The sequence below is a fragment of the Corynebacterium sp. HMSC056E09 genome (genome assembly GCF_001813425.1).
Classification (GTDB): Bacteria; Actinomycetota; Actinomycetes; order Mycobacteriales; family Mycobacteriaceae; genus Corynebacterium; species Corynebacterium hesseae.
This window is the reverse complement of record NZ_KV812513.1, coordinates 108074-165744: the sequence shown is the minus strand read 5'-3', so window position 1 is coordinate 165744 and position 57671 is coordinate 108074. Positions and strand designations below refer to the sequence as shown.

Below are 57671 nucleotides of genomic sequence, written 5' to 3'. Positions count from 1 at the left end.
TCCATGAAGAAGTCGTTTCTCCCTAGCTCGCTGCGTTCTGTCCGCCGCGGCGTAGTCGTCACCACCGCTGCCCTCGCGTTGACCTTGGCAGGTTGCTCGTCGGGCGACGAGGGGTCGTCGTCAAGCGCTGGCTCCGATGCCTCCTCCACCGATGGTGGCGGCCGCGGGCCCATCACCTTTGCCATGGGCAAGAACGACACCGACAAGATCACCCCCATCATCGAGGCATGGAACGCCGAGCACCCGGACGAGAAGGTCGAGCTCAAGGAGCTCGCCGGCGAGGCCGACGCGCAGCGCGAAACCCTCGTGCAGTCCCTGCAGGCGGGCAACTCCGACTACGACGTCATGGCGCTCGACGTGGTCTGGACCGCGGACTTCGCTGCAAACCAGTGGCTAGCACCGCTGACCGGTGACCTGGAGGTTGATACCTCTGGCCTGCTGGAGCCCACCGTGGAGTCCGCGACCTACAACGACACCCTCTACGCGCTGCCGCAGAACACCAACGGCCAGCTGCTCTTCCGCAACACCGAGTTGGCGGACAAGGCTCCGGAGAAGTTCGAGGACATCGCGTCTGCCTGCGAGGCCATCAAGGACGATAGCTCCTGTCTGACCACCCAGCTCAAGCAGTACGAGGGCCTCACCGTCAACACCGCCGGCTTCATCGAGGGCTGGGGCGGCTCCATCTTGGATGACGAGGGCAACGTGACCGTTGACTCGGACAAGTCCAAGGAAGGCCTGCAGGCGCTTGTCGACGCCTACGAAGACGGCACCATCTCCAAGGACTCCACCGCCACGACGGAGGAGGAGACCAACTTGGCTTTCACCGAGGGCAAGACCGCATTCGCCATCAACTGGCCGTACATGTACACCAACGCTGAGGAAAAGGGCGTCAAGTTCGAGGTCCAGCCGCTGGTGGGCAAGGACGGCGTCGGTGTCTCCACGCTCGGCGGCTACAACAACGGCATCAACATCAATTCCGAGCACAAGGCTACGGCCCTGGACTTCATGAAGTTCATCATCAACGAGGAGAACCAGAAGTCCTTCGCTGAGGCTTCCTTCCCGCCGGTACTGGCTTCCATCTACGACGATGAGTCCCTGGTGGAGGAGTTCCCGTACCTTCCGGCCCTGAAGGAATCCCTGGAGAACGCCGCACCGCGTCCGGTTTCCCCGTTCTACACCGCCATCTCCAAGGCCGTGCAGGATAACGCTTACGCGGCATTGACCGCGGGCAAGTCCGTCGACGACGCAACGAAGGACATGAAGGCCGCCATCGAGGCAGCCGCGCAGGGTTAATGTTCCCAGCGTGAATGGGGCGCGAGTAAGTCCACGAGACTTGCCCGCGCCTCTTTCTTTGATCTGGGTCTCGTGCACAGAGGATGTCTCGGCCACCCGCTATGATTTTCCCCAACCCCCGATAAACCCCTCCCCCTATTAATCAGAAAGGCAGGCACCGCATGGCTGGAGCACCGGCTACCGCGCAGCCCCGCAGACAGTATCTGCGCGTCGCTGCGCTCATCGCACCGGCGCTGATAGCGCTGGCCGTGGTCATCGGCTATCCCATCGTGCGCGCCGTGATGTTGTCCTTCCAGGGCAACAAGCGGCTTAACCCGACCACGGGTGTATTCGAGGAAGGCTCATTCGCAGGCCTCGAAAACTACCTGTACTGGCTCACCAATAAATGCATGTCTGCCACCGGCCAAGCCACCACATGCCCAGACGGCGTCATCGCCACCGATTTCTGGCCAGCGCTCAAGATCACGCTCTTCTTCACCGTGGTCACGGTGGCACTGGAGACGATCTTGGGCATGTTCATGGCGCTGGTGATGAACGGCGAATACCGCGGGCGCGGCCTCGTGCGCGCGGCTGTGCTGGTGCCTTGGGCCATTCCCACCGCGGTGACTGCGAAGCTGTGGCAGTTCATGTTCGCGCCGGACGGCATCATCAACGCGCTCATCGGCTCGAACATCGCGTGGACCACGGACCCGTTTTATGCCCGCCTCGCGGTCATCATCGCCGATGTGTGGAAGACCGCCCCGTTCATGGCGCTGCTCATCCTGGCCGGCCTGCAGATGATCCCGCGCGATGTCTATGACGCCGCCCGCGTCGACGGCGCCTCGCGCATCCAAACCTTCTTCACCATTACCCTGCCGCTGGTGCGCCCGGCGCTCATGGTGGCCATCCTCTTCCGCACGCTGGACGCGCTGCGCATGTATGACCTGCCGGTCATCATGATCTCCGCCTCCTCCAACTCCCCGACGGCCACCATTTCCCAGTTGGTGGTGGAGGACATGCGCCAGGGCCACTTCAACTCTGCCTCCGCGCTATCCACCCTCATCTTCCTGCTCATCTTCACCGTCGCGTTCATTCTCGTTCGCTTCCTCGGCGCTGATGTGTCCGGTACTGCTCGCCAGAAGAAGGAGAAGAAGTCATGAAAAAGCTCGGACACTACCTTGGCATCCTCTTCATCATGTTCTGGGGGCTCGCGCCCTTCTACTGGATGGTCGTCACCGCCCTGCGGCACAAGTCCCATACTTTCGACACCACCCCGTGGCCCACGCACGTAACCCTGGATAACTTCCGGGACGCCCTAGCCACGGACAAGGGCAATGACTTCCTCAATGCGCTGGGGAACTCTTTGATCATTTCCTTGGTCACGACCGCGGTGGCGGTCCTTATCGGTGTGTTTACCGCCTACGCCTTGGCACGCTACGACTTCCCAGGCAAAGGTATTGTCACCGGCATCATTCTGGCTGCCTCGATGTTCCCGGCCATCGCGTTGGTGACCCCGCTGTTCCAGCTCTTCGGCAACCTCGAATGGATCGGCACCTACCGTGCGATGATCATCCCGAACATCTCCTTCGCGCTACCGCTGACGGTCTATACGCTGCTGAGCTTCTTCCGCCAGCTTCCCTGGGAGTTGGAGGAGGCGGCCCGCGTAGATGGTGCTTCCCGCGGCCAGGCCTTCCGCCTCGTGCTCCTGCCCTTGGCCGCGCCGGCGCTGTTTACCACCGCCATCATCGCCTTCATCACGACGTGGAACGAGTTCATGTTGGCCAAGCAGCTATCCACCACCGCTACTGAACCGGTGACCGTGGCCATCGCACGCTTCTCGGGCCCCTCGGCCTTCGAGTACCCCTACGCCGCCACCATGGCCGCGGGCGCGCTGGTGACGATTCCGCTGATCATCATGGTGCTCATCTTCCAGCACCGCATCGTTGCCGGCCTCACCGCCGGCGGTGTTAAGGCCTAATGCGCCGCGCTCTGCTGTGGGACACCGCGCTGGGATTCGTTGGTTTCTTTGCTTTCCTGGCGCTGGTGCAGGCAGTCCTCAATCTTTTTCACCCCTCCCCCGCAATCTGGCCGGGGCTCCTCGCGGGCGCGCTGTGCCTGGCGGAGTTTCTGCTGTGGCGGGCTAAACGGAAGGATCTCCGATGACCTGGCACGATAACGCCATTTTCTACCAGGCCCTCGTGGGCTCGTACAAGGACACCCGCGGCGAAGGCGTCGGCACGCTGCGCGGCGTTATTGAGAAGTTGGATTACCTCAAGTGGCTCGGCGTGGACTGCCTCTGGCTCTCCCCGTTCTATGCCTCCCCGCTGCGCGATGATGGCTATGACATTGCCGATTACTACTCCATCCACCCTGATTACGGCACGATGGAGGACTTCGAGGAGCTCGTCGCCGAGCTCCACGCTCGCGGCATGCGGCTGATGACGGACCTGGCTTTCAACCACACCTCCACTGATCACCCATGGTTCCAGGCCTCGCGCACCGATCCGGAAGGGCCGTACGGTGACTACTACGTGTGGGGCGATGATCCCCTGCGCTACCCAGAGATCCGCATCATCTTTACCGATACGGAAACCTCGAATTGGGCGTGGGATCCGGAGCGCAAGCAGTACTACTTCCACCGCTTCTACTCGCACCAGCCGGACCTGAACTATGACAACCCGAAGGTCCACGAGGAAGTGTTCAAGATCCTCTCCTTCTGGCTGGACAAGGGCGTGGACGGCTTCCGCCTCGATGCCATTGCATACCTCTACGAGCGCGATGGTCTGGGTGGCGAGTCCCTGCCGGAAACAGTCGAGTTTGTGGAAAGAATCCGCGCTTTCATCGACGAGAACTATCCCGAGGCCATCATGATCGCGGAGGCCAACCAGCCGCCGCACGACACCATGGAATTCTACGGCACGGGCAATCGCTTCCACATGGTGTTCAACTTCCCCGTCATGCCGCGGCTCTACCAGGCCCTTGCACTGGGTGACGCCACACCGGTCTACGAGATCATGGCGGAGCTTCCGGAGCTGCCCCAGGGCTGCCAGTGGGGCACCTTCCTGCGCAATCACGACGAGCTAACGCTGGAGATGGTCAACGAGGACCAGCGCGCCATCATGTACGAGCACTTTCTGCCGGATGATCAGATGCGCGCTCACGTGGGTATCGCGCGGCGGCTCGCCCCGCTGTTGGGCAACGACTACCGCAAGATTGAGCTCTTCTATTCCCTCCTCATGACGCTACCGGGCGCGCCTTTCCTGTATTACGGCGATGAGATTGGCATGAACGACGCCCCTGAGCTGCCAGACCGCGATGCTGTCCGCACCCCTATGCAGTGGGAGCCGGGCGAAGGCGCAGGTTTCAGTACATCCGCTCAGACGCGCCGCCCCATCGTTGGCGGGATTGGTATTTCGGTGGAGGAGCAGCTTGCCGACGACTCCTCGATCCTCCACCGCGTTCGCAGCCTCATCCAGCAACGCAAGGCGCACCCAGAACTCGGCACCGCGCCTTTCGAGGCGGTGGAGACCGGCCACGCGGGCGTTCTGGGATTCCAGCGCGGTGAATTATTGTGCTTGCACAACTTCACCGAAAAAGCCGTGGACTTGGGACCAGTCGAACTGGGTCCCTTCGGTTATGCCTGGCTTCCGGTGGAGGCTTAACGGTCTTTTAACGAAAACGGTAAACAGAACATGAACAGTCGATGTATTGTGCTGTAATTTTTGAGGTTTTTTAGCATTTTATGACCAATTAAAGATACATAATGCCTATTTGCCGAGGTCACCGGCCTTTAGCGCACAATTGGCACCATTACCTTTCGGGACTATCGTCAACCGCGGTTAGCTCGCAGTCGTCGCGCCACCCCTTTGGCCCCGACACGCTGACCCCTCTTTGTAGATTATTGCCCTAGTCCTGAAAGGGATCACGCTCGTGTCAGCGACTCTTATCATCTTGGCCATCGTGGTCATCACGGCACTGGCCTTCGACTTCACTAACGGTTTCCACGACACAGCCAACGCTATGGCGACGTCGATTGCTACCGGCGCACTGAAGCCGTTCACCGCAGTCGCCATTTCCGCCCTCCTCAACCTCATCGGCGCATTCCTCTCCGTCAACGTGGCCGCCACCGTGGCCAAGGGAATCGTCAACCTTGACCAGTACGATGTCTCCGTCCCCGCCGACGGCGACGCCCTGCTCATGGTCGTCTTCACCGGCCTCATCGGCGGCATCACCTGGAACCTATTTACCTGGCTCCTTGGTATGCCGTCTTCATCCTCCCACGCCCTCTTTGGTGGCCTCATCGGCGCTGCCTTCGCAGCCCTGGGCACCGGCGGCGTGGCGTGGTCCTCCATTGCCGGCAAGATCATCATCCCGGCTATTGCCTCCCCACTCATCGCCGCTCTGGTTTCCGCCTGCGGTACCGCCCTGGTGTACTGGGTGACCAACACCATCCCGAGCAAGGTCAAAAACGAGCACTTCCGCCACGGCCAGATCGTGACCGCCTGCCTCGTATCCCTGGCCCACGGCACCGGTGACGCACAGAAGACGATGGGCGTTATCTTCCTTGCCCTCGTTGCCGCTGGCGAGGCCAACTCCGATTCCCGCATCCCGACCTGGGTCATCGTGGCCTGTGCCGTCGCGATTGCCGCCGGCACCATGTCGGGCGGCTGGCGCGTCATCCGCACCCTGGGCAAGGGGCTGGTTGAGATTGAGTCCCCGCAGGGCATGGCCGCTGAGGCCACCTCCGCCGCCATCATCCTAACCTCCGCCACCGGCGGTATGGCGCTGTCCACCACCCACGTGTCCACCGGTTCCATCCTGGGTACCGGCCTGGGCCGCAAGGGGGCGAAGGTTCGCTGGGGCGTCGCCATGCGCATGGTGGCCGCGTGGCTCATCACCCTTCCGTGCGCCGCCTTCGTCGGCTTCGTTACATGGTGGATTGCCAACGGCGTTGGCGCAGCCACCAACACCATGGTGGGTGCCATCGTTGACCTGATCATCCTGCTGGGAATGGTCGCCCTCATCCTCCTGCGCGCTCGCCGCAACCCGGTTGACGCTAATAACGTCAACGACGACTGGGACGAGGACTCCGAGTCCGTCGACTCCTCGATGTCTCACCGCGAAAAGGTCGCCGCAGGCGTTTCGACCGGCAACGCCCCCGGCGCCGCAGACGCCGTCAATGATGTGGTCAAGTCCCACACCGCCAACAAGGACAACTAAGGATTCCAATCATGACCGCAATGGAAATCGTCACCGCCCTCATCCGTGTGGCTGCACTAGCTCTCGCCTTCGGCGCGGGCATCCCGCTCCTCTTCGCTTTGGGCATGCGCTGTATGACCGGCGACCCCATCCGCAACGCCGAAGGCGTCGTCGTTGATGACACCGCAGCCTCACCCCAAATGAAGATGCTTGGCTGGACGGTATACGCCGTTCTTGGCTTCGTCATCCTTATCGCTATCACATGGATTGCAAAGGACTCCATCGCCCACTACTTCGGCTGGGAGCCTTTTGCCGGAATCGCTGGCGGACACTAAGCCCCTAACACCCCTCCCACCGACAGCACCGACAGCCCCGTCGCCCTACACGGCGGGGCTGTCTTTTTGTCTTTATTAATTCTCCCCCGCGGTGGGAAGCTCATGAGTGTCCCTGGTCACACATCAGCCAAGGTAAACAAAAAGTTAACTTAACTTGAAATCTATGTAGCGTTTTGGGCGTTTACGCGATATAGTTGGTGAATCCCAACGGTACGGTACCCCGTACCTTTACTACGAGAGGCAAAAAAGGGGCGAGCAAGAATGAATACTATTTCCGGCTTTATTTCCACCATTGCTAACACATTCAAGACCGCCACCGGCACCGGTCTTGACACCATTACCGCTGCACCCATTGCAGCACAGGTGGCAGAAGATCTACTCAAGCACGATCTCATTCCGGCAACCCATACCGACATCGAGGAAAGCTTCGCCGCCCTCACGGGCGACTTCCCCCGGGAAGGCGACCTTGCCGAGGTAGAACTTTTCCTCGACAGCTTCGGATGGCTTGCATAAAATCCTTCACCAAACCCCGTCCCCATGGGCGGGGTTTTCTCATGCGACCACCCTTCAAACGGCGCATTTCGCGCCCACTACACTGTCAGCCATGCACCCAACACGCCGTTTGCGAGGATTCCCTCATCTTTTCCACCGCCCCTCACCTGCCCGAACGTAAAATGTGAGCGAAATCACCCGTGCGCCGCTATACATTCCCATACAAAACTTCTCTACACTGCCAAACATGACTATTTCCTCACATTTGTCGGAGCTTGACTCCCTGAGCGCCGACACCACCGCAGGCAAGATCGCTGAACTGAAGAGGCGTCGCGAAGCAGCGGCGCAGCCCATGGGCGAGAAAGCCCACGAAAAGGTCCACGCCCAAGGCCGCCTCACCGCACGTGAGCGCTTGGACTATCTCCTCGACGAGGGCTCCTTCGTCGAGACCGATATGCTCGCCGTGCACCGCACCACGGACTTCGGCATGGGCAAGAAGCGCCCACTGACCGATGGCATCGTCACCGGCTGGGGCACCATCGACGGCCGCGAGGTCTGCATTTTCTCCCAGGACGGAACCGTCTTTGGTGGCGCACTCGGTGAGGTCTACGGCGAGAAGATGATCAAGATCATGGAGCTTTCCATCACCACCGGCCGCCCGCTCATCGGCCTATACGAGGGTGCCGGCGCCCGCATCCAGGACGGCGCCGTGTCCCTGGACTGGATTGCCAAGACCTTCTACCAGAACGTCAAGGCTTCCGGCATCGTCCCGCAGATCTCCGTCATCATGGGCGCGTGCGCCGGCGGCAACGCCTACTCCCCTGCCCTGACTGATTTCGTGGTGATGGTGGACAAGAAGTCCAAGATGTTCGTCACCGGACCAGACGTCATCAAGACCGTCACCGGCGAAGAAGTCAGTCAAGAAGAACTCGGCGGCGCGGGCGTCCACATGCACAAAGCAGGAACCTCGCACTACACCGCCGCCAGCGACGAGGAAGCCCTGGATTGGGTCCACGACTTGCTGACCTACCTTCCCTCCAATAACCGCCAGCTGACCCCGGTTGAGCCCTACGAAGACCTGGGCGAAGAAACCGCCGACGACCTCATGCTGGATGAGATCATCCCGGATTCCCCAAACCAGCCCTATGACGTCAAGGAGGTCATCGAGGCCCTCACCGATGACGGTGACTTCCTGGAGATCCAGGCCGACCGCGCCGATAACGTGGTCACCGCCTTCGGACGCATCGAAGGCCGCACTGTTGGTTTCGTTGCTAACCAGCCCCAGGTCTTCGCCGGCTGCCTCGACATCGATTCTTCCGAGAAGGCCGCCCGCTTCGTGCGCACCTGCGATGCCTTCAACATCCCTATCATCATGCTTGTCGACGTCCCCGGCTTCCTCCCCGGCGCCGACCAAGAACACGACGGCATCCTGCGCCGCGGCGCCAAGCTGCTCTACGCCTACGCCGAAGCCACCGTTCCCAAGATCACCGTCACCCTGCGCAAGGCATACGGCGGCGCCTACTGCGTGATGGGCTCCAAGGGGCTGGGCGCGGACATCAACCTGGCATGGCCCACCGCCCAGATCGCGGTCATGGGTGCAGCAGGTGCCGTCGGTTTTATCTATCGCAAAGAGATCAAGGCAGCCCATGAGAAAGGCCTCGACGTGACGGAACTGACCAAATCCTTCGAGCGCGAATACGAAGATCACATGCTCAACCCGTATAAGGCAGCAGAGCGCGGGCTTATCGACGCCGTCATTCTCCCCTCCGAAACCCGCAGTGCAATCGCTAAAAACCTGCGCTTCTTCACGGACAAGAATGTCGCGCGCCCATCGCGCAAGCACGGAAACATCCCGCTCTAGGCCGCGCTCGTTTCAGCACAAATCAGTGCAGCAGAAGCACTGTATTACACTAGTGTTCCATGACTGACTTGAAGACGACCGCTGGCAAGATCGAGGACCTGAGCGCCAAGCTCACCGAGTCCCGGGCGCCGCAGGGAGAAGTCCCGGCAGCCCGCAGCGCCATCGAGGCGCTCTTTGACGCCGGCTCCTTCGTGGAGACCGACGCCCTTGCTCGCCACCGCTCCACCGAGTTCGGCCGCGAGCACATCCGCCCCTACACCGATGGTGTCGTCACCGGCTTCGGCACCGTCGATGGCCGCAAGGTCTGCGCCTATGCGCAGGACGCCTCGTTGTTCGACGGCACCATGGGCGAGGTCTATGGCGAAAAGGTCACCAAGCTCTATGACCTGGCCATTAAGACCGGCGTGCCCATCGTCGCGCTCGTTGCCAGCGATAAGCCCCGCGCCCAGGAGGGCATCGTCTCCTCCGCCATGCAGGCCCGCATCCTCGCCCGCGCCACCACCGCCTCCGGCCTCATCCCGCAGATCACGGCGGTTTACGCGGAGTCCAAGGAGGCCTCGCTCGTGGCCGCGCTGTCCGATGTCGTCATCGCCCCCGACGGCGACGTGCAGGCGGACGGGGAGCACGAGGTGAGCGTCGCCAAGCGCGTGCTCTCCTATCTGCCCTCCAATAACCGTGCCGCCGCGCCCCGCACCGAGGCCACCATCGTTGCGGGTTCGGTGGAAGACAACATCAGCGAGGCCGACCACGCGCTCGATACCCTCGTGGGCGATGACGGCGCCGTGGATCTCGCCGACGTGGTCACCGCTACCTGTGAGGATGTTTTCGAGCTCGGCGCCTGGGTGCGCGGGGTCTTCACCGGCTTCGGCCGCGTGGAGGGACGCACGGTGGGCATCATCGCCAACCGCGACTCTCTCGATGCCGCAGCCGCCGCCAAGGCCGCGCGTTTCATTCGCCTGTGCGATGCCTTCAACACCCCCATCGTCGAGTTCGTCGACTCCCCGGCTCTGGATGTGGAGAAGGCAGCGTTGGCCAAGCTCGTGCATGCTTATGCTGCGGCGAGCGTGGGCAAGATCAGCGTGATCGTGCGCCGCGCGCACGGCACCGGCTACATCGCTTTCGGTTCCAAGGAGCTCGGTGCGGACCTGTCCTATGCGTGGCCGACGGCCGAGATCGCCGTGGCCGATGCCCCTGAACTGGCCGCTGAGCTGGAGCTGAGTGAGGACGAGGCCGCAGCCTACCTCACCCCGTACCAAGCCGCTGAGCGCGGTCTCGTCGATTCCGTTATTACCCCGGCAGCCACGCGCGGTTCCCTCATTGAGGGACTGCGCCTGCTGGATCGCAAGATTATTCCGACCCTGCCGAAGAAACACGGCAATATCGTTTTGTAGAGGTTTCCCCATGACCGCTTCCCTGTTTACCGTTCTCAACGGCAACCCCACCGACGCTGAGGTGGCGGCCCTGACCACGGTGCTCAGCCAGCTCGACTCCGAGGCGCGTGCCAAGGCCGCCGATACCCGCTCCGAGCGCGACCTGTGGGGCCAGCCGGGCGACGTGTTTAACCCGTCCGCCTTCCGCAACGTCCGCTACTACTAAGCACATGCGCCTGGTTCTGGCTTCTCAGTCCCCGTCCCGCCTGTCCATCCTGCGGGGTGCGGGCGTGGAACCCGTCATTGCCCCGGCCCACGTGGATGAGCGGGCCATCGAGGAGCGCCTGGCGGGTGCTGAGCCCGCCGAGATCGTCTGCGCACTCGCCACGGCCAAGGCAGAGGCCATTGCCCCGGACTATCCCGAGGACGTCGTGGTGGGCGGGGATTCCATGCTGCTTCTCGACGGTTCCCTCCAAGGCAAACCCCACACCCCCGAGGCCACCGTGGAGCGCTGGCACGCGCAGGCCGGTCGCGCCGCGGAGCTCATCACCGGCCACTGCGTGCTGCGCGGCGACGCACGCTTCGTGGAGGCCTCGCGCACGACGGTGCACTTTGCGGAAGCTACTGCCGCCGATATCGAGGCCTATGCTCGCACCGGCGAGCCGCTGGAATGCGCCGGCGCCTTTACCCTGGAGGCCCTCGGCGGCTGGTTCATCGACCGCATTGAGGGCGATCCTTCCTCCGTCATCGGGCTTTCGCTGCCGGTGCTGCGCCGCGCGCAGTATTCCTTTGGGCTCAACGTTTCTGACTTCTGGGCTTAATCAAACCTATTGACTGGGTTTTTAACCACCGATATTATGTGAATCACATTTCACTGGATGCGAGAGAAGGCGGAGTTAGATCCCGCAATCTTCGGATTTTAATCGCTTCAGGAATTCACACAGAGCTTAAGTAAGGAACTTGGAGCACACCATGTCCTCATTACTGCATCAGTAGTTTCTATTTGACACACCGCTACTTTCGACGGGTCAATATATCGCCGCCGAGAGAATTACCCACCTCGAAAATCCGACGCTGGGTTCATGCTGCGCGCATCAGTTCCCAGTCGCGGTTGTCAAAACATAGAGAGAACCGATGCAAGATCACAATACTACTGGTGGAAGTTTTTGGACTACTGTACGCAAGAGTCATCCCGATTACTTACGGTGGTTCTTCGCTGACACAACAAGCGCTTTGGGTTCATCCCTCATAGCCATCCCCATTTCACTTGCCAGCTTTCACCTCACTGGAAGATTAAGCCAAGCAGGTCTCATCGGAGCAGCAAGCTCAGCTGGCGCCATGATCATGACCATCCCCGCCGGCATGATCATCGATCGATTCGACAAGAAAAATCTGCTTTTCCTTTACGGCCTGAGTCAGATTGCTATTTGGTCTTCCTTTTCCCTCCTCCTCTGCCTGGGTAAATTCACCTTCATCTCTTTATTCTTCTTCAGCCTTTTTGCTGGGATGATTACAGGCACCTTCGGAGGGTTAACCAATGCCATTCTGAGATTCATCATCCCAGAGAATCTACTTGTCCAAGCACAGGGCCGTAACCAAACTCGAGACAACATTATCTGGATGGTCGGATTACCCTTGGGAGGCCTCCTTTACGGACTCGCCCCGGTTATTCCTTTTATTACGCAAGCCCTGTCAGGGCTTGGTCCCGTACATGCTTCAAGGAGCATCAATGCGAACCTAGGAGAAACAATCAGTGACCAGAAGTATTCATTTACAGAGTTCTGGTCCGATGCAAAATATTCTTTGGCGTGGATTTGGAAATATCCGGTGCTCCGGGCAATTTTCAGCATCGACATATGCTCGAATTTTGCCAATTTTTTCCTGATCGCGTCCATAGACCTATGGTTGGCCTATCTTAAAGTTGATGGCTGGATAATCGGCTTAACTTCCACCATGTTCACCCTTGGCATGATTGTTGGAGGATTCTTTCAGGACCACCTCATCAAGCGATTCCCCGGAAGAAATATAATCCGAGCAACCATGCTCTGGGAATTAATGTGGTACATATTTCTTCTCGCCTTCTCCCATTATTGGCCATTGATCGCAATCGCAGCATTTTTCATCGTCATTCCCTCGATCGCATGTAACTCATACTCTGGTGGCCTACTTGCACTATCTGCGCCTCCTGAGAAAATAGGTAAGTGCTCGGCAGGAGCGCGCCTAATGATGGGACTACTTCCAATTATCGCCTCCAGCAGTGCAGGCGTTCTTCTTTCTGCAATTGGTTTTCAGGCAAGCATGGCACTATGTGTTCTGTGCTCGGTTATCTCTTGCTTGATAGTGGCGGGTTCAGTCTTACGCGCACTACCTAAAGCATCCGAGTTCAATTCCCTCCCAGTTCTCGAGTAATCCTTATGACGTATACGAACGCTTCAAAGCCTTCGCAGCCCCAGTCGGAGCTCAGCCTTAGCCTCGAGTGGTCGTACCCAAGCTCGTCCCCTCTGGTGACCTCGCTGCCACATGGCTAGAGTGGGGCGGCATGGAAATGAAAGACATGCTCGCACCAAACCCCATCAAGCTGCCTGCCGATCCGGGTGCTGACAGCACCTCCGATCTCACCGCAGGAATTGTCGCCCACCCGGATTCCCCGCTGCTGTGGGCACTGCTGGCGGAGCAGGAACTAGACAAGCACAAGGGCGCTGAGCCCACCGCTTTCATCACCGCCTACGCCTATGCGCGCACCGGCTACCACCGCAGCCTCGACCGCCTGCGCGGCAATGGTTGGAAGGGCTGGGGCCCTGTCCCCTTCTCCCACGAACCGAACCAAGGCGTGCTGCGCGCGATTGCCGCACTGGGCCATGCTGCGAAGGCCATCGGTGAGGACGCGGAGTATGACCGCATCCGCCAGATGCTTTCCGACGCCGACCCCGAATCCGTCGCCACGCTGCTGGACTAAGCAGCCAGTAGCGCCGTTGCGCGCTGCCCCGCTTCCCCCGGTCCGCCACATAGTTCTAGTCAACTGGTTCTACTCAAAAGGTTTAGCTGGGGGCAGGTGAACCATCCAGGTGCCCAAAGAAGGTTTGTTTGGGGGCACATGAACCTTCTGACTGGAACCATCCGTGGCAGCTAGCGCCCCTCAGACTGGCACGGCACGTTACGTACAAAAATCCCGCGGACCTCAAATAGTGAGGCCGCGGGATTAATCTGTCTGCTCTAAAGCAGCGCAGGGATTGGCATGTGGTTAAGCCTTGTCGCCGTCTGCCTTAGCAACAAGGTCACCGGTGTTCTGCGCGGTGCGGATGTTCGCCACGAAGAACTCCAGCACCAGACGGATCTGAATGACGTAGAAGAAGAAACCAACGCCTCCAAAAATCACGGCGCCGAGGAAGCTAAAGATACCAACGACAAAGCTGTCAGCGAAGGAGAACAGCGAAGCGAAGACCATAATCGCCCAGACAGCAGCGGCCACGAAGACAAGCAGCATGTAGATGAAGGAGGAGAACTTCAGGGTGACAAAGCTGCTGAAGGAGAAATCAAACAGCGCCTTGAAGAAGCCCGTGCTCTTAGAAGAACCACCGTTCTGTGCGGCCTGCTGCGGGTACTGATTGTTCTGTGGAGAGGCAGCAAAGGGCGAGTTCTGCTGACCGAAGCCCTGCTGTTCCTGCGTACCAAAGCCCTGCTGGCTTTGGGAGCCGAACCCTTGCTGCTCCTGTCCACCAAAGCCCTGGTTCTGCTGCTGGTAGCTACCAAAACCGGACGTGGAGTTGGAGTGAGAAGCCTGGGCGCCGAAGCCATCACCAGACTGCTGCCCAAAACCCTGGCTCTGGTTGGATTCTGCCTGCGCACTGCCGCCAAAGCCTTCGCTGCCAAAGCCGCTGTTGCCGTAACCGTGGTTGCCGTAGCCCTGATTCGAGTTCGTCGCCTCAGCGGAGTGCTCGGCGCCAGCACTGCTATCGGAGTTGTAGGAAGCGTAGGAGGCGCCAAAAGAGTCATGGTTAGCGCGGGTGTCATGGCTTTCAGACTTGTTGTCAGATGACTCCGTGTTGGCAGAACCAGAGGCGGACTCAGACGCAGCAAAGCTGGAGCCAAAAGTGCTGTCCTTGGCCTCACCTTCAGACTCCGGCTGCGAATTCTGGGAAGACGCACTTCCGAACGAGGAGGTCTCAGCGGAGCTCTCGGAGTAATCGCCGTAGCCGGCCTGGCCGCCCCAGCCGAAGTTGGAGTTCTGTCCCTGGCTGTTCCACCCAGAAGCAGAATTATCGCTGCCGGACTGAGAGCTACCGTAGCCGCCAAAGCTACCGAAGCTGTTGTTCCCAGCGTTGTCGCCGTGGGAACCGTGAGCGTTGTAGTCGCCAGCGTTGTTATCGTTCTTGTCGCCGTTCTCACCAAACTGGTTGGGGTTCGTCATAGTTTTTAGACCTTTCGGAGAATCATTGATTTTCGCAGTGCGCTACAGCACGATACTGTCATAAATTTTTTACCCCACCGAACGTACCTGAGATCTTGCTCACCGGCAGCGCGAGTTAGGCAAATGCACCCCAGAAAACGACAGTTTCCCCCGCCACGGCAGGGGAAACTCAACAGGATTAGTGCGAAATAAATCGCTTAAGCGTGCTTGGCCTCCACGCGCTTGATGGCCTCAGCAGCCACCTTCTCCTGAATGCCCATGTCCAGCTCAGAGGTGAAGCCCACGCAGGAGCAGTTGATCTCACCAAGGACGTAAGTATCTTCGCCGTTTTCGCCGTCAGCCAGCATGAAGTCCGCGGTCCAGATCAGCGGGATGTTGTCACCGCCGAGCTTCTCTGCGATGACCGGGCGAACGTCAGCGAACATATCGACGAGCTCCTGCCACTCCTCCGGCTTTTGGTAGGTGTACTTGGCGCCGGAGAACAGGGTGGCGGAGAAGGCATCGCCGCCCTCGGCCGGCTTCTTGTGCACCACGAAGACCGGGTCCGGGCCCACGAGAAGAATACGAATCTCACCCTCAACGATGCGCGGCATGAAGCGCATGTCCACGAGCATGCCGTTGTCACCCACGATGTACTGATCGCAGAAGTCCATGAACTCGCCCAGCTCGCGCTCCTCGGAGTGGTTGTCCACAGCCTCGGTGCACTTGATCTTGGTGTCGAGCGACAGAGCCGTGCCCGGCTCGACGGACTCGGCCAGCTTCTCGTCGGCAAGGCGCACGCGCCAGATGCCGGAGCCGGTGGAGCCACGGTTCTGCTTAAGCACGCGCTCGCCGTAGGACAGGGAGGTCGGGAAGGTGTTGTGGAAGGACTCGACGTCGTAGTAGGCGGCGGTATCGGACGGGACCAGGTCGGTGTCGTTGAGCTTGACCAGGGCATCCTTAGCGCCGTAGGCCATCATCTCGTACGGGGTGGACATGCCGACCAAACCAGCGTCGGACAGCTTGGAGAGCAGGTCAAAGTAGCCCTTTTCACCGCCCGGGATGTTGCCCGGGTTCACGCGGGAGATGTAGGCATCAAAATTCTCGGATACATACTCGAAGAGCTTCTCGGACCACTCAGGGCGGTAGAACACGACCTCTGCATGCCAGCCTGCATCCTTGATGCAGTCGACGATTGGCATGGTGTCCTTACGGTGTCCGTTGATCTGCTTGTCTGATCCGCCCTCAACCTCGAAGACGACGATTGCCTTGTGCACAGTAATTCCCTTTCGCTAGGGGGTTGATGAGTGTCACTACTTAAAATAACCCAGGTTTGGCCCGCGCGCTCCCCTACAAAATCGGCCCAACAGAAGGTTAAAAAGCGAGCTTAACGCACTTTTCAGCCCCTGACCTGCATACTTGTTATAACCAGTAAGTGCGAAGCGGCACAACCCGCCCAAGAAATGTATCCAACACCACAAAAGGCTCTCCCCCGTGACCACTTTTCGGCCAAGCACGCTAGAGTTGAAGCGAACGTTCCCCCTTAACGAGAAAGGCAGGTGGACCGTGGCCGAATTCGACCCGAATCCCCCTTTCCAGGAATACGCGCACCCCGAGCGTCTCGTGTCCGCACCGTGGCTATCCGCGCGACTGGGCATTAACGGCCTCCACGTGATCGAGGTCGATGAGGATTCACTCCTCTACGATATCGGCCACATCCCCACCGCTATCCGTATCAACGTCCAGACGGAACTGCTCGATAGCACAACGAGGGACATCATCAGCGCCGAAGACTTCACCGCCCTCCTTCGCTCGAAGGGCGTCGAGCGCGATGACACCGTCATCCTGTACGGAGACAAGTCCAACTGGTGGGCCGCGTTCGCCCTGTGGATCTTTGAACTGTACGGCCACGAAGACGTGCGGCTTCTCGACGGCGGCAGGGACGCCTGGATGTCCGAAGAACGCGATACTTCCTTCATGGTTCCCGAACCATCCGTTTCCTCTTATCCGGAGGTTTCCCGCGAAGAATCCTCTCGCATCTTCGTCGATGAGCTGCGCGGATCCACCGCCACCGTTGTCGACACCCGCAGCCCAGACGAGTTCTGCGGCGAAGCCGCCTTCAAGAACGGAACCGGCGAGTCTGCCTACGGCACCACCTTGACGCACGGCCATATTCCCGGGGCCATCAACTTGGAATGGGATCGCGCGGTCTACCCCAACGGCTGCTTCCGTACACTCAGCGAGCTCAAGGTCAACTATGGTGAGCTAGAGCCCGCAACGGAAACCGTCCTTTACTCGCATGTCGGCGCTCAGGCCGCGCACACCTGGTTTGTGCTGAAGTACCTGCTCGGCTTCGACACCCCGCGCGTCTACGATGGCTCGTGGGCAGAGTGGGGCAACATGGTTCGCATGCCCGTTGAGCGCTAGCAACACGCCGAAATAAGCCCGCATCCTCGCTGGTGCGGGTTTATTTTTTGACACGAAACCAAGACGTGACGGTATCCTCATGTTTTGGTGTGCAAGAATAGTACGCAGTCCTATCAGAAAAATTGGAGGAGGGTTCCTGCCGTGGCAGTTGAAACCAAGAACATCACCAAGGTCCTCGTGGCCAACCGCGGTGAGATTGCGGTCCGCGTCATCCGTGCGGCTCGCGATGCCGGCATCGCATCCGTAGCGGTTTATGCCGAGCCCGATGCTGACGCCCCATTCGTCACGCTTGCCGACGAAGCCTTCGCACTCGGCGGCCAAAACTCCGCTGAGTCTTACCTCGATATCAACAAGATTCTCGACGCCGCCTCCAAATCCGGCGCCGACGCTATCCACCCCGGCTATGGCTTCCTCTCCGAGAACGCCGACTTTGCCCAGGCCGTCATCGACGCCGGCCTGATCTGGATCGGCCCCTCGCCGCAATCGATTGCGGACTTGGGTGACAAGGTCACCGCCCGCCACATTGCCGAGCGTGCCGACGCGCCCATGGCACCGGGTACCAAGGATCCCGTCGCCAGCGCCGAAGAGGTCGAGGCCTTCGCCGACGAGCACGGCCTGCCCGTTGCCATCAAGGCTGCCTTCGGCGGCGGTGGCCGCGGCATGAAGGTCGCTCACACCCGCGAGGAGATCAAGGACCTCTACGAGTCCGCCACCCGCGAGGCCACCGCAGCCTTCGGCCGCGGCGAGTGCTTCGTTGAGCGCTACCTGGATAAGGCCCGCCACGTCGAGGCGCAGGTCCTGGCTGACCAGCACGGCAACGTCGTCGTCATGGGCACCCGCGACTGCTCCCTACAGCGCCGCTTCCAGAAGCTCGTCGAAGAGGCCCCTGCCCCCTTCCTCACCGATGAGCAGCGCGCCTCCATCCATGAATCCGCCAAGCGCATCTGCCGCGAGGCCGGATACTACGGCGCTGGTACGGTGGAGTACCTCGTAGGTGCGGATGGACTCATCTCCTTCCTCGAGGTCAACACGCGCCTCCAGGTGGAGCACCCCGTTACCGAAGAAACCACCGGCTACGACCTCGTTCGCGAGCAGTTCCGCATCGCCGAGGGCCGCGAGCTTTCCATCGCCGAGGACCCGACCCCGCACGGCCACGCCTTCGAGTTCCGCATCAACGGCGAGGACGCCGCTGCGGGCTTCATGCCGGCTCCTGGAACCATCGTCTCCTACTCCGAGCCTTCCGGCCCGGGCGTGCGTATGGATTCCGGCGTGCGCGAAGGTTCCGTCATCGGCGGACAGTTCGATTCCATGCTGGCCAAGCTCATCGTCTGGGGCCCGGACCGCGAGACCGCCATCGCGCGCGCACGCCGCGCGCTGTCCGAGTACCGCATCGAAGGCCTGCCCACGGTTATCCCCTTCCACCAGGCAATCCTCACCGATCCTGCCTTCACCGCCGAGGACGGCAACTTCACGGTCTACACCAAGTGGATCGAGGAAGAGTGGGTCAACGAGCTGCCCGAATACACCGACACCGCCGAAGCACCTGAGGATGAGGACCAGGAAGCACCCCAGAAGTTCGTCGTCGAGGTTGGCGGCCGCCGCATCGAGGTTGCCCTGCCGGGCAACTTGCTCTTGGGTGGCGGCAACAAGCGCAAGAAGTCGAAGAAGCGCCGCGGTAAAGGCGCAGCAGCCAACGTGTCCGGTGACGCCGTGACCGCACCGATGCAGGGCAGCGCCATCAAGGTCGCCGTCGAAGAAGGCCAGGAAGTCGAAGAGGGCGAGGTCGTCGTCGTCCTTGAAGCCATGAAAATGGAGAACCCCGTCAAGGCCCACAAGTCCGGCACCGTGACCGACCTCAAGGTGTCCACCGGCACGCAGATCAACAAGGGCGAGCCGATTCTGGAGATCAAGTAATTTGCCGATGCTTCCTTACGGCCAGGGAGCACTGCAATAACCTTGCTTCAGTCAGCAACGTTACATACTCTTTGTACGTGATACCCCGGTGGAGCTCTGCTCCGGGTCACTGACTCGCTGAGTACAACTTACCGGGGTGCTGACTTGTCGCTCTGAGGGGATGCAACAGTGGCGCATCAGGATAGCGCCACCAACTCCACTCGAACCACTCAGTGAGTAGCTAGATTCAGAGATCAAGTAGCCTCGAAAGGCATGAGCGTTAACGATTCTGAGTTCGGTGTACGGTTGGCCAAGGAGCACGACCGTACCTACCTCTCCCGTCTCCTTTTCCTCGCCGATGTCCTCGGTGACGAGGACGCCCATATCGGGGATTTCCACACGCCTGACGTGGGGCTGTACATCGACGAATGGTCGCCCCATGTCGACGGCGGCGTCATCGCAGTCTCCAGCCATCGCGTCCCCGTCGGTGGTGCGTGGCTGCGCTACTACACCACTGAAGCGAAGGGTGCCGCCTACACCGGCAACCCCGAGGCCGATCCTTTTGATGAGTCTCAGTGGGCCACCGACCTAGATCCGGAGGAAATCCCCGAGCTCTTCATTGCTGTGGAGTCTCGCTACAGGGGCCTAGGCGCTGGGCGACGCCTCCTGCGCAACGCCTGCGACCTCGCCGAGGCGCAGCAGGCTCCCGCCGTATCGCTGTGGATTGAGCCGGAGAACACTGGCGCCCGCAAGCTGTATGAATCCGAAGGCTTCGTCGACATCGACGTGCCCGGCCGCCCGGATGCTCACGTGATGCTCAAGCGCTTCTAGTACGCAAACCGACAAAAGGTGTCGACTATACTCGACACTTCCTCGGTTTCTTGTAAAAGTGTCGACTATACTCGACGCCTTCGGCGGCGCGCCGACGACAGCGCCAAGAGCGACGTTGCTCACCCACCCATGACCCAAGTCGGGTGACAACGACCGTTTCCGTAGAACGCTGCACGTATCTTCGCGAAACGGATTACCTTCTTCGCACCCCTCGCAACGCACAGCATCTGCATGCCTCCATCGACATGCTGGAGACATCTGCCAAAAGGCGTCTGGTAAAAGGCATCTGCCAAAAGGCGTTTTCACGGCTAAAAACGCCTTTTACTCATTGCAGATGGCGTTCTTGGACCCAAAGATGCCTTCTGCCAGATGCCTTTTACGAGGCACGCCCTCCTGACTTAGGCCAATGCAGTGCGGAAAAATCCCACCCCACCGCTGAAAACCACCGGTGAGCAGCGCCAAGAATGACGCTGCTCACCCATCCATGACCTAAGTCGACTTTTAGTTGATAACGGCGATGAGGTCGCCGCCCTCCACCTTGGTGGCGGCGCCAATGGCGACGCGCTCGATGGTGCCATCCTTGGTGGCGGAAATAGAGGCTTCCATCTTCATGGCCTCGATGACGGCGATCTGGTCGCCGGCCTTGACCTCGTCGCCAGGCTTGGCGGTCGGGTTCACCACGCCGGCGAACGGTGCGGCCACGTGGCCCTCGTTGGACGGATCGGCCTTCTCCACGGTGGCGACGGTGGACTCGACGTTGTTGTCGCGCACCTTGAGCGGGCGGATCTGGCCGTTGACGTTGAGCACGACGTTGCGGATGCCCTTCTCGTCCGGCTCACCCATCGCGTCAAGACGCACGGTGATGGGCTTAAGATCCGCGCGGTCGTTGGAGCCCTCCGGGAAGTGGTGAACAATGTAGTCCTTACCTTCTTCCAGACCGTAGAAGAAGACCGTGTCCGTCAGCGCCTCGGTGTTGCCGTAGGTGCGGCGGAACTCGTTGAACTCCTCGAACTGCTTCGGGAAGAGCAGGCGGTTGAGGGAAGCGCGGCGCTCGGTGGAATCATCCGAAGCCAGGTGCTTCTTCTCATCCTCCGGCACGGGCTTGACGGTGACGTCGCCAGGCGCGCGGCCCTCCAGGACCTTATCGCGCAGCGGCGGCCAACCACCCGGAGGCGTACCGAGCTCACCGCGCAGGAAGGCGATGACGGAATCCGGGATGTCGTACTTGGTCGGGTCGGCCTCAAAGTCAACCGGGTCTACGCCAGCGCCCACAAGGTGCAGGGCGAGGTCACCGACCACCTTGGAGGACGGGGTCACCTTGGTCGGGCGGCCGAGCATCTCATTCACCGCAGCGTAGGTGTCCTCGATGATCTCGAAGCGATCCTCCAAGCCCAGAGCGGTAGCCTGCGCGCGAAGGTTGGACAGCTGGCCACCTGGAATCTCGTGGCGGTAGACGCGGCCGGTCGGTCCAGGAATACCCTTCTCGAAGGGCTGGTAGAGCTGGCGGACGGCCTCCCAGTACGGCTCAAGGTCGGAGACGGCCTTGAGGGAGATGCCGGTATCACGAGAGGAGTTCGAGAATGCCGCGATGATGGCGGACAGCGAAGGCTGGGAGGTAGTGCCCGCCAGCGGCGCGGAAGCACCGTCGACGATGTCGGCACCAGAAAGCGCTGCCGCGTAGTAGGTGGCCAACTGACCGCCAGCGGTGTCGTGCGTGTGCACGTGAACCGGCAGGTCGAACTCCTTGCGCAGAGCCATAACCAGCTTCGATGCGGACTCCGGACGCAACAGGCCCGCCATGTCCTTGATGGCCAGGACGTGAGCGCCGGTGTTCACGATCTCCTCGGCCAGCTTGAGGTAGTAGTCCAGCGTGTAGAGCTTCTCATCCGGGGAGCACATGTCGCCCGAGTAGGCCATAGCGACCTCGGCCACGGTGGTGTTGGTCTCCAGGACGGCGTCGATTGCCGGGCGCATCTGGGTGACGTCGTTCAGCGCATCGAAGATGCGGAAGACGTCCACACCAGACTTGGCGGCCTCCTGCACGAAACCGGTGCACACATCGTTGGAGTACGGCGAGTAGCCCACGGTGTTGCGGCCGCGCAGCAGCATCTGGATGTTCTGGTTCGGCATGGCCTCACGCAGCAGATCCAGGCGCACCCACGGGTCTTCCTTGAGGAAGCGCATGGCGACGTCGTAGGTCGCACCGCCCCATGCCTCCACCGAGTACAGCTCCGGGGTCATGCGGGCGACGGCTTCAGCGGCGGTGACCAACGCGGTACCGCGCACGCGGGTGGCCAGCAGGGACTGGTGGGCGTCACGGAAGGTGGTATCAGTGACGGCCAGAGCGTCCTGCTTGCGGATCTTCTCCGCCCACTTCTTCGGGCCCAGCTCCAACAGTTCATCGCGGGAACCGCGGGGCAGCTCAGAGTTAAAGTCCAGGTCCGGCAGCTTGTCGAAGGGGCGCAGGGTGGTCGGGCGCTCGCCGTTCGGCTTGTTGACGGTCACATCAGCGATGTAGTCGATGATACGGCCAGACTCATCCACGGCCGGCGGAGCCTTGAGCAGGTCCGGGTGCTCCGGAATGAAGCTGGTGTCCACGCGGGTGTTGACGAAGTCCGGCTCGCGCAGCAGGGCGCGCAGGAAGCCGATGTTGGTGGCCACGCCGGCCACGGTGAACTCGTTGAGCGCGCGCTGTGCACGTGCCACGGCCTGCTCAAAGTTGACTCCACGGCAGGTCATCTTCACCAGCAGGGAGTCGAAGTTCGGGGAGACCTCAGCGCCGACGGCCGTTGCGCCGTCGAGACGCACGCCTGCGCCGCCCGGCGAGCGGTACTGGGTCAGCGTGCCGGTATCCGGGCGGAAGCCATTGGAGGGATCCTCGGTGGTGATGCGGCACTGGAGCGCCGCGCCGGTGATGTGGATGTCCTCCTGCTTCAGGCCCAACTCCTCGAGGGAGAAGCCCGCCGCAATCTGCATCTGGGACTTCACGATGTCCACGCCCGTGACCTCCTCGGTCACGGTGTGCTCGACCTGCACGCGGGGGTTCATCTCGATGAAGACGTGGTTGCCCTTCTCATCGACGAGGAACTCGACGGTGCCGGCGCCTTCGTAGTTGATGTGCTTGCAGAACTTCACGGCGTCCGCACAGATGCGGTCACGCAGCTCTGGGTCCAGCGTGGGTGCCGGGGCGATCTCGACGACCTTCTGGTGACGGCGCTGCACGGAGCAGTCACGCTCAAACAGGTGCAAGACGTTGCCGTGGGAGTCAGCCAGAATCTGCACCTCGATGTGCTGCGGACGAATCACCGCGGTCTCGAGGTAAACGTTGCCATCGCCGAAGGCTGCCTCAGCCTCGCGGGAGGCCTCAGCACACTTGGTCTTCAGCTCCGCCTCGTTCTCGATGAAGCGCATACCGCGGCCGCCACCGCCGGCCACTGCCTTCACGAAGACGGGGAAGTTAAAGTCCTTGGCGTATTCCGCCAGCTTGTCGACGTCCGTCGAGGGCTTCGAGTCCTTCAGAGTCGGCAGCCCCGCCTCCTGGGCAGCGGCAACCGCGGCGGCCTTGTCACCGGTCAGGTCCAAGGTCTCCGGGGTGGGACCGATGAACTTAATACCGTTGTCACGGCAGGCACGCGCCAAATCGGCACGCTCCGATAGGAAGCCGTAACCAGGGTAAATGGCATCCGCGCCGGACTTCTTGGCGGCGCGAATGACCTCATCGATGTCGAGGTATGCCTTGACCGGCTGGCCCTCGGTACCGATGCGCACTGCCTCATTGGCAAAGGCGCGATGGAAGGAGTTGCGGTCTTCCTTTGGATAAATTGCAACGGTCTTGGAGCCGACCTCAAAGGCAGCGCGGAAGGCGCGCACGGCAATCTCACCGCGGTTGGCCACCAAGATCTTAGAGAAGGACTTGTGGGCGGTATCAGACACTGGGAGTGATCCTTTCAGATAAGCACAATACGAACTTAAGGATAGTGTCCGAGGCGACAACGCGCGCGGAAATCGACATATCGGTCAACAGATTTCGAATAGGTTCTCGCCAGACTCCTAGGCACACCCCTAGAAGACTCACCCCTTCATGAACAGCTCCCCTTCCCCCCCCTTTAAACATGCAGCGGCCAAATAGGAGAAGAGTTACTTCGCTTTTAAAAAAATATAAACCTATTGACATGTTCTACCCTCCGTTTCTATCCTTCAATCAGGTTCATAAGAACCAACTTCATCCTTCACTTCCAAAGACCGCACGGTGAAGACAGAAAAGAGCTTATGAACTCAGTCACCATTTCTAACGTCCACAAGTATTTAGGCGAAGGCGCCCAGCGCACGCATGTTCTCAAAGGCGCAAGCCTAGAAGCTGGTGAAGGCGAGTTTCTCGGCATTTCAGGAAAGAGCGGCTCCGGTAAAACAACTCTCCTGCGCGCGGTTGCAGGTCTTCTACCTATCGATGAAGGCTCAATCTCGGTCTTCGATACCTGTGTATCCACCGCTGCTCCCAAGAAACTACTCGCCTTGCGCCGCAACACAATCGGCTTCGTCCATCAAGACGACCTGTTGATGAATGAACTCACAGCGCTCGAAAATGTCATGCTTGTGCTTGCCGCAGCGGGATTCGACGAGACGACGGCACACGACAAGGCTTGCGAGGCCTTAACCCAGGTAGGACTTGCAGAACTCGCTCAACGATTTCCCGCAGAGATGTCGCGCGGCCAATGCCAAAGAGTAGGAATCGCCCGAGCACTGTCTGGGAAACGGCGAATTCTCTTGGCTGATGAGCCGTCTGCTGCGCTCGATTCTGAAAACTCGCACGGCATTTTTCGACTCTTCAAGAAGCTGGCATCAACTGGCACAACCGTGATAGCGACCAGTCACGATCCCATCATGTTGGACTATTGCGGCACAGCCTACACGCTGATCGACGGCCAGCTTGGGAAAGCAGCCCCGAATGCTCAATGAACTAATCACGAAAGTCGTGCATTCTTCGAAACGGTATCGTTTCGGCGCAGCGGCAATCGCAGTGTGCTTAGGATTATTCGCATTTGCTGTCTCGGCTGATCTCTTCATGACGTTGTCCCCGCAGCAGAAGGCGCAGTCAGAATTGGGAAACAACGCCGTGCGGGTGGACGTGCCTGTGTACACGCGGGCGGGCGTGGTTGAACAGACGCTGCCGCAACTTGATTCCCCAGAGAGGGGCTTTACTACCCAACTCGAGACTTACGATCTCTATGTCGATAGCAATCCATCAGCTTCCCTTGTCTACAAGGAGTCTCACTGGGAAGAGCAAGCTCCCGATTTTGGGTTGGCATTGGTTCAGGGCCATTGGCCAAGCGCCCCCGGGGAAGTAATCGTCACTGAGGACGTTAACCTTAGCCTCGGAGAGAACACAACTGCATTCAACGGCACGCTACCGCTCCGCATCGTTGGCGTTGTATCGAGTTCCTTCCACAGCCAGGAGAAAGCGGTGTACGGCGCATCGGGAACATGGAACACCATCGACGCCGACGCTTATTCCATGACCTCCGCTTCGGTCCGGCCGATTGTGTTCGGTTCCGAAGGAACGACTCCTGCCGAGCTCACCGACTTCATTAGCAGTCAGCTCGAAGCTACAAACCTCGTTGATCGCGCCGCGCTTGACGACGCCTTTTCGACCTCACTCCTCACCCGCGAAAGCCTGCTCGCCACGCCGCCTTCAGGGTTCGCCGATAGCTATTCTTTCTTCTTCGGCCTGTTCGCCATTGTCATACCGTGTGCTTTGATCCTCTTTTTGTGGCGAGTCACGTACCTAGTTCTTCACCCGTTGAACCGGCGGTTCTTCGAGCTAGGAATCTCGCCCTTCCTGTTGTGGAAGTCCAGCACATCCACCCTGCTTCGTTCAGCCCTGATGTACTCCGTCTTAGGCCTCGTTGTAGGTGCAGGCCTGGCGCAATGCGTGCGCCCTTTCATTTCGGGACTTGCGGGGTTGCCTGATCCTGGAGTCCTCATTCCGTGGAAATGGTTAGTGCTTCTTCTCGCTAGCTCGCTTGCAGCACTCCTGATTGGCGGTGTTGCCACCGCGCCGTCGACCCAGCCGCATCCGTTCTGGAAAGATATCCCGCTGCCGGCCTTATCGGCATCATTCTTGCGTTGGAGTGCTATTGCTATTGTCCTTGTGGCCACGCTCTTTACGGTCGCTTCAGCACTGCTGGGGCCAGACGTGTTCGAAACTTGGGCGCCATTGCCAACCGTGGCATTGTGCATCGTCTTTTCTCTTTTTCTCGCACGCTGTCCGCGAACCAGCCGGCCCTACACTCCAGTAGGCGTGGCCCTGAGATTTGCAGAGAAGCACCGGCAGCTTATTGGCACGGGTCTGACGTTGTTGGTCCTGTGCATGGGAACCGCCGTGTTTAGCAGTTCGATGTCAGCCAGCTTCACAGCCAGTGAGAATGACAGTTTGACGTCAACGATCGCCCCAAACCAGGCACACATTTTAGAGAAGACAGATAGCGGGCTTTCCACGCGTGCTGAATCCGTTCAGCACGTAGCCACTGTGTTGGGGGTGCCCGCCCCAGTTCGTGTTTCTTATGTCCAAGCCACGCTGGACATGCCCACGGAGATGTCGGGGACCTTTGGCGTACTGAGCGTCGAATCCGTTCATGACGTAGAGCAACTCTTAGATCGAGAGCTTACTGCCTCAGAAAAAGAAGTCCTTAAGACTGGGGCATTAGTCCGCGATCACAGATTCATCGACCAAGACCACGTTTCAATCAGCACAAGCAAGAATTCAGGCCACTCATCATTTTCAGCGCTGAGTATGGACTTCGGGCCACACTGGGAGAAGCTAGCTGGAGGATTTATCCTTGCATCCACGGCGCAGAAACTAGATGCATCGGCAGGTAGGACACAATGGGTCTTTACGGGTCTCCAGGAAGACCAAGAAAAGCGCTTTCTTGATAGCGCTGCACAAGCCCATATCCCCCACGAGCTCGTACTACTGCCGCTGATTCAAACCTCTTCGACACCGCGGGCATTCTATATCAGTTTGGCAGCCGCGCTGCTCAGCGCGTTAGCCGTAACCTTTGTTTTCTCGCGGCAACTTGCTTGCGCCACCGAAGCAATCGAGACCACCTTCAAAGTACTAGGCCTCGATTCTTCCTGGCACCTAAGAATCGTTGTACTCACTACGGCCACACTGGCATGTGCCGCGATCATTACTGGCTGTCTCGCTGGAATCCTCCCGCTTGCCGGAATGGTCTACGCAATGGGAGATGGCCTCACTTTTGCCATCGATTGGAATGCACTTCTTGTTGCCGCAGGCGCAATAGCATTAGGCGCTGCATGTGGCGTCGGCATGTCATGCCTTCGCCACATGCAGCGCCCGTCGTCAAGCGCAACCGCTAATTAGATCTGCTTCGGCGGAACGGAGCGCTGCTCCTTGCCGTTGTAGGCAGACAGCGGGCGGATGAGGGAGTTGTTCTCGTTCTGCTCCACGATGTGTGCGGTCCAGCCGGTGATGCGGGCCATCACGAAGATCGGGGTGAAGAACTCAATGTCGAAACCCAGGATGTGGTACGCGGGGCCAGCCGGGAAATCCAGGTTCGGCTGGATCTTGATGGAGGTGTTCTCGTACATGGTCTTCGCCATGTTCTCGTACATCTCCACCCACTGCTCCTGGCCGTGGTCCTTGGCCAGCTCGCGGAAGGCAGCCTCCATGGTCGGAACACGGGAGTCACCGTTCTTGTACACGCGGTGACCGAAGCCCATGACGAGCTCCTTGTTCTTGAGCTTGTTGAGCGTCCACTCCTCTGCCTTGGCCGGGTCACCGACCTCCAGGAAGTTCTTCATCACGGCCTCGTTAGCACCACCGTGCAGCGGGCCCTTGAGGGCGCCAATGGCGGCGGTGACGGCGGAGTAAGTATCGGACATCGTGGAGGTCACCACGCGGGCGGCGAAGGTGGAGGCGTTGAAGGAGTGCTCGGCGTAGAGGATGAGGGACTTATCAAAGGCCTCAATATCGGAGCGCGACAGGGCCGGCGAACCTTCCTCCTCACCGAAGACCATCCACAGGAAGTTCTCCGCAAAGCCCTTCTTGCGGGAAGGCTCGATGTAGCCCTCACCGCGGCGACGGCGGATATCGAGGGCGACGATGGTCGGCAGCTTCGCCATGAGCTCCAGCGCGGTGCGGCGGATGTGCTCAGAATCCTTGGTGTACTCCTCCGGGTCCTGGGAACCAATGAAGGAGACTGCGGTGCGCAGAACGTCCATCGGGTGGCAAGACTTCGGCATGGAGGTGATCAGGTCAATGAGGTGGCGGTCCAGGTGGCGCAATGCCTTCTCACGAGCGGAGAAACGAACCAGCTCATCCTGGGTGGGCAGCTCGCCGTTCCACAGCAGGTAGGCAACCTCCTCGAAGGAGCAGTAGCGTGCCAGCTCCTGGACCGGGTAGCCGCGGTAGGTCAGGGAGTTGGTCTCCGGGACAACCTTGGACACGGCGGTCTCATCGACGACAACGCCGTACAGGCCCTTGCGGATTTCTGGGGTTTCAGACATGGTGTTTTCTCCTTTTATTGGGTTCTAGTGTGAGTTTCAGGCCGTGTGCCCTAGTCGAAGGTGGGCTTGTAGCTGTCCTTGGAGTAGGTGAACACGCTCTGGTCGAAGGCGTTGTACTCGTCGTAGCGCACCAGCTCATACAGGCGGGAGCGGTGCTGCATGCGGTCGAGCCATTCCTCGGATTGCAGGCCGGTTTCCTGCATGTCGCGGAGGAATTCTTCGGTAGCGCCCATGGCCACGCGCAGGGTGGATACCGGCCAGATGACGGCGTTATAGCCCAGCTCCTCGATGCGCTTGGCGGACAGCAGCTCGGTCTTGCCGAACTCCGTCATGTTGGCCAGCAGCGGGGTGTCCACGGCGGCGCGGAACTTTTCAAAGTCCTCCGGCGAGTACAGGGCCTCAGTGAAGATGAGGTCCGCGCCGGCGTCGGCGTAGGCCTTGGCGCGCTCGATGGCCTCATCGATGCCGTGGATGCCGGCGGCATCGGTGCGCGCACAAATGATGAAGTTCTCATCGCGGCGCTCGTTGACCGCGGCGGTGATGCGGCGAACCATAAGGTCCGTCGGCACCACTTCCTTGCCATCGAGGTGACCGCAGCGCTTCGGGTTGACCTGGTCTTCCAGGTGGCAGCCGGCCAGGCCGGCGTCCTCCAGCGCGGCAACCGTGCGGGCGGCGGACATGGGTTCGCCGAAGCCAGTGTCGGCGTCGACAAGCACCGGCAAATCCGTGGCGCGGGCGATGTGCCCGGCGCGCTGCGCTACCTCGGTCAACGTGGTCAGTCCAATGTCCGGGAGACCCAGGTCGTTAGCCAGCACCGCGCCGGAGACGTAGACGCCGCCGAAGCCACCAAGGTCTTGGATAAGACGCGCGGTGAGCGGATTGAACGCGCCCGGCAGCGTGGTGATTTCTGGTGCGTTCAGCGCCTCGCGAAAGCTCTTGCGCTTGTCCGCATTGCTGATAGTGGAACCAAACAGGCCAGCCATTTAGAACAGTCCCTTCGGGGTCTCGGGTGCGGTAGCGATGGCCTCGTCGGTGAGGCGAACGTTGAGCTCGTTGAGGTCGGTGAGGTTTTCCAGGTTCTGGGCGGCAGCGAGGAAGCGCTCCTGCTCCTCCTCCGATACCTTGCCGGCAGCCAGCTTCTTGAACTTGTTGATGTACTCCTCGCGGCCGAAGGGGCGGGCGCCGAGCGGGTGGGCGTCGGCCACCGCGCGCTCATCCTCAATCACGGTGCCGTCCTTGAAAGTAATGACAGCCTTGCCGCCGAAGGCCTTCTCCTCCAGGTCGTTGGAGTGGTAGCGGCGGGTCCACTCTGGATCCTCAACGGTGGAAATCTTGTGCCACAGGTCGATGGTGTCCTGGCGGTGCTTGCGCTCGTCGGAGTAGGAGGTCTCGTAGTCCCACTCGCCGTCCTGCAGGGCCACGGCGAAGATGTACATGATGGAGTGATCCAGAGTCTCACGGGAGGCGTTCGGGTCCATCTTCTGCGGGTCGTTGGCGCCGGTGCCGATGACGTAGTGGGTGTGGTGCGAGGTGTGCAGGACGATGGACTCGATGTCCTCCACCTTCAGGCCCTTCTCAGCCAAGGTCTTCTTGAGGGCAAAGGCCATGTCAATCGGGGCCTGTGCCTGGTACTCCGCGGAGTGCTCCTTGGTGTAGGTGTCCAGGATGGCGCGCTTTTCCTCGCCCTCAGCCGGGAGAGGGACGGTGTAGGTGCGCTCCGGAGAGTGGAGCATCCAGGCGATGAAGCCGTCCTCGCCTTCCCAAATCGGGGCCGGGGCACCCTCGCCGCGCATGGAGCGGTCTACTGCTTCGATGCCCATCTTGCCGGCAAACGCCGGTGCATAGGCCTTCCAGGAGGAGATGAGGCCCTTGCGGGACTGGCGGGTGGCGGTGGTGGTGTGTAGCGCCTGGCCGATGGCCTGGTAGGTGGTGTCGACGTCGAGGCCGAGCATGGTGCCGATGCCCGCGGCGACGGAGGGGCCGAGGTGCGCCACGTGGTCGATCTTCCACTCGTGAAGGCAAATGCCCTTGACCAGGTTGACCTGGATTTCGTAGCCGGTGGCGATACCGCGGATGAGCTCCTTGCCGGTCAGCCCCTTGTGCTGTGCCACGGCCAGGATTGGCGGGATGTTATCGCCCGGGTGGGAGTATTCGGCGGCGAGGAAGGTGTCGTGGTAGTCCAGCTCGCGCACGGCAGTGCCATTGGCCAGGGCTGCCCACTCGGCGGAGTAGGTGCCGTCAACACCAAAGATGGTGGCTCCGCCTTTTTGAGCCGGGTGGGCCTGAGCGATGACTCGGGCGGAGGTCACCGGGCGGCGGGTGGCAGAGGCCACGGCCACGGAGGCGTTATCGATGATGCGATTGATGATCATCTCGGTGGTCTCGGCCGGAACCTCAACGGGATCTGCTGCGACCTTGGCAATCTTGTACGCCAGGTGCTCTTCGATGGGGAAGTTCTCAGCGGACTTGTGGGTACGTACTTCGTGGTTAATCAACGGGGTTTTCCTCCTAGACAACAACGGCTGCGATAGCCATCACACTATCCCCCGCCCGTGTGGCCTGCCACATGTGTAAACTGTGTTTATCTGTTGCAGGGTTTTGCGTTGTTTGCAAACCTTGTGTAATTACCTGTTGGGGCGGCTTTTTGGGAGGACGTACACAATGAGCAAGCACTACGCGGGGGCAAGAATCCACGCACTACGTAAAGAACGCAAACTCACCCAAGCGGCCATGGCACAACAACTGGGGATGTCCACCAGCTACCTCAACCAGTTGGAGAATGACCAGCGCCCCCTCACCGTCACCGTCCTCATGCAGCTGACGCAACGCTTTGGCGTTGACGCCACCTACTTCGCGGGGGATCGCGACCTGCGCGCGCTCGCCGAGCTGCGCCAGCTCTTCCCCGAGGCCTCCGACACCACACTCACTGACTTAAGCGGACGCTTCCCCGAGCTACTCCCCAGGCTTGTCGCCGCCGCCGCACACACCCCCGCGGAAACCGGCCCTTTCGAAGCGGTCCGCGACTTCTTCTACGACGCCCACAACTACATTCACAGCCTGGACGTCGCCGCCGAGGAACTGTCCGATTCCCTCGGTGACCGCGTCCTGCGCCGTGGGCGCTTGGCCTCAGTCCTGCAGGACGAGTTCGGCGTTACGACACGATTCTCCTCGGCCTCACCGCGCCGACGGACCTTCCACGACCGCGAGCTACACCTGCGCGCAGGACTCACGGAAGCCCAGCTCGTCTTCGAGATGGCACTCCAGTACTGTCTTCTGGCCTATCCAGAGCACTGCGCGGAACTCGTGGCCGAGCTACCCAGCGCCGAAGCCCGCTCCATCGGCACCTATGGTCTGGCCCAATACTTCGCGGCGGCCGTCACCATGCCCTATACGCAGCTCCTCACCACCGCGGAGGAGACGCGCTACGACATTGATGTGATCGCGGCATCCTTTGGCACTGGTTTCGAGACCACCGCGCAGCGCTTGTCGACGCTTCAGCGGCCCCACCACCAAGGTGTCCCTTTCTCCTTCATCCGGACCGACCGCGCAGGCAACATTTCCAAGCGCCAGTCCTCCACTGCCTTCCACTTTGCGCGCAGCGGCGGCTCGTGCCCGTTGTGGGTGGTCCACCGCGCTTTTGAAACGCCAAACCGCATCACGCGCCAGGTGGCCTCGATGCCCGATGACCACACCTATCTGTGGATCGCGCGCTTCGTCCAAGGCCAAGCCCAGGCCTGGGGTACGCCGCGCAAGGAATTCGTCGTGGGGCTGGGCTGCGATATCGCGCAGGCGGATCGCGTGGTTTACGCCGATGCGCTCAACCTCTCCCCTTCCGAGGCAACCCCCATCGGCCCCGGTTGCGCCGCCTGCCCACGCCCGGCCTGTCCGCAGCGCGCCTTCCCACAGGCGGGGCGCTCCGTCAGCCTCGACCTCAATGCCACTCCGGTTTCGGCTTACGCGACCTCGTAGTTTTCTACAATTCGCCCACGTTCTCGAATTTCCTGCGGCAATGTCCAGGCCGCTTGCCAAGATAGGACTCGTTCGGCACCACGCCGAGCTCTCGTCTCTCACCTACGCAGGAAGTTCTCTCATGTCCAACCCCTATGCAGCTCACCAGCGACTACGGCGAGCAGTTCACCATGGAAGAAGCCCAGCATGCGGTGAGCACACTGGGCTTATAAAAGCGAGCCGAAGCTAAAGCGGAGCTGGAGCCTGCCTACTCGAGGTCGTCGTGGGCAACGAGGCGGCGGGCTGCCTCGGTGATGGTGCCGGACAGCGACGGGTAGACCGCGAAGGAATCCGCCAGCTGGTTCACGGTGAGCTGGTTGGTCACCGCCACGGCGATGGGCAGGATGAGCTCGGAAGCGGTCGGGGCGACGATGACGCCGCCGATAACGCGGCCGGAGGTGGCGCGGCAGAAGAGCTTGACAAAACCGTGCTGCAGGGAGCGCATCTTGGCGCGCGGGTTAGTGTTCAACGGCATCGTGATGGTGCGGGCGGCGACCTCGCCCGCCTCAATCTCCGCCTGGGTAAAGCCCACGGCAGCGATCTCCGGGCGGGTAAACACGGCGGTGGCGACCGTCTTCAAGCGCAGCGGGGACACGCCCTCACCCAGGGAGTGATACATGGCGATACGCCCCTGCATCGCGGCAACGGAGGCCAGTGGGAAGAGGTCGGAGCAGTCACCCGCGGCGTAGATGCCGGCAACGTTGGTGCGGGAAACGCGGTCAACCTCGATGTGACCGGACTTCGTGGTAGCCACGCCAACGTGCTCGAGGCCCAGGTTCTTCGTATTCGGGATGGAACCGATGGACATGATGACGTGGGAGCCGTGGATCTCGCGACCATCCTGGGTCTTGACCACGACGTTTCCGTCCTCGGTGCGGGAGACCGTTTCGACGCGGCAGTTCTTCTCCAGCTCCACGCCGCGCTCAGCCAGGACGGTCTCGAGGACGTCGGCAGCATCGGCGTCATCATGCGGCAGAATGCGGTCGCGAGAAGCCACCATGGTCACGCGCACACCCATCTCCGCGAAGGCGGAAACGAACTCGGCACCGGTCACGCCGGAGCCGACGACGATGAGGTGCTCCGGCTCCTCCTTGAGGTCATAAACCTGCTGCCAGGTCAGGATGCGCTCGCCGTCCGGCTGCGCGCCCGGCAAGATGCGCGGGGTGGCACCGGTGGCAACGAGGACCAGGTCCGCGTCGAGGGTTTCGGTGGTGCCATCAGTGTGGGTGACATCAACCTTGTGTGCGGCACCCTTCACGCCGTGCTGGTCCTCGGAGAATGCGGCGCGGCCATCGATGACCTTGACGCCGATCTTCTCCAGTCCCGCGCGCACGTCGCGGGACTGGTTGCCGGCCAGCGCCTGCACGCGGCCGTTAAGCGCCTCCAGGCTCAGCTTCAGCGAGCCGAGCTGGTGGTTCAGGCCCATATCATCCGCGCGGCGGAAGTCGGTGCGGATGTTGGCGCCGGCAATAAAGGACTTCGACGGGACGCAGTCCAAAAGAACGGAGGAGCCACCGGGGCCCTGTTCCTCAACCAACGTAATGTGCGCGCCGTACTTGGCGCCGGCAGTCGCAGCCTCGTAGCCTGCGGGGCCGCCGCCGATAATTACGATGCGGGGGGCTTCCTGTGACACTGTCGCTCCTTTTTAAAAGTCTGCCTATAAGAACTCTGGGAAATCCTTGTCACAGTGTAGTAGTTAGGAAACTAATCCTCCACGTTGGCAAACTGTTCCGCCACGGAGCCGAAGAGTTTGACGCCCACGCCGATAGCCCTCTCATCGGGGGCCAAATCACCCATATGCAGATCGTGCTGCTCGCCTTCGCCGGACCAACAACCCAGGCGGGCCATGGAACCGGGGACCTTCTCCAAGTACCAGGAGAAGTCCTCGCCGCCCGAGGACTGCGGCGCTTGGACCACGGCCTGCGGGTCGATGGCCTGGGCAGCGCTGGCGAGGAGGGCGGTGGAGACGTCGTCGTTAAGCACCGGCGGAACCCCACGGTGATAGACCAGCTCATGTTCCACGCCCAGGGGCGCCAGGACTTGCTCCACAAGCTCAGAGAACAGCGATTGCATCTCGCGCCAGATCCCGATATCCGCCGTGCGCATGGTGCCAGACACCGAGCCGGTCTCGGGAATCGCGTTCGGCGCATAGCCGGAATTCACCTGGCCAAAGACCAAGACGGTGCCGGTGCGTGGATCGACGCGGCGCGAGAGCAAACCCGGCAGGTCCGTCAGCAGCTTGCCCAACGCATAGACGACGTCCGCCGACAAGTGCGGGCGCGACGTGTGCCCACCCGGGCCGGAGACGTTGATTTCCACGACGTCAGTCGCGGAGGTAATCGCCCCGGCGCGGACGCCGATGCGCCCAACGCGTAGCTTCGGCTCGACGTGGACCGCAAAGATGGAATTCACGCCCTCGAGCGCGCCCCACTCGATGACGTCGGTGGCGCCGCCTACCCAGACCTCTTCGGCGGGTTGGAAGATGACGCGAACGCCGAAGTCCAGCGGGTGCTCACGGTTGAGATCCGCCAAGGCACAGGCCGTGGCCAGCGCAATGGTGGTGTGCATGTCATGCCCGCAGGCATGCATGACGCCGGGGACCTCGGAGGTGTACTCGAGGCCCGTGACCTCCGTGACCGGGAGCGCGTCGATGTCGGCGCGGAAGGCTAGGCGCCCAAGTTCCGTATCGGGGCCGATGTCCACCATGAGGCCGGTTTCGGGGAAAAGCTGCGGCTCCAGACCGTACTCACGCAGGGTGCGAGACAGGAAGCGAGTGGTTTCTACTTCCTTATTGGAGGTCTCCGGGTGGCGGTGAATATGGCGGCGCCACGCGATGACCTCCGCGCGGTGGTTGCTGAACCACTCACTGACGTAGTCCGAGATCACTGCTTCCTCCTCCGTGGTGTCCTATTGGGAAGAGTCTACAACTAGACCATGCGGTTCAGTTAGCCGGGCTGGTCACACGCCGGATATACCAAGCGGTCTACCTTCGCTACAGGTCGATATTGCGGGGACCGTAGAGGCGGTCGCCGGCGTCACCAAGCCCCGGCACAATGTAGGCGTCCTCGTTGAGGGCCGGATCAATCGCCGCGGTAACCAAGCGAACCGGCAGCCCCGAGTTGGCCAGCGCATCGACGCCCGGCTGCGCGGACACCATGCAGATCGCGGTGATATCGGTGGCGCCGCGGTCCGCGAGGAGTTTCAGGGAATGCAGGAGGGAACCGCCCGTGGCGAGCATCGGATCGACGACAAAGACGCTACGCCCGCTGAGATCCTCCGGCAGGGCCTCCAGGTAAGGCACCGGCTCATGGGTTTCTTCATCGCGCGCCATGCCAATGAAGCCAACTTGGGCATCAGGGATCATCGACAGCGCCGGGTCAATCATGCCCAGTCCAGCACGGATGATGGGCACGATAATTGGCGGGTCCTGCAGGCGGGTGCCCTCCGCCGTGGCAACGGGAGTAACGCAATCAAAATGCTCGACGGGCAGTTCGCGCGCTGCCTCATAGACAAGCATGGTGCCAAGATCCCGCAGAGCTGCACGGAAGGCGGCATTATCGCTGCGGGCATCGCGCATGAGTGTGAGCCGGGAGGCGGCGAGGGGGTGGTCTACTACGTGGATATCCATGCCCTTCACTGTATAAGAATCGGCCGGGAACCGATCAGCGGGCAGCACAGTCTAATAAGCCATGACTAGCTTCCACACGTTTAATATCGACACCGAACACACCCGTAGGCTGGCGCATGAGCTTGCCGCCATCTCCCAGGCCTCCTCCACTCCCCCTCCTGAGCTACCGGTCGATACCGTTCTGGGCGGTTTCACTGGAACCTTTAACACCGCCATGGAGAACCTTGCTGCCCGCCTTACCCAGGTCAGGGCGGATGCCGGTGCCGTGGCGGACTCCAGCTTCCGCATGGCCCGCGAAGCGGAAGACGCCGATGGTGCTCTCGCGAACGCGTGCGGGGGTCTGTGATGTTGGAGTCAGCACTCGCCCACATTGCCCGGATTCAGCCGGCGCAGCTTCCCGACGTCTCCCTGCCCACTGTGCCCGATCTCACTGCTGCAGGGCCGCTAGCGGAAATTGCGCATGGGGATCCACGGGCGTTGTTAGACACTGCACGCCAAGCCACTGAGGATCTCTCCACCGCCCGCTCAGCTCTGGATACTGCCCGCGGGCTCATCGCGGCGACAGTCAGGGACCTCATCGGTCTGGGCTTCGAGCTTCTCCAGCGCGGACTACCTATCGCTCTCGGGTTGCTTATCCCAAATCCTGCAACACAGGCTGCGGCGCGTTCAGCATTGCAAGCCCTGGCCATGGAATACGTTGGCAAAGCGATGCTTCGCGTCAAGCAGCTGGCTGGGGAGCTCCTGCAAGCAGCAGCTCCCCTCATCCCCATTGGCCAGCGTGCTGTTCGCCCCTCGGTGCGCGGCCCGCAGGAGGAAGGCGTGGTGCGCCACGCACTCACCGCGTCCTCCACCGCAAGCGAAGGAACCACGCAAGGGCAGGCAGCGACACAGGCCGCCTTGTCCCAGGTGGGGACTCCCTATGGGTGGGGCGGTACCGGCAATGGCAGCTTTGATTGCTCTGGGTTGACGCAATGGGCTTGGCGCCAAGCGGGGGTGGAGCTGCCGCGCACCGCAGAAAGCCAGACCGTGGGCCGTCAGGTAAGCGCAGACGAACTGCAGCCCGGTGACCTCATCGTGTGGGATGGTCACGTGGCCATGTACTCCGGCGGCGGACAAATGGTGGAAGCGGGCAGCCCTGTGCAAACCAATCCGCTGCGTACTAACAACATGGGGATGGCTTTCAAAGGGTTCTGGAGGCCTACAGGGTAGACTGTTTGCCCATGAACACCCGCGCGATTGTACCCATCCAGCTCTCCCTTTCTGAGGGTGATTTTTATACCCTCTGGGCGCCGAAGTGGCGCCAGAATGGTTCCGAGTGGCAGGCCTTCCTCGGTGATGACGAGTCCGTCTTGCTCTTTAACACCGAAGCCGAGATGCTGTGCTTCCTCGAATCCGGCTCGAAGCACGACCTGCTCGATCACCCAAAGTGGGAGGCCTTCAATTCCCAGGCGGCGGACCGCGTCGTTCCGGAGAAGAAGCACGTATACGACCTCATCGGCATGCCAAAGCACTTGGCTGGCCGCCCCAGCCACGAGAACGTGTCCACCGTCGCACGCTGCCTAGAAATTGCACACGCGCTGGCAGAGGTCGGGGCCGCGGAGCACACCGTGATTTTCTTCGCTTCGCATTCCATTTTGCGCAACCCCGCCCGCGGAGCCGATCACTATGCCGGTGACCAAGGCATGGGCGAATGGTCCGGCGTAGGCCGCGTTATTCATAGCAACTGGCGTGAGGTCATCGAGGACCTCGACAAGGTAGTCAAGGTCATCCCTTCCTCCGATTTCAGCCAGGAGGCAACCGCGGATGCCGCTACCCGCATCTCTGCCGCCAGCGAAGCCGCGGAAGAAGCACGCAAGAAGGCCGAAGAAGAGCGCGAGGCGGCAGCGAAATCCGCCGATCCCTACGACAATTCCCCGTGGGCAGCCGCAGGCATCGACCCGATTAAGATCACCGCCAACCAGCGGACGGTCTACACCCTGCGCACCTACCTCAACGGCAAGCCGGTGTTCCTGGGCAAGTGGGGCGAGATCTTTACCTTCCCCAGCTCCAAGGTGCTCGTGCGCTGGATCATGGAGAACGACGACCATGACCTAGCAAAGGTTTCCACCTGGGAGGAGGTCGTTGCCGCGGCGAACGCGGGCGAGCTCGAGGTCACCGTCCACCCGGATAACCAGTACACCTTCAATGGCATCGTGCGCGACATTGAAAAGGGTCCGGAGGCAGTCGATACGGATCAGATGAGCCGCTGCTACGAGGTCTGTGCCGACGCTGCCGACTGGGCCGGGGATGACTCCATCAACTCTTATATGCTGCAGAACCCGCGCTTCCAGGACTACCTGGGCTACATGCTCGGCTCCACCGAGCACGCGGGCTACGTCCCCTCCAAGCCCTACACCGAGCACGCGGAGTCCTGGAAGGGCCTGGAGGAAATGCTGACGAAGCGTTTCTCCCGCTTCTAGCTTCTACTTGGAAGACTCGCTGTCTTCTTCCGCATCGGAATCGCTCATTTCTGAAGCGTCTTCCGCGAATTCCGGATCCGCCAGTTCCTCATAGGCGGGCAGGATCTCCTGCTCGATGAGGCGCTGGCGGTCTTCTTCGCTAGCAAAGGAATTCTCAATGGCCTTGATGGTGAGGTCGAAGAACTCCTCGAGGCCATAGCCGAAGGTCTCGCTCAGGGCGAGGAAGACATCGCTGAGCTTCTCGCCCGCCACCGTGCAGGTAAAGCCGAGCTGCTGCAGCAGCGGCAGAGGGTGATCGACCAGCTCCTCTGCGGGCAATTCCTCTAGCGGCGCGAAGGTCAGCGCGATGCGGCGATCCCGCACCCACGCAGAGGCCTTGCCCGGGCGAACGCCGTCAAGGTCGGCACCGAAATCATCGATGAGATCCGTTGCGTGGACCAAACGCGTCGCACCGGCGTGCACGGCTGCCACGGCATCCTCGTACGAAGCCACGTCCCGCTCCCAGGGAATGAAATTTTCACGCAGCTTCTCCGCTGCGGACAGCTCAGTCAGCGCTGCACCGGCAACAGCCTCGCCGGCATCCACATTGTCGGCCGCGCCCTCCACGATGATCCGCGCATCAATACCGGGAACATCAAGACCCTCTTGCGCCGCAGCCAGCGCCTCGGCGGCGCCGAAGGGGAAAGCACTGGGGCGCAGGCGGAGCTCGGCGTAGACCACGTGGTCGTCGGCAAGCGCCTGCACAGCAGCGTGCGTGGCCGCGCGGAGCTCGTCCGGGGTGGATGCAACCGTGGGCAGCGGCGCCAACAGCGTCACTTTGGGCAGACGAGCGAAAATCTCGGCGCCGGAATCTTTGTTTTCGGGGCTAATCAGAGGTGCGTCATGCATGAGGTTCATCCTAGGACGGGGTCTAGGATTAAGCACGCTATGAAACATGTCCCCGCGCTCCTCACCGTCATCGCTCTGGCCGCCACGCCGCCGGCGTTTGCAGAAGAGGAAGAGTCATCATCGCCCACGCGCACCACTGCGCCGGATACTGACTTGTGCCCGCATTCCCTCGTGCCTGAGGAGCCGACGACCACCTCGGAGCGGTTGGCTCCCGGCCAGGCAGCGCCCACTCCCCTGCCCGCGGTTGAGGGCGCTGCGTGCGGTGTCACCGCGCCGTCGGGTTTTCGGGTCAATAAGGACGTCGTGGCCTCGGCGTGGATGGTCAGTGACGTGGACACGGGCGAGATCATCGCCATGAAGGACCCCAACGGGCGCTACCGCCCGGCCTCCATCATCAAAGCACTGTTAGCGCTCGTGGTCATCGAGGAGCTTCCCTTGGACCAACGCATCACCGCCACGCTTGACGACGCCTCCGTCGAAGGCTCCGCCGTCGGCCTCGGCCCGGATGGGGTCTATACCGTGGAGCAGCTTCTCCAGGGTTTGCTCATGGCTTCCGGCAACGATGCCGCACACGCTCTCGCGCAGGCCATAGGCGGGGATGAGGAGGCGCTGGAGAAGGTCAACGCGAAGGCGAAGGAGATTGGCACGCGCTCGACGGTGGCGGCCAGCTACTCCGGGCTGGACGCGGCGGGTATGTCGACGTCCGCGGCGGATATCTCGCTGATTTACCGCGCGGCTTTTGCCAACGACACCTTCGCGCGCATCGTCGATACTGAGCACGTGGAGTTTCCCGGCTGGGGTGACATGCCCGGTTATGAGCTGTGGAACGATAACGGGCTCTTCCTCAATGATCCGGATGGTATCGGCGGCAAGACCGGCTATACCGAGGACGCGCACCACACTTTCGTCGGTGCGATCAACCGCGATGGGCGCCGCCTCCAGGCGGTTCTCCTCGATACGACCGTTGAGCATGGTTTCCGCGCGTGGGAGCAGGCGCAGATGCTTCTCGACGAAGCCTCCGACGTCCAGCCCGGCGACGGCGTGGGGCAGCTCGATGATTTCGCGGCTGGGAGGCATGAGCCTTCGGAGTCGCAGGAGCCCAGCACAGCGCCCACCACGCCTTCTGCCACCGCCACCGCTGAGGCCCCGGCGACGGCGTCGTCCTTCGCGGACTCGCAGGGCTGGATCGGGTGGCTGGTGGCGGGCCTCGTCACCCTCCTCGTGGTGGCGGTGGCTACTTTTTCACTACTTCGGCGTTAGCCATGATGTCGTGCTGGCCGCGAAGCGCGTTCTTCGGGCCAATCGTGGTCACCACGTAGAGGGCTCCGAAGAAGGCAATGAGCGGGCCGACAAGCGGCACGAGGGAGGCCACGCGCCACCAGTTGCGCTTAATGCTCTGCTGCCAGGTGAGCTTCTCGCGGGTGGTGACATCGCGCACCGTGTATCCAGCTATCAGCTTCGCCGGCGTTGCTCCTACGAGGACCTCGAAGCAGATGTAATAGGCCACCGTGATGATGCCCGAGATGCTGGTGAGCCAGACCTCATTGAAAGCGGAGTTGTACACCCCGAGACTTACGAGGAGGGACACACCGATCGCCGCAATGACGTAGTCGATGACGGCCAAAAGCACGCGGGTGCCGGGGGTTGCACGCGGGGCGTCGTGCGCGGGCGCGGGAGCGTGGTGGCTTTCGTCCCAGCGGCCGGTATTCGCGTAGTCCTCCAGTTGCGCCCAAGTAAGCCGGGCGCCTGATTCTACCTTTTGGTCATAGCTTGCCCGGGAAGAAGGCTCGCAAAGGATGCGGGCGGCAACGGCGAGCTCCTCGCGCTCCGCATCCTCGGGGAGGTAGCCGAGGCCTTCGAGGCGGGCGTCGGCAGCCGCCAGCTGCACGCCGAGTTCGCGTGAGGTCGCGCGCGAATCCAGGGTGAAGTGTTCATACAGGTTCGGAGCGAAAGATACTGGAAGCATCGGCCTACTTTCGGCGCAGCAAGGCCCATGCGCCTGCGGCCGCCGCGCCGAGTGCGGCACCGGCACCCAAGGCCACGCCCGGGTTCGGGCCCCGGCGGATCTCATTGCGGACGCGGATAACCGCCTGATCCGGAACCGGCGGGACCATCAGCTCAAGGGATTCCTCGGTGGTGGCCGTCCACGCGGAAACGTAGAGCACGACGCGCCAGACCAGGTACATGACCACCATGAGGACAATCACAGGGCCGAACACGGCACCGGCTGGGTTGCCCGCCGCGGAGGACATGATGACGGTGGACAGCTGCTTGATGGCTTCAAAAAGCACCGCGCCAATGGCCGCGCCCATCAAGCCCGACTTGGTGGGCACCTTCGTGCGCGGCAGGAAGGCCACCATCCACCAAAAGACCAGGAAGTTGGCGATAAGACCAATCACGATTCCGGCGATAACAAGCACCGCTCCCATGCCAGGGAAGGACTCGATGCCGACCCACTCGAAGATCTTCTGGGTCAGCCCGGACGAACCCGCTGCCGTCACGCCGAAGGCGATGATCATGGCCACGAGCAGGCCAATGAGGCCCAGCAGGTCGCTGAGCTTCTTGGTGACAAAATTGCCCGGGGCATCAGTCGGATCCTGCATCCACATCGCTGAAATACCAATGCGCAGATTATTCATCCACCCCAGCCCGGACCACAGGGTGGTCAGGCCACCGATGCCGTACATCGCGCCGCGCTGCTCAATCGCGGTGTGCAGGAGCTCCGTGATCGAATTACCCAGATCGCCCGATACGGCGTTGGTGATCTGCTCCTCCAGCTGCTGCATGAGGTCGGGGCGGTTCGCCAGCACGGTCGCGGCGGCGGCCACGGTGAGCATGAAGATGGGAAAGAGAGCTAGAACCGAGAAATACGTAATTCCGGCCGCGAACTGGTTGCCGCCTTGGCTACCGTAGCGGTCCAGCATCTTCATAATGTGGTCGATGAAGCCGGACTTCTCACGGACTTTGTCTACCGCGCCCGGTTCATCGGCGTGAGCTCGCTCAATGCCGTAGTCATCGGTCTTCTTCTCATCAGGTCGAGTCGTTGGCGCCACTGGCGTTCCCCTTAAAAGTTAATTACAGAAACCTCTACACAGTCTTCATCATGCTAGCCAACTCAGCCGCGACGCGCGGGGAGGAACCCCACCGCCTCGTAGACCTTGTCCACGAGGGGGGTGGCGATCTCCGTAGCGCGCTCGGCGCCCTGGGCCAAGATGCGCTCGAGCTCGCCGCGGTCTTCCATGAGCTCGTCGTAGCGAGCCTTGAGCGGAGTGGTGAAGGCCTCGAGCGCCTCGGCCGTATCGACCTTGAGGTGGCCATAGCCCTGACCGGCATACTTGTCCACGAGATCCGGGATGCTCTCCCCCGTCAGCGCGGACTGGATGGCCAGTAGGTTGGACACGCCCGGCTGCTTCTCACGGTCAAAGGCCACCACGCCGAGGTCATCGGTCACCGCGGACTTGATGCGCTTGGCGGAGGTCTTGGGAGCATCGAGCAGGTTCACGATGCCCTTCGGGTTGGCCCCCGACTTCGACATCTTGGACGTCGGCTCTTGCAGGTCATAAATCTTGGCCGAGCCTTCCGGAATGAAGGCCTCCGGCACGCGGAAGACCTCACCGTACTTGTTGTTGAAACGCTCCGCCAGGTTGCGGGTGAGCTCGAGGTGCTGGCGCTGGTCCTCCCCCACCGGCACGTAGTGCGGGGAATAGAGAAGGATATCCGCGGCCATCAAAACGGGGTAGGTAAACAAGCCCACCGAGGTGCGGTCCTGGCCCTGCTTTTGAGACTTGTCCTTGAACTGGGTCATGCGGGAGGCCTCACCGAAGCCGGTCAGGCACTGCAAAACCCACGTCAGCTCCGCGTGCGCGGGGACGTGGGATTGGACGAAGAGGGTAGATTTCGCCGGGTCGATGCCCAACGCGATCAGCTGCGCAGCACCCGCCACAGTGCGGTGGCGCAGCTCCTCCGGGTTCTGCTCCACCGTGATGGCGTGCAGGTCCGGGATGAAGTAGAAAGCCTCGTGCGAGTCTTGCAGGTCAATCCACTGCTTGAGCGCTCCGAGGTAGTTACCCAGGTGGTAAGAGTCCGCCGTGGGCTGAATGCCAGAGAGGACTCGGGAAGCGGAGTTCGATGCAGAAGTGGAGTCAGTCATGGTTGACCACTCTACTCTGCCGCCTCCGCTGGGGCGGCGCTGCGTCGGTTAAATCTTGCGGGAGGTCGGGCTAATAACGTCCATCATGACGGCGAAACCGGCCACCATGAACGCGCCGCCAACGCCCTGGAGGACGATCGGGCCAAGGAAGGCAAAGGACGGTCCGACGATGGTCCACCACCAGATACCCAGGGCAAGCAGAATAGCGCCGAGGACAAAGTAGATGATTGCGCGGGTCATGAGCATCTCCTGCGAAATAGAAAAGGACGTTAAGACGGGATTATCGTACCACTACTTGGAGTGGGCTACTTGTACTCGACCAGAAGCGGAGAGTGATCAGACCAGCGCTCCTCCACCGTCGGCGCCTTCTCCACCCAGGTGCGCTGCGCGCGCTCCAGCATGGCCTTCGTGGCCGCCTGGTAGTCAATGCGCCATCCGGCATCGTTGTTGAAAGCCTGGCCACGGTAGGTCCACCACGTGTAGGGGCCATCCGCCGCCGGGTACAGGCGCCTGGCGACGTCAAACCACTGCGGATCCTTGGCCGCCTCCCAAGCGGTCTTGGTTTCGTAGTCCACCACGCCGAGCCAGTCCCCCAGCCCCTTCTTGTCCTGCGGCTGCTCATCCGGGAAAGAACCGAAGACGCGGTCCATGAAGGCGCGCTCCTCCGGCAGGTGGCCGGACTTTTTCTCGTTGGCCTTATTGTTCTTCAGGTCCTGGGCGCGGTGGCAGATGTTCCAGTCACCGCCGATGACGGCCTCCGGGTAGGTCACGGCCATCTCATCCAGAACGTCAGAGAATTCATCCAGGAAGAGGTATTTCTCATCCTGCTTCGGGGAATCGGTATCACCGGAAGGCAAATACAGGGAAGCCACCCGCACGCCTTCCACGGTGGCGGCGATGAAGCGGCCGGATTCGGCGAAGGAGCCGAAGCCTACGGAGACGTCGCCAAGCGCATGCTTCGATAGGATACCCACGCCCGCGCGGCCCTTGGCGGCAGATTCGGCCTGTACCAGGTTCCATCCGGCCTCCAGAGCCGGGGCCAAGGCCTTCTGGGTCTGCTCGGGGTTGGCGCGCACCTCCTGCATGAGGACGACGTCGGCCGGTGTGGTCTCCAGCCACGCGTTCATGCCTGGGTTGTTCTCATTGCGCTGTTTGCAAGCCGCGCGGATGCCGTTGACGTTGACGGAGGCGATGGTGAAACTCATGCCGGACAGTCTAACTCTGTTCAATAATCTTCACGGAAGGGGCTAGACGGCGCTTGTCCCACATTGTGACAACCCAGGTGAGACAGCCTGCCACCGCCAGGCCCGCACCGGCCAGCGCGGTGGAGTTATAGGAGTAGCCCGCGCCCACGACTGCGCCGCCGATGGCCGCGCCCGCCGCATTGGCGATGTTGAGGGCGGACTGGTTCAACGCCGCCGCGAGGGTCTGTGCATCCCCCGCCACGTTGACCAAGCGCAGCTGCAACGACGGCACAAGGATGGAGCCGAAGAAGGCCAAGACGCCAAAGACAATCGTGCCCGCCCACGCGCTGTGAGCCACGAAGTAGAAGGTCACCGACACGCTAACCATGCAGATAAGGGCAAAAATGATGCCGAATTCCAGGTTACGGTCCGCCAACCAGCCACCGGCGACGTTGCCTGTGGTCATGCCGATGCCATAGGCCATGAGCACAATCCACGTGTGGCTCGGGTCCATGCCGGCGACGTCCGTCATGGTCCACGTGATGTAGGTATAAACGGCGAACATGCCGCCGAAGCCAACGGTGCCAAGGAAGACGGTGAGCAGAACCTGGCTGTTTTTCAGCGCGCCAAGCTCAGTAAACATATCCGTTTGCGGCATACGCGTCATGTGCGGGAAGAGGAAAAAGAGCAGGATCATCGTCAGCCCCGCAATGGCCACGACCAAAAAGTACGCCGCATGCCAGCCCAATCCTTGGCCTAGGGCCTGGGCCGCGGGCACTCCGATCACGGTGGCGATGGACAGGCCCATGCCCACCATCGACATGGCAAAACCTTGGCGGCCCGGCGGCGCCATCGATACCGCCGCCAGGTTAGCTACGGAGAAGTACGCGCCGTGCGGCAGGCCAGCGATGAAGCGCGCCACCAGCAGAACTCCGTAGTTCGGGGCCACGGCCGTGAGCAGGTTGCCCACGAGCAAGAAGCCAATAAGCAGGATAATGAGGCGGCGGCGTGGGAGCTTGCCCGTGAGTGCTGCGATGACCGGCGCACCCACGACGACGCCGAGCGCGTAGACGGAGATGACTACCGACGCCGTGTCTTCCGTAATCCCGAAATCATCCGCGATGAGCGGCAGCAGGCCCATCGAGGTGAACTCCGTGGTGCCGATGGCGAAGGCGCCCAGCGCCATGGCGATCATGACGATGGTGCGGCGGGTTGAGGAGATTTCCGTTTGGCGCGGGACGGGACGGCGTTGGATGCGGGGAGCGGAGTGCGGGAGATTCACGTGCGCGTACCTTAGTCCCTTTCCCGCGCGCAGACGAGAAGGCCCTAGCAATCACACAGCCCCGCCCCGCTGGTGGCGCGAGTCACAGGGGGACCGGCACCGCGAGAAAATAAGACAGGTATCCTGTGAGGTTGAACAGTTTTCAACTTCTTTAGGAGAACCATGGCAAAGATTATCTGGACCCGTACCGACGAGGCGCCGCTGCTGGCGACCTACTCCTTCAAGCCGGTCGTGGAGGCCTTCGCTTCCACCGCGGGCATCGAGGTAGAAACCCGCGACATTTCCCTGGCCGGCCGCATCCTGGCCCAGTTCCCTGAGCGCCTTGGTGACAAGAAGGTCTCCGATGCCCTGGCTGAGCTTGGCCAGCTGGCTAAGACCCCGGAAGCCAACATCATTAAGCTGCCGAACATCTCCGCTTCCCTGGTGCAGCTGAAGAAGGCTATTGCTGAGCTGCAGGCAGCCGGTTTTGATCTCCCGGAGTACGAAGAGGCTCAGGAGAAGTACGACGCCGTCAAGGGCTCCGCCGTCAACCCGGTTCTGCGTGAGGGCAACTCCGACCGCCGCGCTCCGATTGCGGTCAAGAACTTCGCTAAGAAGAACCCGCACAAGATGGGCGCTTGGTCCGCTGATTCCAAGACCAACGTGGCCACCATGGACGCTAACGACTTCCGCCACAACGAGAAGTCCGTCATCATGCCGGAGGAGGACACCCTCTCCATCGTTCTGAAGACCGCCGAGGGCGAGCAGACCCTGCTGGAGAAGCTGCCGGTCCTCAAGGGCGAGGTTATCGACGGCACCTTCATGTCCGCCAAGGCACTCGATGAGTTCCTCAAGGCACAGGTTGCCCGCGCCAAGGAAGAGGGCGTTCTCTTCTCCGCTCACCTCAAGGCCACCATGATGAAGGTTTCTGACCCCATCATCTTCGGCCACGTCGTGCGCGCTTTCTTCGCTGATGTCTTTGAGAAGTACGGCGAGGAGCTCGAGGCCGCTGGCCTCAATGGCGAGAACGGCCTGGGCGCTATCTACGAGGGCCTGGACAAGCTGGAGAACGGTGCTGAGATCAAGGCCGCTTTCGACGCCGCGCTGGCCGCGGGTCCGGACCTCGCGATGGTCAACTCCCACAAGGGCATTACCAACCTGCACGTTCCATCTGACGTCATTATTGACGCCTCCATGCCGGCCATGATCCGCACCTCCGGCCACATGTGGAACAAGAACGACGAAGAGCAGGACACCCTCGCCGTCATCCCGGATTCCTCCTACGCCGGTGTCTACCAGGCTGTCATCGAGGATTGCAAGGCTAACGGTGCCTACGACCCGACCACCATGGGTACCGTCCCGAACGTCGGCCTCATGGCACAGAAGGCTGAGGAGTACGGCTCCCACAACAAGACCTTCAAGGTGCCGGCTGCGGGCACCGTTGAGGTTCGCAACTCCAAGGGTGAGGCTCTTATCTCCCACGACGTGGAAGCTGGCGATATCTGGCGCGCCTGCCAGACCAAGGACGCCCCGATCCAGGACTGGGTCAAGCTGGCTGTCAACCGTGCCCGCCTGTCCGGCATGAAGGCCATCTTCTGGCTCGACCCGGAGCGCGGCCACGACGCCAACCTCATCGAGCTGGTCAAGAAGTACCTGCAGGATCACGACACCGAGGGCCTGGACATCTCCATCGAGGATCCGGTCACCGCAACCAAGATTTCCGTGGAGCGCATCCGCAAGGGCGAGGACACCATCTCCGTGACCGGTAACGTCCTGCGTGACTACAACACCGACCTCTTCCCTATCCTGGAGCTGGGCACCTCCGCGAAGATGCTGTCCGTGGTTCCGCTCATGGCTGGCGGCGGCCTGTTCGAGACCGGTGCCGGCGGCTCCGCTCCGAAGCACGTCCAGCAGGTTCAGGAGGAGAACCACCTGCGCTGGGACTCCCTCGGTGAGTTCCTGGCCCTGGCTGAGTCCTTCCGCCACGAGCACAACACCAACGGCAACGCCAAGGCTGGCGTGCTGGCCGCAGCGTTGGACAAGGCCACCGAGACCCTGCTGGATGAGGGCAAGTCCCCGTCCCGCAAGGTAGGCGAGAACGACAACCGCGGCTCCCACTTCTTCCTGACCCTCAACTGGGCCAAGGAGCTGGCTGCGCAGACTGACGACGCCGAGCTGGCCGAGGCCTTCAAGCCGGTTGCTGAGGCCCTCGAGGCCAAGGCTGGCGAGATTGAGCAGGCGCTTCTCGACGTCCAGGGCTCCCCCGTCGACCTCGGCGGCTACTACGCCCCGAACGAGGAGAAGCTCAACCAGACCATGCGCCCGGTCGCTGCCTTCAACGAAATCATTGACGGCCTGAAGAAGTAATTCTGCGCTAGGCGCTTAACAAAAGACCGCTTCGTCTCCTCCCCGGAGTTCGAGGCGGTCTTTTCTTGCTTCATTAACCACAAACAGGCCTAAAACAGCACTCCGCGACGCTATTTTTACCCGTTGAGCTGCGAAGACTTTTTCTTGACTGTTTCTTGCTTCTCGCGCATACTTTTACTCATGACTCCCATCAATACTGCGCCTGAGGAACAACTTGTAGCCCGCGTGAAACGGTTTACAACGCTTCCGGCTGAGCTACCGTGGCTCGAGTTCAAGGTAAACAAGCTATCCTCCGGCGCGGAGATTGCGAAATATGCTTGCGCCTTGGGAAATTCGGCACGCCTGCATGATGAGCCTGCGGGATATCTCGTGTGGGGTGTCAACGACGACCGAACCATCGTCGGGACGACCTTTAATTGGCAGCTCACCAAAGGGAAGGGAAACGAGGATCTCCTTCCTTGGCTCAACCGCGTCATTAGCCCAGCCCCTGAACTGACCTTCGACGAGATCACGGTTGATGGACATCTCGTTGTGCTTCTGCGCATCCCCGCCGCATTGTCCGCCCCGTATTCCTTCGAAGGGAAGCGGTATTTCCGCAAGGGCAGCTACATGAAAAACCTCATGGACTTTCCCAATGAGGAACGTCAGCTCTGGCAAAAACTCAACCAGTTCGAATTTGAGAACACAGTAGTGGCCGAGGGCCTTGAGCCCGAATCGATTACCGACCTGCTTGATCCTGAGGCTTTCTTCCTTAATAGACCGGAACTCCCACATACGACAGGCGCCGCCCTCATCGACACGTTGAGGAGCGCCAAAGCCATCTCCTACTCACACGAGCAAGGCTGGCATATTCCGGCTTGGTCCGCGCTCATGTATGCGCGCTCTCTTCAGGACTTTCCGGAGCTGCACGGGCGCGCTCCCCGCGTCCTACATTTCAACGGTCCTTCACGCACGGAGGTGGAACGAGAATGGGAATTCACCGAAGGCTATGCGTCTTCCTTCACCCACATAGTCACGCTCTTCAACACCATTCGTCCAGGTGGCGAACATATTGATTCCAGTGGTAAGCGCGTAGTGACTCCGTTGTTGCCAACGGTAGCCTTCCGCGAGGTGCTAGCAAATGCGCTCATGCACCAGGATCTTGAACAGCGTGGCCGGTTCTTAACCGTGGAGATTTTCAGCGATCGGGTCGAAGTAACCAACCCAGGCACCCCGCTTATCGACCCCCAACGGTTCATTGACTCGGCGTCCACCACACGCAATACCCATCTCGGTGAAGCTTTACGTCTGGCGCATTTTGTCGAGCAACGCGGAAGTGGCTGGGATAAAATCGTCTCTTCACTCGAAGCCGAGCACTTCCCACCTGCTCTCATTCGCGCCAACGGAAGTACCACCGTCTCCCTCAGCGCCTACCGCCCCTTTGCGCTGATGACTATGGAAGAAAAGACCCAAGCCGTCTATCAACACGCTTGCCTTCGCTTCCTCGAGAACCTCCCCGTTAACAATTCCTCAATCCGTCAGCGCTTCGGGCTGAAGAATTCACAAGCCGCTCAGGCCACACGCCTGCTTGCCGCCACCGTCGAGGAAGGACTCATCCATGCCTACGATCCCAACGCCGGTCCGCGTTCGTTGCGCTATGTTCCGTTCTGGAGCGAATAGGGATCGCTTTCTTGCTTCATTAACCACAAACAGGCCTAAAACAGCACTCCGCGACGCTATTTTTACCCGTTGAGCTGCGAAGATTTTTTCTTGACTGTTTCTTGCTTCTCGCGCCTTATCTCGCGGGATTTTCATCCTTTGAGCACCGAGGACCCCAGTTAGTTAAAAAGTTTTTCAATACCTGGGAACCGAGAAACCCTCGCCTCCGACTACTAGTGCAGTTGATATCAGCACCTGTCCATCGCCCCTCCTGAACGCCCCGCGAACGTTCAGCAGAGGCCCTAATCAATAGACCCCGAAAGAGCACTACTTATGAGTCGGACGGCTCTGCGATCCTTCATTCAACGCATCCACTTTTATGGCGGCATGTTCGTCGGCCCCTTCATCCTCATCGCGGCATTGACCGGCTGTCTTTATGCCGTGGCGCCCTCCCTGGAGAAAGTGGTCTACCACGACGTATTGACGGTGCCTACCGTGGAGAATCCGCTGAGCCTGGAGGAACAAATCCAGGCCGCACAGCACGAGCACCCTGACATGCCGGTCACTCAGGTCTGGCCGGCCACGACACCGACGGATTCCACGCGCGTGCTGGTCTCCGATGAAAGCATCGACGAGAGCCTGCAGCGCACCGTCTTCATCAACCCCGCAACCGCCAAGGTCATCGGGGACTACCCCACCTACTCGGGCCTAGGCGAGATGCCGCTGCGCCGTTGGATTTCCTCCCTGCACGAAAGCTTCCACCTGGGCAAGGTCGGTGAGCTCTACTCGGAGCTAGCCGCTTCGTGGTTGTGGGTCATGGCCTGTGGAGGCCTCTACATGTGGTGGATTCGCCGCCGCCCGAAGAACAAAGCAACCGCGAACGCCGCACAGCAGCAGCCTAAGCACTCTGCCCGCTGGAAGGCCACTCGCCTGCACTCCACTGTTGGCGCGTGGATCTTCATCGGTCTGCTTGGCCTCTCTGCCACCGGCATCACCTGGTCCGGTCTGGCCGGCGGGAACGTCGATTCCCTCGTCGAGCGCATGCACTGGAAAGCCACTCCCATCAACACCGCCCTGCACGGCACCACCACTGAAACGCATGAGCACACCGGGCATGAAGGCCATGAAGGGCATGGAGCGTCGTCAAGCGCGAGCGTGGCTGCCGACGCCGAGCGCGTCCTCGCCACCGGCCGCGCCGAGGGGCTGACCGGACCGCTGCGCCTGTACCCGCCGGAGGATGCCCACTCCGCCTGGCAGGTCAGCGAACGGTGGGTGGAATGGCGCACCACCTCCGATGCGCTCTCGGTGGATGGCGCCACCGGAGAGGTCATCGACCGGCAGCCTTTCTCCAGCCTGCCGCTGTTTAGCAAGCTCAGCAGCTGGGGCATCTACCTGCACATGGGCATCATGTTCGGGCTGCCACTGCAGATTGCACTGCTCGCACTGGGGCTGGCCACCGCCGCGCTGGTGGTGCTGGGCTACTACATGTGGTGGAAACGCCGCCCACGCTTCCTCCCGACTGCCCACTTTTCCTGGGCCGCCACAGGGTTGGGCGCGCTATTCGCCGCCACCGCCGGAGTCTTCCTGCCGCTCTTAGGAATCACCTTGGCAGCTTTCCTGGTTCTCGATGTCATTCTGGTGAACCGTGCCACAACCCAGCGCAAGGAACGCACGCCGGTCCCGGTCGGATAGTTTAGTGAAAGCGATCACATAGGGCGGAGCTTATTAGGTACGGTAGTTTCTTATGACTAACCCACTGCTGACTCCCTCCACGCTGCCCTACCAGCTCCCGCCGTTTGCGAAGATCAAGGTCGAGCACTACCGCCCCGCCTTCGACGAGGCACTCTCGCTTCACGACGCCGAGATCGCCTCCATCACCGACAACCCCGCCGCCCCCACGTGGGAAAACACGGTGGAGGCGCTCGAGCGCTCCGGGCAGGACCTCGACCGCGTTATGGCGGTCTTTGGCAACCTCTCCGGCACGGACGTCACCGAGGAGATGGAGGAGATCGCCGCCGACATCTACCCGCGCTTGTCCGCGCACTATGACGCGATCTACCAGAACGAGGTGCTCTACGCGCGCATCAAGGAGGCCACGCCGCCTGCCGACGACGCCGAAGGCCAGCGCCTCCACGACCACCTCCTGCGCACCTTTGCCCGCAAGGGCGCCGACCTCGACGCGGCTGGCAAGGCCCGCCTGTCCGAGATCAACCAGCGCCTCTCCGCGCTCTCTGAAGAATTCGGCCGCAACCTCATGGCGTCTACCCGCGAGCGCGCGGTCTCCTTCACCGAGGAAGAACTCGAGGGCCTGCCCGCCGAGCGCATCGCCTCCGCCAAGGCCGACGCCGAGGCGATAGGCCGCGAGGGCTATGTCATCCCGCTGGAGCTGCCGACCGTGCAGTCCGAGCTGAGCCGTCTGGCGCGGGAGGATGCGAGGGGGAGGTTGTATGGGGCGTCGGCAAGCAGAGGCTCCGAGAACAACATCCCGGGTCTCATCGAGGCCGTCCAGCTGCGCGCCGAGCGCGCCGAGCTGCTGGGCTTTGCCACGCATGCCGACTACGTCATCGCCGAGGAAACCGCCGCGACTGCCGACGCCGCCCGCACCATGCTCTTCGACCTCGCCCCCGCCGCCGCGGCCAACGCCGAAGGCGAGCAGAAACTCCTCGCGGAGGAAGCAACGCTTAACGGTCAAGGTTTTAGCGCCGCGGACTGGCCTTATTGGGAATCCAAGGTCCGCGCCCGCGACTTCTCCCTCGATGAGGAAGAACTGCGCAAGTACTTCCCGCTGGACCAGGTCCTGGAGAAGGGTGTCTTCGCCGCCGCCGAGCGCCTCTACGGCATCACCGTCACCCCACGCGATGACCTCGAGGGCTACGCGGAGGGGGTTCGCGTCTGGGAGGTGATTGACAGAGACGTCAATCACGAGAGTAAGGGGATCGGCCTTCTTCTTACTGACTACTTCGGGCGCCCCACCAAGCGCGGCGGCGCGTGGATGAGCGAGTTCGTGGGCCAATCCCGGCTGCTGGAGCGCAAGCCGGTCATCGTCAACGTCATGGGCATCACCAAGCCCGCCGACGGCTCGCAGCCGCTGCTAAACATGGACGAGGTCCGCACCGTCTTCCACGAATTCGGCCACGCCCTGCACGGCCTGCTTTCCGACGTCCGCTACCCCACCTTCGCCGGCACCAACGTCCCGCGCGACTGGGTGGAGTTCCCCTCGCAGATCAACGAGAACTGGGCGCTCGATGAGAGACTGGTCAAGGAATACGCCCGCCACGTGGAGACCGGCGAACCTATTCCGGACGAGCTTCTCGCTGCCATCTCCGCCGCCTCCGAATTCGGCCAGGGATTCGCCACCTCGGAGTATCTGGGGGCATCGATCATCGACCTCGCATGGCATTCCCTGAGTGCTGCCGAGGCTGCCAAGTTGGAGGCCACCCCGGAGGCCGTCGCCGAGTTTGAGGCCGAGGCCCTGCGCGCGGCCGGGCTGGACAACGAGCTCATCGCGCCGCGCTATCGCTCGACGTACTTCAACCACATCTTTGCCGGCGGCTACTCGGCGGGCTACTACTCCTATCTCTGGGCCGAGGCGCTCGACGCCGATGGTTTCGAGTGGTTCAAGGAGCAAACCGACCTCCGCGAGGCCGGTCAGAAGTTCCGCGATGTCATTCTGTCGAAGGGCGCGTCCCGCGACTTCACGGAGGCTTACCGCGAGTTCCGCGGCCGCGACAAGGACGTCGCGCCGCTGCTCAAGCGCCGCGGTCTCGCCGGGGCCTAGTGCCGACTAGTTATCCACAGATTTCGTCGGATGGCTAGTTCGGGGCTTGGCGGCGGGATGGGGTGCTTTTAGGCTGCGGGGTATGAGATTGCAGACCTTCTTCGCCGCCCTCGGCCGCGCCATTGACTTGGTGGCCGAGTGCGCGGGTCTGTCTGAAGCTGACCTAGTCGCCCTCGGCGCCGCGCCTGCCGACGCCACCGTGTTCCTCTCCCTCCACCACACCTACTTCGGGCACACCTCATCGACGAAGAAGCAGCGCACGGCGGTCGAAGCCGCGCGCCGGCGGGGACACGGGCTGGTGACCTTGCAGCTTATCGAGCACTTCGTGGCCAAAGTTCGGGACCACAACAAAGCATGGGATTTGCGCGTGGAACTGTGCCAGACCAGCGCGGAGCTGGTGGAAAAGGTAGCGCGCAAGCGCCTGCGTCAAATGCGCAAGCCCCGCACGTATGCCGAGCGCGCCAAGCTCACCCAGCATGGCAACGGCCTGGCCACGCTCACGGTGACGGCGGACTCGCTCCAGCTGACGGGCGTATTTGAGGGTATCGACCAGGAACGCCCCGGCGAGAGCTTCCTAGAAAATCTGGAGGGCGGCGTCGTCAAGACTGAGGTTGCCACCATAGCGGTCCTGCAGCTCGATGACTACGCCGAGCTGCTCAAGGGCAATACCGACAAGGACGGCGAGGAGTTCATCGTCCGCACCACCAGTGGCGCGACGATGACCGGCTCGCAGCTGGTGGAGCGCGCTTTGCTGGACAAGGGGGTTATCGTGGCAGTCAGCCGCGAACACGGTCCGCTCGATGTCTTCCGCTTCCAGCGCTTCGCCACCGCCAAGCAGCGTCTCGCCTTGGCCGCGGAGAATCCCTGCTGCGCCTGGGAGGGCTGCAAGGTTCCCTTTGAGAAGTGCCAGATTCACCACATTAAGGCTTGGGCCCGCGGCGGGCCCACCAACATCCTCAACCTGGTGCCGCTGTGTCCGTACCACAACGGTGTCAACGACGACGACCCCGATGCCCCGCCCTCACGCGGCCGCATGGATCGCATCGGCGGGCGGGTGGCATGGATCCCGCCATACGACGCCGCGCCGGTCTTCACCAGCGCCTTCAACTAGCCAGCCTTCAACTAGCCACCGCGCCCACCTTGGCAGCGCCCAGCTTGGCAGCACTCATCTTGGCAGCGTAAAGCCGGGCAAGGTGCATGATTGAACCGAACCCCGCAGGAAATCACTTCCTCGCGGGGCCTTCGGCGTGCCGACTTACCTCATGGAACTGATCATCCGCTCAAGCCTGTCCTGCAGGAATTTTGGCCGTGCCGGTTGGCCGGGCGGGCGGGCGGTTTAGCCGGCGTTGCGCAGCGCGGTGGCTAGCCCGTTCATCGTGACCTGGATGGTCTTGGACACCAGGAACTGGTCGTCGCCGCGGCGGTAGCGGCGCAGCAGCTCCAGCTGGATGGCATTGAGCGGAAGCAGGTATGGGTAGCGCCGCTTGAGCGACCGCGCTTGGCGCTGGTTCTCACTGACCAACTCTGCGTTGCCGGTGACCTTAAGGTAGACCTCGCGGGTGCGCTCAAACTCCTCGGAAATCAGGCCGTAGATACGGTCCGCGATTTCTTTGTCGTCAACCAAGTTGGCATACAGGCGTGCCAGCTGCATCTCCGCTTTAGCCATGACCTGCGCCATGTTGGCAAACACGGAGCGGAAGAAGGGCCACGTACGGTACAGCTCGCGCAGCTCCTCCCAGCGCTTCTCTTCTCCAGCTCCGGTATCTGCTCCAGCCTTCTCGGTCGCTGCTACATCCGCTGTGGCATTTACCTCTCCTACGCTGGCCGGTCCCGCTCCTTCCGCACCTCCGGAGGGTTGCTGAACCCACGCCGTCACCGCGCTGCCCACGCCGAACCAGCCCGGAATGTTGGTGCGGGACTGCGACCACGACAGCACCCAGGGAATCGCACGCAAATCCGAAATCGCGGTGGTCTGCTTGCGCGAGGTCGGGCGCGAGCCCAAGTTGAGCTCGCCAATCTCGTGCAGCGGGGTGGACTGGGTGAAGTAGGTGATGAACCCGGGGTCGTCGACAAGCTGGCGGTAGGCCACGCCACTCAACGCCGCCAGCTCGCGCATGATCTCGTAGGCGCGCTCCGGATCCGTAATGGGCTCGGTATCCAACAACGATGCCTCCAGCGCTCCGGAAACAAACGCCTCCAAGTGGCGGCGCGCAGTCTCCGGCGCACCATACTTCGCAGAAATCACCTCTCCCTGCTCGGTGATACGCACCGAACCCGACACCGCGCCCTTCGGCTGCGCCAAAATCGCGTCATACGTCGGGCCACCACCGCGGCCCACCGCCCCGCCGCGACCATGCGCCAGCCGCAACTCCACGCCGTGGCGCGCGCAGAGCTCAACGAGGGCCAGTTCGGCGTCGTACAGCGCCCAGTTCGCCTGCAAATAACCGCCGTCCTTGTTGGAATCCGAATACCCCAACATCACCTCTTGGACATCCCCGCGCGAGCGCAGATGCTCGCGGTACACGGGCACCTGCCACAGCTTCTCCAGGATGCCGGCGCCGGCCTTCAGATCCTCGATGGTTTCAAACAGCGGCACCACATCGACCTCGCTCAGTCCCACCTCCTTGAGTAGCACCATCGGCTCCAGAATGTCGGAGACCGTTCCCGTCATGGAGATGATGCAATGCGACACCGACTCCGGCCCAAAGTCCCGCACAGCGCGCGCCGCCGCACGGAAGATGCCCAGCTCCTTCGCGGTATCCTCGGTGAATTCCTTCTCAGCACCGGGGAAAAGCAGCGGCCGATTGGTCTGCAGCTCGCGCACGAGCAGCGCGACCTTCTCCTCCTCCCCCAGCGCGCGGTAGTCCGGGGTGATGGTAGCCGCGGCGAAAATCTCGGTGAGGACGTTCTCGAAGGACTCCGAATTCTGGCGCATGTCCAGCGTCGAAAGATGGAATCCAAACGTGGTTACCGCCGAGCGCAATCGAGCCAAGCGGTCATCGGCGATGATGTCGTCATTGAACTGGCGCAGCGAGCGGTCGATCACGTCCAGGTCACGTTTGAGTTCCTCCGGCGACGCATAGGCGCTTGGCGACGCCTCCCCTTCCAACCTCGCCAGCACCTTCTTCCGGATGCCGAAGATGGCCCGGCGGTAGGGTTCGTCGACGCGGGATTTTTCGTCGTTGTGGGAGGCGTCGGCAAGCGCGCCCAGCTCTTTGGAGCTGGAGGAATAGCGGTCTGATAGGGAGAGCTCGCGCTCCAGCTCGCCGAGCTCGTCGGCGTAGTACTGCAGCACCGTCGCCGCGGCCTTGCGGGTGGCATAGGTCAGGGTGTGCTCGTCGACGTACGGGTTGCCGTCATGGTCGCCGCCAATCCAGGAGCCGGGGCGGACGACGGGGGAATCGGGAAGCTGCTGGCCAAAGGTCTCACGCATGGCGTGGCGAATGGCGCGGTTGAGGGCAGGGACCTGGTCGAGCAGCGACAGCTTGTAATAGCGCAGGCCGACGTCAATCTCGTCTTCGAGGGTGGGGCGGGCGATGCGAATCAGCGCGGTCTGCCAGAGCAGCGTCATGCGCAGATACATTTCTTTCTCGATTGCCGCCATGTCGCCGCCGCGGTGTGATTTCTTGAGGAGAGTCTTGATGCGGGTTTGCGTATCAAAGACGGTGCGGCGGCGGGTTTCGGTGGGGTGCGCGGTGAGAACGGGGGCGACGTGCG

Annotated in this window: 47 protein-coding genes (1 of these 47 cut by a window edge); 30 read left to right on the top strand and 17 right to left on the bottom strand. The window is 61.5% G+C overall.

Features of this window, described 5'->3' with window-relative positions; all coding sequences use genetic code 11:
- The first annotated feature begins 3 nt into the window (after window positions 1-3).
- The 14 genes from HMPREF2912_RS10175 (at window position 4) to HMPREF2912_RS10110 (ending at window position 13485) form a co-directional block, all read left to right on the top strand.
- Entirely contained in the window at window positions 4-1293 is a 1290-nt protein-coding gene (locus HMPREF2912_RS10175; RefSeq protein WP_070684037.1) for an ABC transporter substrate-binding protein, read from the top strand.
- 161 nt (window positions 1294-1454) lie between these two features.
- On the top strand, window positions 1455-2432 hold the full coding sequence (locus HMPREF2912_RS10170; protein WP_070531051.1) for a carbohydrate ABC transporter permease: 978 nt from the start codon (window positions 1455-1457) through the stop codon (window positions 2430-2432).
- A complete protein-coding gene (locus tag HMPREF2912_RS10165) occupies window positions 2429-3250 on the top strand; it encodes a carbohydrate ABC transporter permease (protein WP_070564882.1) in 822 nt (273 codons plus the stop codon). The genes HMPREF2912_RS10170 and HMPREF2912_RS10165 overlap by 4 nt, the downstream gene beginning before the upstream one ends.
- A complete protein-coding gene (locus HMPREF2912_RS10160) occupies window positions 3250-3435 on the top strand; it encodes a hypothetical protein (RefSeq protein ID WP_070564885.1) in 186 nt (61 codons plus the stop codon). The genes HMPREF2912_RS10165 and HMPREF2912_RS10160 overlap by 1 nt, the downstream gene beginning before the upstream one ends.
- Window positions 3432-4934: a maltose alpha-D-glucosyltransferase gene (treS, locus tag HMPREF2912_RS10155; protein ID WP_070684034.1), complete on the top strand. Its 1503-nt coding sequence runs from the start codon at window positions 3432-3434 to the stop codon at window positions 4932-4934. Before HMPREF2912_RS10160 ends, treS begins: the two co-directional genes overlap by 4 nt.
- A 268-nt stretch (window positions 4935-5202) precedes the next feature.
- Complete coding sequence (locus tag HMPREF2912_RS10150) at window positions 5203-6492, top strand: inorganic phosphate transporter (RefSeq protein ID WP_070684030.1); 1290 nt, start codon at window positions 5203-5205, stop codon at window positions 6490-6492.
- Window positions 6493-6503: 11 nt separating this feature from the next.
- On the top strand, window positions 6504-6806 hold the full coding sequence (locus HMPREF2912_RS10145; protein ID WP_070564892.1) for a hypothetical protein: 303 nt from the start codon (window positions 6504-6506) through the stop codon (window positions 6804-6806).
- Window positions 6807-7067: 261 nt separating this feature from the next.
- Window positions 7068-7319, top strand: a complete 252-nt coding sequence (locus HMPREF2912_RS10140; protein WP_070564895.1) for a hypothetical protein — start codon at window positions 7068-7070, stop codon at window positions 7317-7319.
- 226 nt (window positions 7320-7545) lie between these two features.
- On the top strand, window positions 7546-9159 hold the full coding sequence (locus HMPREF2912_RS10135; RefSeq protein WP_070531065.1) for an acyl-CoA carboxylase subunit beta: 1614 nt from the start codon (window positions 7546-7548) through the stop codon (window positions 9157-9159).
- A 59-nt stretch (window positions 9160-9218) separates the two neighbouring features.
- Window positions 9219-10550, top strand: coding sequence for a carboxyl transferase domain-containing protein (locus tag HMPREF2912_RS10130; RefSeq protein WP_070564898.1), 1332 nt, complete (start codon window positions 9219-9221; stop codon window positions 10548-10550).
- A gap of 10 nt (window positions 10551-10560) precedes the next feature.
- Complete coding sequence (locus HMPREF2912_RS10125) at window positions 10561-10755, top strand: acyl-CoA carboxylase subunit epsilon (protein WP_070528100.1); 195 nt, start codon at window positions 10561-10563, stop codon at window positions 10753-10755.
- Window positions 10756-10759: 4 nt separating this feature from the next.
- On the top strand, window positions 10760-11350 hold the full coding sequence (locus HMPREF2912_RS10120; protein WP_070684028.1) for a Maf family protein: 591 nt from the start codon (window positions 10760-10762) through the stop codon (window positions 11348-11350).
- A gap of 313 nt (window positions 11351-11663) precedes the next feature.
- Window positions 11664-12938, top strand: coding sequence for an MFS transporter (locus HMPREF2912_RS10115; protein ID WP_070684025.1), 1275 nt, complete (start codon window positions 11664-11666; stop codon window positions 12936-12938).
- Window positions 12939-13068: 130 nt separating this feature from the next.
- Window positions 13069-13485: a DUF3151 domain-containing protein gene (locus tag HMPREF2912_RS10110; RefSeq protein ID WP_070684203.1), complete on the top strand. Its 417-nt coding sequence runs from the start codon at window positions 13069-13071 to the stop codon at window positions 13483-13485.
- Window positions 13486-13770: 285 nt separating this feature from the next.
- On the opposite strand, the gene HMPREF2912_RS10105 is transcribed toward HMPREF2912_RS10110, so the two are convergent.
- Both HMPREF2912_RS10105 and HMPREF2912_RS10100 read right to left on the bottom strand, forming a co-directional pair.
- Complete coding sequence (locus HMPREF2912_RS10105; RefSeq protein WP_070684022.1) at window positions 13771-14937, bottom strand: DUF4282 domain-containing protein; 1167 nt, start codon at window positions 14935-14937, stop codon at window positions 13771-13773.
- 197 nt (window positions 14938-15134) lie between these two features.
- Entirely contained in the window at window positions 15135-16193 is a 1059-nt protein-coding gene (locus HMPREF2912_RS10100) for a Cj0069 family protein (RefSeq protein ID WP_070564907.1), read from the bottom strand.
- 289 nt (window positions 16194-16482) lie between these two features.
- On the opposite strand from HMPREF2912_RS10100, the gene HMPREF2912_RS10095 reads away from it, so the two are divergent.
- The 3 genes from HMPREF2912_RS10095 to HMPREF2912_RS10085 all read left to right on the top strand — a co-directional run bounded on the left by HMPREF2912_RS10095 (window position 16483) and on the right by HMPREF2912_RS10085 (window position 20067).
- A complete protein-coding gene (locus HMPREF2912_RS10095; protein WP_070564911.1) occupies window positions 16483-17343 on the top strand; it encodes a sulfurtransferase in 861 nt (286 codons plus the stop codon).
- A gap of 141 nt (window positions 17344-17484) precedes the next feature.
- Window positions 17485-19257: an ATP-binding protein gene (locus HMPREF2912_RS10090; RefSeq protein ID WP_070597161.1), complete on the top strand. Its 1773-nt coding sequence runs from the start codon at window positions 17485-17487 to the stop codon at window positions 19255-19257.
- 252 nt (window positions 19258-19509) lie between these two features.
- Entirely contained in the window at window positions 19510-20067 is a 558-nt protein-coding gene (locus HMPREF2912_RS10085; RefSeq protein ID WP_070531085.1) for a GNAT family N-acetyltransferase, read from the top strand.
- Window positions 20068-20568: 501 nt separating this feature from the next.
- Here HMPREF2912_RS10085 and HMPREF2912_RS10080 read toward each other — a convergent pair.
- Entirely contained in the window at window positions 20569-24000 is a 3432-nt protein-coding gene (locus HMPREF2912_RS10080; RefSeq protein ID WP_070597160.1) for a pyruvate carboxylase, read from the bottom strand.
- Between the two features lie 336 nt (window positions 24001-24336).
- On the opposite strand from HMPREF2912_RS10080, the gene HMPREF2912_RS10075 reads away from it, so the two are divergent.
- The gene (locus HMPREF2912_RS10075; RefSeq protein ID WP_070597159.1) at window positions 24337-25023 is read left to right on the top strand and encodes an ABC transporter ATP-binding protein; all 687 of its coding nucleotides are present in this window, start codon (window positions 24337-24339) and stop codon (window positions 25021-25023) included.
- Window positions 25013-27448 (top strand): hypothetical protein, encoded by a 2436-nt coding sequence (locus tag HMPREF2912_RS10070; RefSeq protein WP_070684019.1) that lies wholly within the window; start codon window positions 25013-25015, stop codon window positions 27446-27448. Before HMPREF2912_RS10075 ends, HMPREF2912_RS10070 begins: the two co-directional genes overlap by 11 nt.
- Here HMPREF2912_RS10070 and HMPREF2912_RS10065 read toward each other — a convergent pair.
- Genes HMPREF2912_RS10065 through prpD form a run of 3 tightly spaced genes read right to left on the bottom strand, consistent with a single transcriptional unit; the run spans window position 27445 to window position 31088 of the window.
- The gene (locus HMPREF2912_RS10065) at window positions 27445-28593 is read right to left on the bottom strand and encodes a bifunctional 2-methylcitrate synthase/citrate synthase (protein ID WP_070597157.1); all 1149 of its coding nucleotides are present in this window, start codon (window positions 28591-28593) and stop codon (window positions 27445-27447) included. The two genes, HMPREF2912_RS10070 and HMPREF2912_RS10065, sit on opposite strands and share 4 nt — an antisense overlap.
- Before the next feature lie 50 nt (window positions 28594-28643).
- Entirely contained in the window at window positions 28644-29576 is a 933-nt protein-coding gene (prpB, locus tag HMPREF2912_RS10060) for a methylisocitrate lyase (protein WP_070684017.1), read from the bottom strand.
- The gene (gene prpD, locus HMPREF2912_RS10055; protein WP_070684015.1) at window positions 29577-31088 is read right to left on the bottom strand and encodes a 2-methylcitrate dehydratase PrpD; all 1512 of its coding nucleotides are present in this window, start codon (window positions 31086-31088) and stop codon (window positions 29577-29579) included.
- Window positions 31089-31254: 166 nt separating this feature from the next.
- On the opposite strand from prpD, the gene HMPREF2912_RS10050 reads away from it, so the two are divergent.
- Both HMPREF2912_RS10050 and HMPREF2912_RS12745 read left to right on the top strand, forming a co-directional pair.
- The gene (locus tag HMPREF2912_RS10050; protein WP_070530634.1) at window positions 31255-32562 is read left to right on the top strand and encodes a short-chain fatty acyl-CoA regulator family protein; all 1308 of its coding nucleotides are present in this window, start codon (window positions 31255-31257) and stop codon (window positions 32560-32562) included.
- 134 nt (window positions 32563-32696) lie between these two features.
- Window positions 32697-32774 (top strand): Ltp family lipoprotein, encoded by a 78-nt coding sequence (locus HMPREF2912_RS12745; protein WP_083312503.1) that lies wholly within the window; start codon window positions 32697-32699, stop codon window positions 32772-32774.
- Window positions 32775-32809: 35 nt separating this feature from the next.
- Here HMPREF2912_RS12745 and HMPREF2912_RS10045 read toward each other — a convergent pair whose 3' ends face one another.
- The 3 genes from HMPREF2912_RS10045 to upp form a co-directional block, all read right to left on the bottom strand.
- Window positions 32810-34234 (bottom strand): NAD(P)H-quinone dehydrogenase, encoded by a 1425-nt coding sequence (locus tag HMPREF2912_RS10045; protein ID WP_070530636.1) that lies wholly within the window; start codon window positions 34232-34234, stop codon window positions 32810-32812.
- A gap of 71 nt (window positions 34235-34305) precedes the next feature.
- Entirely contained in the window at window positions 34306-35487 is a 1182-nt protein-coding gene (locus HMPREF2912_RS10040; protein WP_070684013.1) for a M20 family metallopeptidase, read from the bottom strand.
- Between the two features lie 106 nt (window positions 35488-35593).
- A complete protein-coding gene (upp, locus tag HMPREF2912_RS10035; protein ID WP_070684008.1) occupies window positions 35594-36229 on the bottom strand; it encodes a uracil phosphoribosyltransferase in 636 nt (211 codons plus the stop codon).
- 61 nt (window positions 36230-36290) lie between these two features.
- Between upp and HMPREF2912_RS10030 the strand changes: the two genes are divergently transcribed.
- From HMPREF2912_RS10030 to HMPREF2912_RS10020, 3 genes are read left to right on the top strand one after another with little or no spacing between them, the layout of a single operon-like run.
- Window positions 36291-36575 (top strand): hypothetical protein, encoded by a 285-nt coding sequence (locus tag HMPREF2912_RS10030; RefSeq protein WP_070563886.1) that lies wholly within the window; start codon window positions 36291-36293, stop codon window positions 36573-36575.
- Window positions 36575-37438 (top strand): C40 family peptidase, encoded by an 864-nt coding sequence (locus tag HMPREF2912_RS10025; RefSeq protein ID WP_070563883.1) that lies wholly within the window; start codon window positions 36575-36577, stop codon window positions 37436-37438. The genes HMPREF2912_RS10030 and HMPREF2912_RS10025 overlap by 1 nt, the downstream gene beginning before the upstream one ends.
- 11 nt (window positions 37439-37449) lie before the next feature.
- On the top strand, window positions 37450-38688 hold the full coding sequence (locus HMPREF2912_RS10020) for a hypothetical protein (RefSeq protein ID WP_070530645.1): 1239 nt from the start codon (window positions 37450-37452) through the stop codon (window positions 38686-38688).
- Between the two features lie 3 nt (window positions 38689-38691).
- On the opposite strand, the gene HMPREF2912_RS10015 is transcribed toward HMPREF2912_RS10020, so the two are convergent.
- Window positions 38692-39576: an amidohydrolase family protein gene (locus HMPREF2912_RS10015; protein ID WP_083299224.1), complete on the bottom strand. Its 885-nt coding sequence runs from the start codon at window positions 39574-39576 to the stop codon at window positions 38692-38694.
- 39 nt (window positions 39577-39615) lie between these two features.
- Here HMPREF2912_RS10015 and HMPREF2912_RS10010 point away from each other — a divergent pair, with 39 nt between their 5' ends.
- On the top strand, window positions 39616-40836 hold the full coding sequence (locus HMPREF2912_RS10010; RefSeq protein ID WP_070563877.1) for a D-alanyl-D-alanine carboxypeptidase family protein: 1221 nt from the start codon (window positions 39616-39618) through the stop codon (window positions 40834-40836).
- Here HMPREF2912_RS10010 and HMPREF2912_RS10005 read toward each other — a convergent pair.
- The 6 genes from HMPREF2912_RS10005 to HMPREF2912_RS09980 form a co-directional block, all read right to left on the bottom strand.
- Complete coding sequence (locus HMPREF2912_RS10005; protein WP_070684005.1) at window positions 40811-41542, bottom strand: RDD family protein; 732 nt, start codon at window positions 41540-41542, stop codon at window positions 40811-40813. The two genes, HMPREF2912_RS10010 and HMPREF2912_RS10005, sit on opposite strands and share 26 nt — an antisense overlap.
- 4 nt (window positions 41543-41546) lie before the next feature.
- On the bottom strand, window positions 41547-42629 hold the full coding sequence (locus HMPREF2912_RS10000) for a YhjD/YihY/BrkB family envelope integrity protein (RefSeq protein ID WP_070684002.1): 1083 nt from the start codon (window positions 42627-42629) through the stop codon (window positions 41547-41549).
- A 62-nt stretch (window positions 42630-42691) separates the two neighbouring features.
- Window positions 42692-43726 carry a tryptophan--tRNA ligase gene (trpS, locus tag HMPREF2912_RS09995; RefSeq protein WP_070530655.1) on the bottom strand — a complete coding sequence of 345 codons (1035 nt, stop codon included), beginning with the start codon at window positions 43724-43726 and terminating at the stop codon, window positions 42692-42694.
- A 48-nt stretch (window positions 43727-43774) separates the two neighbouring features.
- Window positions 43775-43966, bottom strand: a complete 192-nt coding sequence (locus HMPREF2912_RS09990; protein WP_049157254.1) for a hypothetical protein — start codon at window positions 43964-43966, stop codon at window positions 43775-43777.
- Window positions 43967-44031: 65 nt separating this feature from the next.
- The gene (locus HMPREF2912_RS09985; RefSeq protein WP_070563868.1) at window positions 44032-44931 is read right to left on the bottom strand and encodes an exodeoxyribonuclease III; all 900 of its coding nucleotides are present in this window, start codon (window positions 44929-44931) and stop codon (window positions 44032-44034) included.
- A 10-nt stretch (window positions 44932-44941) separates the two neighbouring features.
- Window positions 44942-46192 (bottom strand): MFS transporter, encoded by a 1251-nt coding sequence (locus HMPREF2912_RS09980; protein ID WP_070564922.1) that lies wholly within the window; start codon window positions 46190-46192, stop codon window positions 44942-44944.
- Window positions 46193-46354: 162 nt separating this feature from the next.
- Between HMPREF2912_RS09980 and HMPREF2912_RS09975 the strand changes: the two genes are divergently transcribed.
- The 5 genes from HMPREF2912_RS09975 (at window position 46355) to HMPREF2912_RS09955 (ending at window position 55065) form a co-directional block, all read left to right on the top strand.
- A complete protein-coding gene (locus HMPREF2912_RS09975) occupies window positions 46355-48538 on the top strand; it encodes an NADP-dependent isocitrate dehydrogenase (RefSeq protein WP_070624305.1) in 2184 nt (727 codons plus the stop codon).
- A gap of 180 nt (window positions 48539-48718) precedes the next feature.
- On the top strand, window positions 48719-50197 hold the full coding sequence (locus tag HMPREF2912_RS09970; protein WP_070683999.1) for an RNA-binding domain-containing protein: 1479 nt from the start codon (window positions 48719-48721) through the stop codon (window positions 50195-50197).
- 312 nt (window positions 50198-50509) lie between these two features.
- Window positions 50510-51868 carry a PepSY-associated TM helix domain-containing protein gene (locus HMPREF2912_RS09965; RefSeq protein ID WP_070564928.1) on the top strand — a complete coding sequence of 453 codons (1359 nt, stop codon included), beginning with the start codon at window positions 50510-50512 and terminating at the stop codon, window positions 51866-51868.
- A 52-nt stretch (window positions 51869-51920) separates the two neighbouring features.
- On the top strand, window positions 51921-53954 hold the full coding sequence (locus HMPREF2912_RS09960) for a M3 family metallopeptidase (protein ID WP_070564931.1): 2034 nt from the start codon (window positions 51921-51923) through the stop codon (window positions 53952-53954).
- Window positions 53955-54036: 82 nt separating this feature from the next.
- Complete coding sequence (locus HMPREF2912_RS09955) at window positions 54037-55065, top strand: HNH endonuclease signature motif containing protein (RefSeq protein WP_083312495.1); 1029 nt, start codon at window positions 54037-54039, stop codon at window positions 55063-55065.
- A gap of 225 nt (window positions 55066-55290) precedes the next feature.
- Here HMPREF2912_RS09955 and ppc read toward each other — a convergent pair whose 3' ends face one another.
- Window positions 55291-57671, bottom strand: partial view of a phosphoenolpyruvate carboxylase gene (gene ppc / locus HMPREF2912_RS09950; RefSeq protein WP_210396392.1) — the 3' portion only. It continues 409 nt past the right edge of the window; 2381 of the gene's 2790 nt are visible here — the last part of the coding sequence; its start codon lies off the right edge, out of view; the stop codon is at window positions 55291-55293.

Coding starts and splice junctions, on each gene's coding strand:
- HMPREF2912_RS10170 (WP_070531051.1), top strand. CDS start 1,455: ATGGCTGGAGCACCGGCTACCGCGCAGCCCCGCAGACAGTATCTGCGC.
- HMPREF2912_RS09955 (WP_083312495.1), top strand. CDS start 54,037: ATGAGATTGCAGACCTTCTTCGCCGCCCTCGGCCGCGCCATTGACTTG.
- HMPREF2912_RS10065 (WP_070597157.1), bottom strand. CDS start 28,593: ATGTCTGAAACCCCAGAAATCCGCAAGGGCCTGTACGGCGTTGTCGTC.
- HMPREF2912_RS10010 (WP_070563877.1), top strand. CDS start 39,616: ATGAAACATGTCCCCGCGCTCCTCACCGTCATCGCTCTGGCCGCCACG.
- HMPREF2912_RS10030 (WP_070563886.1), top strand. CDS start 36,291: ATGACTAGCTTCCACACGTTTAATATCGACACCGAACACACCCGTAGG.
- upp (WP_070684008.1), bottom strand. CDS start 36,229: ATGGATATCCACGTAGTAGACCACCCCCTCGCCGCCTCCCGGCTCACA.
- HMPREF2912_RS09960 (WP_070564931.1), top strand. CDS start 51,921: ATGACTAACCCACTGCTGACTCCCTCCACGCTGCCCTACCAGCTCCCG.
- treS (WP_070684034.1), top strand. CDS start 3,432: ATGACCTGGCACGATAACGCCATTTTCTACCAGGCCCTCGTGGGCTCG.
- HMPREF2912_RS09970 (WP_070683999.1), top strand. CDS start 48,719: ATGACTCCCATCAATACTGCGCCTGAGGAACAACTTGTAGCCCGCGTG.
- HMPREF2912_RS10140 (WP_070564895.1), top strand. CDS start 7,068: ATGAATACTATTTCCGGCTTTATTTCCACCATTGCTAACACATTCAAG.
- HMPREF2912_RS10050 (WP_070530634.1), top strand. CDS start 31,255: ATGAGCAAGCACTACGCGGGGGCAAGAATCCACGCACTACGTAAAGAA.
- HMPREF2912_RS10120 (WP_070684028.1), top strand. CDS start 10,760: ATGCGCCTGGTTCTGGCTTCTCAGTCCCCGTCCCGCCTGTCCATCCTG.
- trpS (WP_070530655.1), bottom strand. CDS start 43,726: ATGACTGACTCCACTTCTGCATCGAACTCCGCTTCCCGAGTCCTCTCT.
- HMPREF2912_RS10145 (WP_070564892.1), top strand. CDS start 6,504: ATGACCGCAATGGAAATCGTCACCGCCCTCATCCGTGTGGCTGCACTA.
- HMPREF2912_RS09985 (WP_070563868.1), bottom strand. CDS start 44,931: ATGAGTTTCACCATCGCCTCCGTCAACGTCAACGGCATCCGCGCGGCT.
- HMPREF2912_RS10025 (WP_070563883.1), top strand. CDS start 36,575: ATGTTGGAGTCAGCACTCGCCCACATTGCCCGGATTCAGCCGGCGCAG.
- HMPREF2912_RS10020 (WP_070530645.1), top strand. CDS start 37,450: ATGAACACCCGCGCGATTGTACCCATCCAGCTCTCCCTTTCTGAGGGT.
- HMPREF2912_RS09990 (WP_049157254.1), bottom strand. CDS start 43,966: ATGACCCGCGCAATCATCTACTTTGTCCTCGGCGCTATTCTGCTTGCC.
- HMPREF2912_RS10070 (WP_070684019.1), top strand. CDS start 25,013: ATGCTCAATGAACTAATCACGAAAGTCGTGCATTCTTCGAAACGGTAT.
- HMPREF2912_RS10135 (WP_070531065.1), top strand. CDS start 7,546: ATGACTATTTCCTCACATTTGTCGGAGCTTGACTCCCTGAGCGCCGAC.
- HMPREF2912_RS10085 (WP_070531085.1), top strand. CDS start 19,510: ATGAGCGTTAACGATTCTGAGTTCGGTGTACGGTTGGCCAAGGAGCAC.
- HMPREF2912_RS10015 (WP_083299224.1), bottom strand. CDS start 39,576: ATGCATGACGCACCTCTGATTAGCCCCGAAAACAAAGATTCCGGCGCC.
- HMPREF2912_RS10125 (WP_070528100.1), top strand. CDS start 10,561: ATGACCGCTTCCCTGTTTACCGTTCTCAACGGCAACCCCACCGACGCT.
- HMPREF2912_RS10105 (WP_070684022.1), bottom strand. CDS start 14,937: ATGACGAACCCCAACCAGTTTGGTGAGAACGGCGACAAGAACGATAAC.
- prpB (WP_070684017.1), bottom strand. CDS start 29,576: ATGGCTGGCCTGTTTGGTTCCACTATCAGCAATGCGGACAAGCGCAAG.
- HMPREF2912_RS10005 (WP_070684005.1), bottom strand. CDS start 41,542: ATGCTTCCAGTATCTTTCGCTCCGAACCTGTATGAACACTTCACCCTG.
- HMPREF2912_RS10130 (WP_070564898.1), top strand. CDS start 9,219: ATGACTGACTTGAAGACGACCGCTGGCAAGATCGAGGACCTGAGCGCC.
- HMPREF2912_RS10175 (WP_070684037.1), top strand. CDS start 4: ATGAAGAAGTCGTTTCTCCCTAGCTCGCTGCGTTCTGTCCGCCGCGGC.
- HMPREF2912_RS10075 (WP_070597159.1), top strand. CDS start 24,337: ATGAACTCAGTCACCATTTCTAACGTCCACAAGTATTTAGGCGAAGGC.
- HMPREF2912_RS09965 (WP_070564928.1), top strand. CDS start 50,510: ATGAGTCGGACGGCTCTGCGATCCTTCATTCAACGCATCCACTTTTAT.
- HMPREF2912_RS10115 (WP_070684025.1), top strand. CDS start 11,664: ATGCAAGATCACAATACTACTGGTGGAAGTTTTTGGACTACTGTACGC.
- HMPREF2912_RS12745 (WP_083312503.1), top strand. CDS start 32,697: ATGCAGCTCACCAGCGACTACGGCGAGCAGTTCACCATGGAAGAAGCC.
- HMPREF2912_RS10165 (WP_070564882.1), top strand. CDS start 2,429: ATGAAAAAGCTCGGACACTACCTTGGCATCCTCTTCATCATGTTCTGG.
- HMPREF2912_RS09975 (WP_070624305.1), top strand. CDS start 46,355: ATGGCAAAGATTATCTGGACCCGTACCGACGAGGCGCCGCTGCTGGCG.
- HMPREF2912_RS10160 (WP_070564885.1), top strand. CDS start 3,250: ATGCGCCGCGCTCTGCTGTGGGACACCGCGCTGGGATTCGTTGGTTTC.
- HMPREF2912_RS10110 (WP_070684203.1), top strand. CDS start 13,069: ATGGAAATGAAAGACATGCTCGCACCAAACCCCATCAAGCTGCCTGCC.